The organism is Deltaproteobacteria bacterium (assembly GCA_021159305.1).
Taxonomy (GTDB): domain Bacteria; phylum Campylobacterota_A; class Desulfurellia; order JAGGSF01; family JAGGSF01; genus JAGGSF01.
The window spans coordinates 1-57671 of the sequence record JAGGSB010000087.1; the positions used below are offsets into that span (position 1 = coordinate 1).

The window sequence follows — 57671 nt, forward strand, 5'->3', positions numbered from 1 at the left end:
CTAAAGCCCTCTCTTTTGGCCTTAGATTATGGTTTATCAGGTGTTCACTTTTAAATCGTAAATCTAATAAAAACAGTTCACTTTTAATTTTTAAATGACAATTCAAAATAAAGAACTTGATAAATTAATGAAAGCACAGTAGAATGGTCACAGTAGTAATTAAGAAATGTTAAAAATGGAGGTGTTAGATGAGAAAGTCTACGGATGTGTTTTGCATTGGTGCTTCCGCAGCAGCAGGAGCTGCAGCTGTTGCAAGCCGCAACTGGTACCCCGAGAAAAAGGTTACCTGCGTAAGAGATGTAAGTTACACTGTTGTTCCCTGCGGCATTCCTTACATCTATGGTTACCTGGGTGGTAGTGTGGAAAAGAATAAGATTCCTGATGAACTTCTAACGGGTAAGGGAATAGAACTGCTCACCGACAACGCAATAGATGTAGACACCAAAGGCAAGATAGTAAAATTAGAGGGCGGGGATGAATACTCTTATGAAAAGTTAGTTTTTGGCACCGGCTCTCATCCTTTTGTCCCTCCCATCGGTGGGTTGGACCTAAAAAATGTCTTCACAATAAAAAAAGACCCAAAGTATTTGGAAGAAGTTGGTAAAGCCCTGGAAGGCGTGAATGATGTTGTAGTCATTGGCGGTGGATTTATTGGTGTTGAAATGGCTGAACAAATAAAGCAAAAAGGCATTCCCAATGTTACTATTGTAGAACTTTTACCCCATTGTCTGCTTTTGGCATGTGAAGAGGAAATGGCCATTAGGGCAGAGGAAGAATTAAAAAGCCTCGGTGTAAATATCATTCTAAATGCAAGCGCCAAAACTGTTGTAGGCAATGGCAAGGCAGAAGCAGTTGAGCTTTCAACAGGGCAAAAGGTGAAGGCAGATGTAGTTATAATAGGCATTGGTGCAGCAGCAGAGGTAGATTTAGCAGAAAAGGTTGGCCTTAAAGTAGACAGAAGAATGGGTATCTTTGCAGATAGATACATGAGAACTTCTGATAAAGATGTTTTCACTTGCGGTGATTGCGCAACAAAGTTCTCCTTTATCACAGGAAATCTGGTGCCCATCAGACTTGCTTCCGTTGCCTGCTCCGAAGGAGCAATTGCCGGCAGTAACCTGTATAAATTGAATAGGCAAACAATAGGGGCAGTGGGTGCATTTGCCACTAAGATAGGTGACCTCTGCATCGGGGCAGCAGGTTTTTCCACAAAGATGTGCAAAGACAACGGAATAGATTACTACATAGGAGAGATTCAAGCCCCGGACAGACATCCAGGAGGATTGCCCGGCTGCACAATGAACATGAAGGCAAAACTCATATTCAGAAAGAGCGATAATAAGATCATCGGTGGACATGTCGCAGGTGGTATGGGAGCAGCAGATATGGCAAATACCATTTCTATAGCCATCCAGAGTGGTTTAACCTCTGATGAGCTGGCAGTCAGACAGGTTGCCACACATCCACTTCTCACTGGTTCTCCACTTGTGACCCATGTAGTATGGGCAGCAGAAAACGGCGTCGTAAACAAAAATAAATAGTAACTTAGGAGGGGTGCTACCCCTCCTAACAAAATTATCTGAATCAAATATCATTTTTTGTAGCGCGTTAAGCAATTATACGGACAACAGTATTGACAATCAAAAAAGAGATATATATTATGACTGTGACCTAGGGCCGTTAGCTCAGTGGTAGAGCAGTAGCCTTTTAAGCTATTGGTCGCAGGTTCGAGTCCTGCACGGCTCACCAAGTTCTTTATTATAAGATTGTCCCCATCGTCTAGTTGGCCAAGGACATCGCCCTTTCACGGCGAAAACGTGGGTTCAAGTCCCGCTGGGGACGCCAAATATTAGAAGGAGGTTATCATGAAAAAAGCAGACTTGGTAAGTAAAATCGCTAAATCTACAAACTTAAGCAAGGTCAGTGTAAAGGAAGTAATTGATACTGCCATTGAACAAATTATGGATGCAGTGAGTAATGGTGAAAAGGTTAGTTTCGTAGGTTTTGGCACTTTTGATGTCAGTAACAGAGCACAGAGAACAGGGAGAAATCCTCGTACCGGAGAGAAAATAACCATTAAATCATCTAAGTTGCCAAAGTTTAAATGCGGTAGGATTTTTAAGGAAATAGTTAATAAGTAACAAAAGAAAGGGCGAGTAGCTCAGGGGAAGAGCGCCTGCCTTACAAGCAGGAAGTCGCAGGTTCAAATCCTGCCTTGCCCACTGCAAACGGGGCTGTAGTTCAGCTGGTTAGAACGCCGGCCTGTCACGCCGGAGGTCGCGGGTTCAAGTCCCGTCGGCCCCGCCATTAACGGGATTTCTTCTTTGCAAACTGGAGTAGTTTTTTATCCTCTATACCTCTTTTATGAGTAACTACCTTTTCTATTGAAGTACATGTCACTCTGGATCTGTTCAATCCTGCCATACATCCGTACTTTCCTTTCAAAAGACTCTCTGTCGCCTTTACAGCAAAACGGAAAGCTAACAATCTATCAAATACCGTAGGAGAACCACCACGCTGTATATGCCCCAACACTGTCATCCTTGTATCAAATCCTGCATCTCTTAATTTACCCAGCATTTCTCCCGTGGCTCTTGTTCCTTCCGACACTATTATAATACTATAGGTTTTACCACTTTTGTGCTCTTTTCCTAACCGTTCTATTATGGAATCTACATCAAACTTTACCTCGGGAATAAGTACCGCATCTGCCCCTGAGGCAAGAGCAGTTGTTGCCGCTAAATAACCGCACTTTCTTCCCATAGTTTCCACCACGAATGCTCTGCCGTGAGAAGAGGCGGTATATCGTATAATATCCAGAGCCTGGATAATTACATTTAAAGCCGTATCCACCCCTAATGCTATATCTGTCCCATATATATCGTTGTCAATAGAAGCTGGTATGCCAACTACAGGAACACCTGCCTTATATAACTTTTCCGCTCCTCTCATTGAACCATTGCCACCAATTACAACCAATCCTTCTATGCCGTTTTTAGCTATTACATTTAAAGCCTTTTTAAAAACATGTTCTTCTTTAAATTGAGGATAGCGAGATGTCATTAAAAATGTCCCCCCTTTTTGAACCGCATCCTCAATAACCTCAAAATCTATCTTTTTACAATTGCCATTGACCAAACCTTTATAGCCCTCAAGAATAGATACCACCTCTACATTGTTCATAAAAGCTTCTACTGCAACACCTTTTATTGCTGCATTCATCCCCGAACAATCCCCTCCACTGGTCAAAACAGCTATTCTTTTCATCTTTCTCCTCACAAATTTAAATGTGGTTCAGCATCTATGCTATTATAATCAAAAGTAGCCCGATCCTTATTTTTATATGCAACCATAGCGATCATAGCTCCATTGTCCATACATAGATTGGGAGAAGGGAAGTAAATTTCAATATTCTTTCTATCACACATGTCATAAAGTACTTCCCTTAAGCGAGAGTTACAGGCAACGCCACCGCCTATTACCATTCTTCTTGCCCCTGTTATATCTGCCGCTTTAAAAAGCCTCTTTACTATTACATCAACCACGGATTCCTGAAAAGAAGCAGCAATGTTTGCCGCATCGGTTTTTGACAATTTACCCAAGTTTTCAACACACTTTTTGACAGCCGTTTTTACGCCACTGAAACTGAAATTCAATGTTTCTTTTTTCTCCAAAGCCCTGGGAATATTAAAGAATGTAGCACTTCCTGTTTTTGACAAGCTGTCAATAACTGGTCCACCTGGAAAGGAAAAGCCCAACAAACGCGAAACTTTATCAAATGCCTCTCCTGCCGCATCATCCAATGTTTTTCCCAAAAGGTTATAATTTTTCTCACCTGAAACCAAATAAAGATGTGTATGACCTCCGGAGACAACCAATACCAAAAATGGATATTCAACATTGTGCTCCAAAAATATGGCGTTGATATGCCCCTCTATATGGTTTACCGACACTATAGGAATGTCTCTTTCATAACAAAACGCTTTAGCAAAACAAACACCAACCAACAAAGAGGGCATAAGCCCCGGACCTACAGTAACCCCTACCATATCTATTTGAGAAACACCTGCCTCCGCCATCGCTTTCTCTACACAAAGAGAAATTGCCTCGGTATGCATACGAGCAGCCATTTCTGGGACTACTCCTCCAAATCGTGCATGCACTTCATTCTGGTCAATAATCACATTAGATTTCAATATTGTATCTTCCAACACAGCACAGGAGGTATCATCACAGGAAGTATCTATACCTAAAATGTACATAAATTCCTCTTTATATCCACAATCCGAATATTACTTTCATTCAAAACGCCAATGGACTCTCTCAACGCCTCATATGTTATTTTATTACAATGAGCAATGGCTATTATCCGACCCTTCTCTCTAGCAGTATATAACGCATTGTTCAATTGTTTTTTAATACAGGAAACGTCTTTTACATTATCTAAGAATACATCCCTCCTGGCAAAAGGAATGCCTTCGTCCTCTGCCTCTAAATAACCAATACTATAAGGTGTAGTCATACTGTCCACAAAGAATAGGGATTTTTGTTTTAAAAATCGCATCATTACATCCATCTTGTCCGCAGACTGACTAAACTGAGAACCTTCATGAACATTCAATCCCTCGGCAAAAGGTACATTTTTATATGCCTTCTCCAATCTTTTGGTAATTTCTTCCTCTGATGCATCAACAAACAATGCCCCCGGGCCTAAGCCGTGAAACGGATGATGAATGGGTTCACAAGGCATATGCAACATCACTGTATAACCCATCTCATGAAGCTTGTTCGCAATTTTCCCCGTATGAGGAGCATAAGGAAGACAAGAAAAGGCAAGAGGAATGTTAAGTCGAGCAAACATCAACGCCAACCTTTCGTCGTATCCCACATCATCAATAATAATAGAAATTTTCCCCTTAAAGACTTTTTTCTCTACATTCGTTAATGCAATTTTCTTAGGTTCCAGTTTCTTGATCGTAGCTTTTTCTTTAGGTAACTTTGATAATTTAACCGTTGCCACTGGCAGTGATACCTGTTTTTTTCTGTGAACATAATTCCCCACAAAGTATACTACGGTACCTACGCAATAAAGATAAATAATAATTTGAAGGGCTCTTTTCATTTCCTACTTGTGCTTTATAATTTCAATAGCCTTTAAGAGACCAATAGCTCTGGAAAGCTGATAATCCTCTACTTTTTTGGTTTTAGTTTCTGCCTTTCTTAAAGCTTCAAGATGGTGGGGTAGATTTTCTTCCCTTAATACTTTGTTTTCCTTTATCTCTAATTTGCCCTGCGGCACATATATATCAGGAGTAATACCTAAAGCCTGAATGCATCTTCCAGATGGCGTATAATATTCTGCCGTAGTAAGGCTAAGCGCAGAACCATCTCCCATTGGGAATATCGTCTGCACACTTCCCTTACCAAAACTCTTTGTTCCCATAATAATAGCTCTCTTGTGATCCTGAAGGCAACCGGCAAAAATCTCCGATGCACTGGCTGAACCACCATTTATCAAAATCACAATCGGATAAGTAGGCTCATCTCCACTATTCTTAGCATAATACATCTTGTCTTGCGTTTTCACCCTCCCTTTAGTGGAAACAATCAAGCCATCTTTTATAAACAGGTCTGCGTTTCCAATCGCCTCCTTTAGAAGTCCCCCTGGATCGTTTCTCAAATCAATAACTAACCCATTTATCTTTCCAGAAAATTTTTTCAAAACCTTTTTCGTTTCCTTTGCTGTTCCATCCTGAAACTGTAATATATGAATATAACCAATTTTAGGAGAAATCATCTCATACTTTACACTCTTTATATGAATTATATCCCTCACAATGACAATATCTATGGGCTTCTTAATCCCTTCCCTGGACACCGTTATTTTAACCTTTGTCTGGGGTTTTCCTCTTAAAATCTTTACCACTTCCTTCAATGACATACCCAGGGTACTCTTGCCATCTATACGCATAATTATATCGCCTGCTTTCACCCCCGCTCTATAAGCAGGCGTATCTTCTATGGGAGAAATTACTGTGAGCAATTTATCCTTAATTGTTATCTCTATTCCTACACCACCAAATTTTCCCTTCGTTAAAACCTCTAATTCTTTAAATTCGTCCTCATTCATATAGGAAGAGTGAGGATCTAAAGAACTCACCATTCCTTTGATAGCTGAGCCTATAAGTTCTTTATCGTTCACATCTTTAACATACTGTTTCTCTACAGTCGCAAGCACATCAGAAAAAGTTTTCAGCTTGGCATATTTCCCTTTATTTTCTACACGAGCTGAAATAGAAACAACACTCAAAGCAAATAATACAACAATAAAAACAAAGATTAAAAAACCAGTGTTTTTTCTTTTCATCTTTTTCTCCTTATATTTTTACAATTCAACCAATTCAAAGGATTCAATGCTAATATTCGTTTTCTTAACTCAAAATGCAAACATTCTGTCACTTTCCCCAACTGTCTGCCTGCAACTACAGTATCATGTTCTCTTACATCTACGGTATCCATCCCCGCATAGATAGTATAATATTTATTCAAATGATTCAATATAATTGTTCCACCATACCCTGGTACATCGCCCACATAGTCCACACATCCCGAATAAACTGCATAAACACTCTCTTTTTTATCTACACTAATATCTATCCCGTTATTCTTAGTGTAAATCCCTATTACTTTATCATATTTCTTTCCGAATTCGCCAATTATTGTACCTCTTCTCACTGGAAATATCAATTTCCTCTTAAGTAAATAAAAGGGTTTTCTTGCTGCTTCTTTTTTATATGTATACTTCTTCTTCAATTTCTCTTTAACAATTTTTACCAACAATGCCTCTAAATATCTTCTTCTCTTTTTCAATTTGTAAACTTGAGATACATACATCCTTTTGCTATGTTTAAGTGATGCTAATAGATAACCTTTTTTCTTTTTCTCTTGAATCAACGCTTTTTCCTGCCCATTTATATGAGATATTGCTTTTTTCTTCCTAAAAACAAGTATTCTTAACCAGTTCTCATCTTTTTGCAGTCTTTCCAGTTTACCTGTATATTTCAAGATGCTTTCTTTAAAAACATCGGCAGTTTTCCCTAACATACACATTGTCCAGGAGGGAGATATATCTCTGCAAGAAGGAACATACTGCTCTTTCCTGAAAGATGTGACGAGAAAAGTCTTAAAATGAGCGTTTAAAAGCTCCCGGTTGTCTCCTATCTCTCTTTTTAAATATCCTATATTACCTTGTAACAGCGCAATGTGCTTTTCAATTTTTCTTACTTCTGTTTTCCCCTGCCTGATCTTTCCGTGAAGTTTTCCTATTCGCTTGTCAATAGATATAATTTCTTTCTTTGTCTTAAAATATTTCTCTCTAATTATACTAAGTTTCTTTGTTTTCTTCTTTATTTTCCCCTTCACTTCTTTTAATTCTGTATGAATATGCGTGGTTTTATCTGCACAAAACACATTTGTAGAAAAGAAAAATAGCAAGAGAATCAGAAAACTAAAGCTTTTCATTCCTTACAGCGAAAAGCGTACATAAAAACAAAACGAATACATTAAACAAAACTGCTATCAAAGAAAATCCACAGGCGGATAGAAAATCAGAGTTGCCCAAAAACGCTAAATTCTGTATAAAGTCCCTTATAAAAACAACAACCCCAAGGGATATAATTGTAGCCAGGATTATCCCTGCAAAGCTTACAAGAAACAATCCACTCATTAAAAGTAGTTTTACTTTCTCTAAACTACATCCTAAAAGTTTTAATGTTAATACATCTTCTCTTAAATCGAGATAAAACAGCCTGCCCGTTAATAAAAAAATGGCGATTTCTATTATAATAAAACCACATAAAAACAGAAGAGAAAAGGATAGAAAATGCTTGTAAGAATGCTCGTAGGACATAATAAGTCGCGACGGGAGGAGAACATCCTCCACACTTGAATATTGAAGCAGCTCATTCTTTATACTGTTCATCTCTTTTTCTTTTAAGAAACGAGGTTTTACAAAAATATCTGCAGAGTACGGGAGGGGATTGGAAAAATGCCTGGGTAATTTCACTCCCATATTCTTTTCCACCATATTCAAAGCCTGTTTTGAAGAAATGAGATGTAATGATTTTATCCATTCTTTACTTTTTACACGCATACAAACATCATCTACCTTCTTAGATGGGGTATTTTCATGAAACACGATATACATATGAGCACGAGATTTAACTACATTAAACCGACAATTGATAAGCAAAAAAACCAAAACAAGCAAAACAAGCACCAAGGTAAGGAGAAAGGATGTAAAAAAACATGTTCCGCTTAGTGTTTTATTTTTACCGAGGATCTTGATTATATATCCCATATAATTTACCACCATTCAACACAAAGCTCTTTCCTTCCAATGAAGAAAGCTCTTTGCTAGAAAATAGAAGAATGCCCTTATCCTTACAAAAGTCCCCTTTTATTATATCTATCACCTTTTCAACAGAAGAAGGGGAAAGACACCTAAATGGCTCATCAGCTAAAATAATGGGGGCATCAAGAGAAAAGATCATAGCCAAAGAAAGCCTTGCTTTTTCTCCGGGAGAAAGAAATATAACCTTTTTTTTAAAGACATCTCTCAAATCTAATTGAGACAAAAACCGCTCTATCAAAGGCATAAATGCCGTCTTTTTTCTACCCCTCATCTTATTGATAAATAGAAGATTATCTAAGACATTCATATACTCAAACAAGCGAAAATTCTCAAAAAAAACGCTCATATATTGTCTCAGCAATAAGATATGCTCATACTTTTTCAACTCGGATGTATCCGCCCCCATTATGTTCACCCTACCTCTTTCAGGGTAAATACTACATAAAATAATCTTAAGTAATGTGCTTTTTCCAGAACCTTCATCTCCTATAATCTTTATTACATCGCCTTTTTTTAAGTATAAATTTACACCTTGCAGGACCCAGTTGACCCTATCGTATGTTTTATATATGTCTTTCAAAAGAACTAATTCTTCTTCAACCATTCTCTCACTGTATTGCTAATACCGACTGCATTAAACCCAAATTTACACAGAAGGTCATCACAACTACCCGATTCACCAAAAACATCGGGCATTCCTATACGCTTTAGTTTAACAGGATAATGTTCGCTCAAAAATTCTGCCACCGCACTACCCAAACCCCCAAAGATTGTATGTTCCTCTATGGTTACCATTTTTTTCGTTGATTTAGCAAAATCATAAAGCATCTCTTCATCAATAGGTTTCACCGTAGCCATATCTATTACAGATGCATCTATTCCCTCTTCCTCCAGCAATTTGGCCGCTTCCAATGCATACCATACCAGAAATCCACAAGCAACCAATGTTACATCCCGTCCTGTCTTAAGCACCTTCCCTCTACCAAAAACAAAATCGCCTTTCGTAAAAACAGGAGATTTAGCCCGAGATGTTCTAATATAAACCGGTCCATCATTTTTAATGGTAGATAAAACAGCAGTGTAGGTCTCATTATAATCCGCCGGAACAACAAGCTTCATATTGGGAAGAGTTCTCATTAAAGAAATATCCAATACTGCCTGATGACTACCTCCATCCTCACCCAGATTTATCCCTCCATGAGAACCGCACAAAACCACAGGCAATCTTTGGTATGTAATAGATTGCCTCACTGATTCAAATGCCCTTCCCGTAACAAATACGGCAAAAGAGGAAGCATAGGGTCTCTTGCCACATAAAGCCAATCCCGCTGATGTATCTACCATATTTGCCTCTGCAATACCCATATCAAAAAATCTCTCCGGAAAAGCTTCTTTAAACTTAGCGCTCTTTGTTGAACCTGCTAAATCTGCATCCAACGCCACTACATCTTTATCTTTTCTCCCCAATTCAAGCAATGCATCTCCATAAGCATCCCTAGTCGCCTTCATCTATTTCCTCCAATGCCTTTTTCAATTCTTCATCTGTTGGAGCTACACCATGATACTCCACTTTATCTTCCATAAATGAAACCCCTTTACCTTTTATAGTATGGGCAATAATTACAGTGGGTGATCCCTTATTGTTTTTCGCCTCTTCAAATGCACTTATCAATTCAGAAAATTTGTGCCCATCAACAGATTTTGTATAAAGGCCAAAGGCCTTAAATTTCTCCTCCAGAGGATAGATGTTCATCACATCCCTGCATCTTCCATCTATCTGTAAAGTATTGTTATCTATAACTACACATAGATTATCCAATTTATAATGGGAAGCGGACATAAAAGCCTCCCAAACCAGCCCTTCATCCATCTCTCCGTCACCCATCAAACAATAAACACGAAATGGATTTTTGTCCAATTTCCCGGCTAAAGCCATTCCACAAGCCTGGGGTAAACCATGAGCCAACGAACCGGTAGAAGCTTCTACCCCCGGCAAATATTTAGAATCTGGATGTCCTTGTAAGGGACTACCCAATTTTCTCAATGTCCACAACATATCACGGGCGAAAACACCGGCCTTACTCAATACAGCGTACAAAGCAGGCGCAGCATGTCCTTTAGATAAAACAAACCTATCCCTGTTTTCATCAGATGGTTTTTTCGCGTCATAACTCATAACCTTGAAATAAAGACTAACCAATATCTCCACACAAGACAATGAACCTCCCACATGCCCCGATCCTGCTATATTGAGCATCAAAAGAATGTCCTTTCTGATCTCCTTAGCTATCTTTTCCAAGTCTTCCATCTTTTCTCCTATAAATAAATTCTAACATATTTTGAATGGTAAAATCTTGTGGATAAACTACTTTTCCCCAATCCTTTAAAACCTTTGCCGTCACCGGCCCTATCGCTACAAACAAGCCTACATTTTTACTCCAATCTTTCCACATATCACCAAACAACTCAATTGTATGCTGAACCGTAGAAGGACTGGTAAACATAGCATAATCGATATAACTTACATTCTTTGCCCTCTTAACAAAAGCATAGCATAAAGGGGGAATAATGTTTCTATACAGAGAAAGTACCTTTATTTCCGCCCCCCTCTTCTTCAATTCCCGTTCTAAAACACCTCTCGTTTTCTCTGCCTGGGCAAGAAGTACCCTTCTGCCCCTTATATCCGACTCGGCTAAAGCCTCAACCAATTTTTCGCCTTTAAAGGTTTTAGGAACAACGGCCGCTCGTACTCCAAAATTATTTAAGACTTCCTCTGTTTTTTTGCCCACACAAGCAATTTTTATAGCATCCAATTTTTTTATATCATCATTTAAAAATCTGAAAAAATAATTCACTCCCACTTTACTGGTAAAGATAATCCAGTCTACATCAGGAATTTTAACCTCTTTAACAAGAGGTTTAAACGATATAGAGGGAAAGGGGTAAACGCAATTTCCATCATGCTCCAGCTCAACCGTAACATTTATCAAATCATATTTTGACATAGAGAGAAAGACATGCTTCTTATCCAATGTATTTTCTTCTTTGTTTGTTTTGCTGTTCATAAGGATCAATCCTTCTTTCTTTTCCGCCTCAGAGGCATCCTTAAAAAACACAACCTCTGTCTCCTCCCTGCAAAAGAGAAGCATGTTAGGCGAAAGGCCATCCTGAATGAAAATGCGTTTTGCAATTTCTAAAGACTTCCTTAGTTTTTCTGGAACAAGATATAAAGGCAAAGAATTTAGCACAAAAACTTCTCTATCCATCTTTTATCAATTTATTCATCTTCTTTGCACACCTTTCCGGAAGCTCCTTCATACAAGAACTTTCTTCTACAAAGTTAAACATCTTCCATTCTTTGTCTTCTTTTACAGCATACATCACAGATAAAGTCGCCCCGTCTCCTTTTGATGCAACATAAGCACCTATAGGATCATTGCATCCTGCTCCCATTAGGCGTATAAACTCTCTTTCCGCACTGATACATTCAAATGTCTCCTTATCGTTTATAGAATACACAATACCCTTTACATTCGAGGTATCCATTGTTTCTATTCCTATTATCCCTTGTCCGCAAGCGGGGACAATAGGCAATGTCTCCATGTTTATATTCAAGTTAAGCCTCTTCATGGCTGCTTTTGCCAAAACAAGTGCTTCATATTCACCTTTAAATAGTTTTTTTATTCTCGTATCCACATTTCCTCTCAAGGCCTTAAAACAAAGATCTTTTCTTAAGGCTTTCAACTGAACTATCCTTCTTAGAGAAGATGTACCAATCACTGCTCCTCTTTTTAAATCTTTAAAATATCCATCTCTACACAAAATAACATCGGATGGCTCTCCTCTTTTTAAAGTAGCGGCAATAGTAAGATGAGGGAAAAGAATCGCAGGAACATCCTTCATACTATGCACAGCTATATCAATCTCCCCATTTAAAAGTTTTTCTTCCAATATTTTCACAAACAAACCTTTCCCTCCATACAAGGATAAAGACTTATCTAAAAACCTGTCTCCTTCTGTCTTTATAACCTTTATTTGTACTGAAAGATTTGGAAAGTTACCAAGAATTGCTTTTTTTACTGCATTTGCTTGCCAAAGAGCTAATTTGCTACCCCTTGTTCCCAAAGTAATTGTCATTTTTTAGCATCGGCAGTTTCAGCAAAGAAACAGTGCGGACTGGCACTGGTGATTTCTAAAGCAAAAATCTTTTTTATTGCCTCTATGTAAAGATCACCTTCAGGATGATTGAGAAAATCTTTTATGTTCTGCGTGGGCTCATGTAAAAGCTTATTGAGCACAGACTTAGTCATAGCCCCTATCAACATCTTATCCTTGTCTTCTATTCTATTTCCTAATTTTTTATACAACTTTTCCAATTCCTGATTTTTCAAAACATCGATCTTTTCCCTCAATTTTGCCACTACCAATTCAAAGTCTAATGACTCTGTATAGCTAATATAACTCTCTACTTCTTGCTCGATAAGTTTTTCTGCTTTCTGGGCATCAGCTTCTCTAAATTTAATTGCCTCATTCACTATATCCTTCAGCTCATCTATGTTATATACAAAAACCCCAGGAATATCGGCTACACCATCTTCAACATCTCTCGGCACAGCTATATCCATGATAAGCAGATTTTTTACCTTCTTTTCCACATCTTTTCTAAATATAACGGGTAGTGGAGAAGCAGTAGATGTTATTACCATATCCACATCATTTATAAATCTTCCTATTTCATTCAGTGAAATAGCTCTTGCTCCACAGCTAAAAGCTAATTCTCCTGCTTTTTTTGGTGTCCTATCAACAATGTATGCCACATTCGCCTGCCCCGCAAGAAGATATTTTAAGGATAGCTGAGCCATTTCTCCCACGCCAACTATCATCGCTTTCTTTCCCTCAATACTACCACCAAAAAATTCCCTAATCTTAATTACCGCCGCATAACTTATAGAAACAGGTTTTTCGCCTAACCGGGTTTCCCTTCTCACCCTTCTAGCCACACCAAAAGCCCTTCTCATCAGTCTGTTTAAGGAAACCCCAGATGTAGAAAACTCCACCGAACACCTATATGCTTCCTTCATCTGCCCTAAAATCTGCGGTTCTCCTACAATCAATGAATCTAAACTAGACGTCACTCTAAACACATGCCTTATCGCTTCTTCATCCAATCTTGTGTAAATAAAGGGTGTTATGTTCTCTTTCGCTATACCCTTAAAATCCTGTATAAAATCCAGAGTATTACTTATACAAAAACAGGGGTCCTTAGTTGCTCCAATTATTTCTACTCTATTACAGGTAGAGAGAATCATTACCTCATCAATACTCTTTTGAGCATACAATTTCCTCAACGGTATATCTATATTCTCGGCATCAAAAGAGAGCTGTTCTCTTAATGAGAAAGGGGATGTCTTATGATTCAGCCCTACAACAAATATTACACGTTTCATACTAATGTTCTCTATTTACCGAATAATCTATCAACGCCTCCAGAACTTCTCTGAATGGTGAAATTTCCATAAAACTTATCGCTTTCTTTGCCCGCTCAGCATAATCTTCTGCTTTTTTTAAACTATACACAATACCACTCCTCTCCTCTACTAATCGCTTTATCTTTAACAGGTTTTCTTTTTTCGCGTCAGATTTTTCCAATTTTCTCACTGCATCCATCAGATCTCCATCATCATTATGTAAGCTGTGTATTAAAGGTAAAGTTGCCTTACCTTCTCTTATATCCTTCATCGTCTCTTTTCCCATCTTTTCCTCGGTTCCCATATAATCTAATACATCATCATAGATCTGAAATGCAATACCTAAATTTTTCCCCATCTCAGAGAATAAATCTATTCTCTCCTTGTCACAACCGGAGAATATTGCTCCTACAACGCTACTTGCTTCAATTAAAATACCTGTCTTCATATATATTATCTCTAAATACTCTTTCTCCGTCAGTTCCGTTTTTCCCGTATTTTCTATCTCTTTTGTTTCTCCCTCAGAAAGAGTATAAGCTGCCTCTGATATTTTTTTGGCAATTTTCTTGTCATAGTCTAAAACCACATTATAAGCCAAAGAATACATATAGTCACCGGCGAGAATAGATGCTTCATTCCCAAACAAGCGGTTAGAAGAGATAACCCCTCTGCGCACATCAGCTTCATCTATCACATCATCGTGCAACAACGATGCAGTATGCACCAGTTCCATAATCGCTCCCAACCTGTATAATGGTGTCATATCCCCCTCATAGTTTGAACATAGAGCAGAATAAACAACCAATAATGGTCTCAACCTTTTCCCTGTTTTAATTGTCTGGTTAAAAACCTGCCGAGTAAGAGAAGATTGGGGGACAAACATCTTATACAACTGTTCATTTATCTTTTTAGTGTGCGTAGATATAATTTTTTTTAACCTATCTTTATCCATATTACTAAACCAAAGACACTCCTACTATTACATCTCCTTCTTCCAATTTCTGCAATCTAACACCTAAGGCTACGCGAGAAAGTTTCTTTACATCTTTTGTATCTATGCGTATAACCCTACCCTTATTCGTTATAATGATTAAATTTTTCCCTTTTACGTCCGGCAACACCTCCACAACATATCCGCCTTTCTCTACATTTGTGCCCTTCACCCCTCTACTACCTCTATGTGTTTTTCTTATCTTATCTATAGATATCTTTTTACCATAACCTTTTTCTGTAACTAAGATAATATTCTCATAACCTCTACAAGCAGAAATCACCTTATCCTCGCCTATTAATCTCATTCCTATGACACCCCGAGCACCTCTTCCCATCTCCCTCACATCACCTACATCAAATCTTCCTAAAAAACCTTTGTGAGTAGAGGCAAGTATATCTCCCTTGTCTATATTAAATACCTTAACTACAAAATCTCCTTTTTTTAATGAGAGTGCTATCTTTCCGCTTTTACCTCCATCTAAAAGAGATACTTTTGTCTTTTTTATAATTCCTTGTTCTGTAATAAATACAAAATATGGCGCTTTTTCTTTCTCTAAAGAAACAACTGCCCTGATTTGTTCGCCCTCTTGTAGGTTTATTATGGTGGACATAGGCTTGCCCTTGCCATAGAAGGTTGCCTCTGGAATAAGATATGCTTTTAAGGTAAATACCCTGCCATAGTTGGTAAAAAAATATAATAAATCAAGATTGTTCGCCGAGACAACAAGATAACCCACATCATCTGCTCTTAATGCCTCTTTTCTTCCCTTTCCCCCTCGAGCTTGAGGAATAAAACTACTTGCAGGAATTCTCTTTACATAGTCTCTCCGAGTACAGGTTATAACAACCTCTTCTGGTTTTACTATATCTTCAAGACTTAAAGCCTTCTCGCTCTCTTTTATCCATGTTCTTCTATCATCTCCGTATCTCTTCTTAATATCCAAAAGCTCATTGGCTATTACTTTATACAGTTCATCTTCCCGAGAGAGAATTTTTTTATAATAAGCAATGTCTTTTAATAAAGAGGCGTGTTCCTCCTGTATTTTTTTTCTCTCCAATGAAACCAAACGAGAGAGCTTCATATCCAATATCGCTTGAACCTGCAATACAGAAAGGGCAAATTTGGCCATCAACCTTTCTTTCGCCTCAGATGTAGTCTTCGATGATTTTATAATCTTCACTACTTCCTCAATGTTGTTGCAGGCAATTTCCAAACCCTCTAAAATATGCGCTCTTTCCTCGGCTTTCTTTAAAAGAAATTTAGTCCTGCGTGTTACGCAAATCTTTCTATGTTCTACAAATATTCCAATTAAGGCCTTAAGCGTAAGAAGTTTAGGTACTCCCTTATCCAATGCCAGCATATGAATGCCGAATGTCGTTTCTAATGATGTAAATTTATAAAGTCTATTCAAGAGCACGGATGTGTTTTCTCCCTTCTTTGGCTCAATCACAATTCTTATACCTTCCTTGCTGGATTCATCTCTCAAATCTAATATTCCTTCAATTCTGTTTTCCTTTATTAGATTTGCAATGGATTGTACCAAAATGGATTTATTCACAGAAAATGGTATCTCGTAAATGACGATGCGTTTTTTCTTCCTTTCTTCCTCTATCTTTACCTTCGCTCGCACCTTTATTTTTCCATTTCCCGTACTATACGCATCTCTGATACCATCCTTGCCTACAATGATGCCGCCGGTGGGAAAATCCGGTCCTTTAACAAATTCCATTAATTCACGGTCCTGTAGTTCACCCTTTCTTTCTATGTAAAAGATTGTGGCATCTATAACCTCTCTCAAATTATGAGGAGGCATATTACATGAATAACCTACAGCAATACCTGAACTACCATTAATCAAAAGATTCGGCAAGGATGATGGAAGTATCACCGGTTCCTTTAATGTATCGTCATAGTTGGGACGAAAATCCACCGTATTCTTATCTAAATCTCTTAACATCTCTTCAGTAATATTCAATAGGCGTGCTTCTGTATAACGCATAGCTGCCGGTGGATCACCGTCTATAGAACCAAAATTCCCCTGACCATCTATCAAAGGATACCTTAAAGAGAAATTTTGAGCCATACGCACCAAAGCTTCATATACCGCAGTATCTCCATGAGGATGATATTTTCCTATCACATCACCTACAATACGAGCGCACTTTCTATGTGGCTTACTATGTGTAAAACCGAGTTCATGGCAAGCATATAAAATTCGCCTATGCACAGGTTTTAAACCATCACGAGCATCCGGGATTGCTCTGCCTACGATAACACTCATTGCATAGTCCATATAGGATTCTTGTAGGTTTTCTTTTATATCTATTAATTGTTCCATCTTAAATATCCAAATACCTTACTTTATGAGCATTTTCTTTTATAAATTCCCGACGTGGTTCCACCTTTTCCCCCATAAGAAGTGTAAACATTCCCTCCGTTTCTGCTACATCACCTATTTTCATCTGCAAGAGCTCTCTTTTTTCAGGATCCATTGTGGTTTGCCATAATTGATCAGGATTCATCTCTCCTAAACCCTTATATCTCTGAATCTCTATTCCTTCCTTCCCTTTCTTTTCTACAAAATCTAAAATCCCCTCTATTGTACTAAACTCGACCTCGTTGTCTGCGATCTTACACAAAAAAGGCGGCATTCCTGTATCTTTATAAGGGGAATATCTCCTTAATATACGAAATTCCGGAGAAGTAAAGAAATCATCTTCTATATATACTTTCTTAATACCATTTTTACCTTCATAAATAAACTCTTTCCCTATATCACTTGTTTTTATCTTTACAAACCTACACTCCCACACCCTTTCAAGATAATCGGACAGATAGCCTATAATCTTTTTTTCATCATTTAAATAAGATTCATCTATCATTGCCAAACATCTTACTATTTTGTCATCTCCAAATCTCAATTTTAATCTCTTAACCATATCCCTATATACAAACAGTTTGTCCGTAAATTTCCTTAATACTTTTCCATTTATTATGCCATCTTTGGTTATGATTTGTATATCTTTTAGTCCTTTATTAATTAAAAATGACCTCATGTCCCGCTCAGTGTGGATATAAAGCTCTTTTCTGCCTGCTTTTATTTTATATAGTGGAGGTTGGGCAATATAAATATGTCCCGCTTCAATTAATGGTCTTAAATATCTGAAAAATAAAGTGAGAATAAGTGTTTGTATGTGTGAACCATCAACATCTGCATCTGTCATAATAATTATCTTTTTATATTTGAGTTTTTGTATGTTAAGTGTTTCTCCTATCCCTACTCCTAAAGCAATAATTATATTCCTTATTTCTTCCGAAGAAAGCATTTTATCTACTCGCGCTCTCTCCACATTTAATATTTTACCTTTTAAAGGAAGGATAGCTTGATATCTCCTGTCCCGGGCTTGTTTTGCTGAACCACCAGCAGAATCCCCCTCTACCAAAAAGAGTTCTCTTCGGGCTGGATCTTTCTCCTGACAATCAGCAAGTTTACCAGGTAAGGTCCTTCCCTCTAAGTCTGTTTTTTTCCTCACTAATTCCCTTGCTTTTCTTACTGCCTCCCTAGCCCTATAGGCTTGCAATGCCCTTTCTATAATAATTTTACCTATGTCGGGAAATTCCTCGAAGTATTCTTTTAACTTATCATAGACCAGGCTCTGCACAATACCTTTTACCTCTAAATTTACCAGTTTTGTCTTTGTCTGCCCTTCAAATTGTGGATTGGCTACCTTTAAAGAAAGGATTCCCATTAATCCCTCCCTTACATCATCACCAGTCAAGGTTAGCCCCTTAAGTATTTCTGTATTAACACCAAAATTATTAATTGATCTAGTTAAAGCATTTTTAAATCCGGAAAAGTGTGTACCCCCTTCCTGGGTATTTATAGAATTTACAAAAGAGTAAATAATAGAATTATAAGATGTAGTGTATATAAGTGCCAATTCTATCTTTATGTCATTTTCTTCTACTTGAAAATAGATAGGTTTTTTAAAAAGTAGTGTTTTATTTTTACAAATAAATTCCACAAATGAAACTATACCTTCCTTATAGTAAAATTCATTCTCATCCTGCGTTCTCTCATTGATTAGTTTTATCCTAATTTTTTTATTTAAAAAAGCCAATTCTCTTAATTTACCCGATAAAAATTCGTAATTAAATTGGATATCACCGAATATTTCTTTATCCGGAAGAAATGTAATACTTGTTCCCCTCTTACTTGTATGGCCTATTTTTTTCAGGTCCGTTATAGCCTTCCCTTTACTGAATTCCTGAAGGTATACAAAATTATTTCTATATACTTTAAGAACGAGACTCTCAGAAAGTGCATTTACAACAGATATACCAACACCATGAAGTCCACCTGATATTTGATAACTCTTTTTATCGAATTTCCCGCCGGAGTGTAATGTTGTTAAAACGAGTGTGGCAGCCGGTATTTTCTCTTGAGGATGAATATCTACAGGTATACCACGACCGTTATCCGTTATTGTTATGCTATTATCAGAATGTATAGTAATTATAATTTCATTACAAAAACCCTCCATTGCCTCATCAATAGAATTATCTACTACTTCATAAACAAGATGGTGCAATCCCTCTATTCCTATCCCTCCTATATACATAGATGGCCTTTTTCTTACCGCTTCCAATCCTTTTAGAATTTTTATGTTTAATGCACCGTATTTCATTTCTTCCACCTTAAGATTAATCATTTATTGGAACCACCATGTATTTATAATAATATGGTTCATCTATAGTAGAAAATAGGATGGGAGAATTTTTATTATTAAATGTTATAGTTATGTATTCACTTTGTATTAATTTAAGGAAATCTATTACATATTTTCCGTTAATTGTAAATTGGATGGTATCGCTAATTTTTACTTCATTTAAGATGTAATCTATTATTTCGCCTTCCTCGTTATTGGAGGTAATTTTGAGTTGACCCTCTTTATTAGAAGAAATATCAATAAAACCCTTTGGATTTATTATAAGTACTGAGTTAATAGCATCCCTTAATTCTTTGGTTTTTACAATAATATCCTTTTTTATCTCTGGTATAATAGCTTTATAATCTGGAAATACAGCTTGTATTAGTCTTATTTGTATTTCATTATTATTATGGTTAAAATATATATTTTTATCACTTATACTTATTGTAGTTTTTCCATTTTCTAATAAATGTTGTAGTAGGATTGCTCCATCAATATCTATTAGAAATTGTGCTTCATTTAACTTTTCTTCATTATCTAGTTCTGTTTTTTTTGTTTCTTCTAACCTATAACCATTTGTAGCAACAGTTGTAATATCGTTCTCTGTTGATTTAAAAAATATACCATTATACTCCTGATTTATGCTGTTTTTACCTGAGGAAAAAGCAGTAAAATAGATGAGTTTTTTAATTGTTTCGCTTTTAATTGTTCCTACACTCTCTTTTTCTTCTTTTGTAGGTTTTGGGTATAGAGTTTCATCTTCTCTTTTTAATTGAGCTTTAAAATGAGAACTTAGAATATTTATTGTTTTATCTGTTATATTTAGCTTGGTGTGGTCTTCTGTAATTTGTTTTACTGTGTTGTATAGTTTTTCTGTATTTATACATAATATTAGCTGTTGAGTGTCTGTTTCTGAGACTTTTATTACCGTTTTGAATTTTGTAATGAGATTGGTTGAACTCAAAAATACTTCGTCTCCATTCACTTCCATAAGGGTGGAACTAAAAATTGAGTTTTTATCTTTAGATGCAGTTAATAATAAATTGTATAATGTTTTTTTTAGTTCTTTTGTCGATAATTCAATAAACATGTTTTCTCCTATTATTCTTACTATAGTATTTATTAAAAAGATAGTAGTTGTAGTAAGGGGGGTTATTTTTGTTTAAATATATTTTTAATTTGTTAAATATGGGATTGTTATTGTTTATAAATATGTTCATAAATGTTTATTTTTTGACATAACGGGTAAATTTTTTTCTAAATTTTCTATTTCATGTCTAAAAACTTCATCTTTTTGTATTGAATCTTCTATTTTTTTAACAGCGTGGATAATTGTTGCATGACTATTTATGTTAAATTTTGATTTAATTTCCGATAGAGAGTGGTTAGTTAGTTTTCTTATTAGATATATGGCAATTTTTCGCGGCTTAATAATTTCTTTATTTCTTTTACGGGACAACATATTATCTAATGTAATATGGTAGTTGTCGGCGATAGCTTGTTGAATATTCTCCATGCTTAATTTTTCTTTTTTATAAGCAATCTCTTCGCTAAGAACATTTTTTGCGAATTCAAGGTCTATAGGGTGCTTTATAATTGAGGAGTAGGCACCGATTTTTATAAGTACACCTTCTATTTCTCTCACATTTGTATCTATATATTTTGCTAAAAGGTTTATTACATCATCACTTATTTCTATATTATTAAATTGTGCTTTTCTTTTAATAATAGCTATTCGTGTTTCAAGCTCTGGTGGCTGGATATCCACAATAAGCCCCCAGTTAAATCGTGATTTTAATCTATCTTCTATATCAGGAATAAGAGCGGGGGGATTATCTGAGGTAATCACAATTTGTCTTTGTCCTTCGTATAGTGTATTAAATGTGTGAAAAAACTCTTCTGCTGTTCTCTCTTTGCCAGAGATAAATTGTATATCATCTATAAGAAGTAAGTCTATGTTTCTATATTTATTTCTAAACTCTAACATTGTCTTGTTTTGAATAGATGTGATGAGTTCATTGGTAAATTCTTCACTGGAAATATAAATAATATTTAAATTATCGTTTATGTTATAGGTGTGGTTATAAATGGCATGCAGAAGATGTGTTTTTCCTAAACCCACTCCGCCGTATATAAACAGTGGATTATAAGCTTCACCAGGATGTTCGGCTACAGCATAACTGGCGGCATAGGCTAATTGATTATTGGGGCCAACTACAAAATTGTCAAATGTATATTTTCTACTAATATTATCCTTCTTTTTATTTTGTTTCCTTGTATACTCACTATTTTTTATCTTTATTTTTACCTTTTTACCTTTTATTTTCTCTAATATTTTTTCCATCATATCTAAGTAGTGATTTTCTATCCATTTTTGTACAAAAAGATTAGGGACAGAAAAGACAAAGTCTTCCCCGTCAATTTTTTTCTCTGTAATTTGTGATATCCACACATCACATTCCTTCCCGTATTGCTTGTATAGTTCGTCACACAATTTATCCCACATGTTTTTAGATTATATATTTTTGGTGGGTTTTTTTCAAGCAAGTGAATTGCTGTAAAAATCGGAGTTTTTACGGCAATGATTATCCTTATTAAGAAAATAAGGAGACAATCTGTGGGGCTAACTGCCGTTCATATTAAGTATAAAAAAGGGAAGCAGATCCTGGCCCCATCATCCATTAGATAGACAATGGGGCCTCTGGTAGAAGGGTTTTATTTCTTTAGAGTATTCGTATATGCATTTACATCTGCCAACTCTTTTTCCGTCAGCTTACCTTTCAACATCTTCATCTGTGCTTCTTTGCCTATCCATTCTTTTAATTCCTGCACAGTATAAGTTTCTCCCTTAAAGAGTTTTGTTAATTTGAATGGTTTAGAACCATCTTTACCGTGACAAGCCTTACACATTCCTTTTCCATTATAGATCGCTTTACCAGCACCTACATCTTGAGCAAAACTCAAAGAGGAAGCACCAGCTACAAACAACACTGCCGCTGCTAAACAAATGAACTTTTTCATAAAAACCTCCTTGGATGTTTTTACGCTCAAATCTTTAATTTGTGTCATTTTACTTCACCTCCTTTACACTTTTTTTCTCCCACGGATCTAGAAATAAAGAGAAAATGATCATCAAGATAAATGGTAGAATTAAAAGACAAATACCTACACCCACACCTTCATGTGTTCCAAATACCTCCGTAAAATGGAATGTTCCCAACAAACTGCGAGAAAGTTCCTGTCCCCCTATAACCACATTCCATCTCATCAAAAAAACAGAACCTAAAACAAATAACGATGCAATAAGCATTAATCCTTGTCGTAGGTGCTTTTTGGACCATGGTATTATCCACTCCAAGAATATAAGAATAATAAACGGAACACCTGAGCCGATGATTGCTTGTCCCCATACATAACTACCCATTAGCTCATTTTTTATAAGATCTTTTATGGGCATTGTTGCTTCTATGTGTGCATAGAATATTTGTAATATTTCCAATCCCTCAAATGCTAAATCAACAATTATAAAGCCAAATAACAGCTGAATAAAGGAATTTAAAGTTTTGTGATTCATTGGTTCTCTTTTTATAATCACACAGCAGATCCAATAAAGTACATACATCATCGCTACACCAGACACTACTGCCGAAAGCAAGAATATGAATGGCATTAACGGAGATGCCCACCAGTGATTTGCCTTTATTGAACCAAAGATAAACCCTACATATCCGTGCAAGAAACAGGCTGAAGGAATGCCAATAATGGCTAATATATGAGCGACCTTGTGAACAGTTTTCAGTGCCTTCTCAGAAACATCATGTGAACCCAATAACAATATCCGTAGGATAAATCTACGGAAAGATGGTTTTTTACTTTCTGCGCCTTCTACAATTTTTTCTCTAAAGTTGAACCATATTTCCAGAAGCAATATAAATAAATACCATAGATATACGAAACCAAACCCAGCCATGGCAGAAGTAAGATGCGGAGTCATAAATATTTCAAATCCTCTTAAGTGATGTGTTAAGTGAAATTCAAGGGGCATTGCACAAACAAGAAGAAAACCCAACGAACAGATTAAAGCAAGTCTTGATACAGGCTTAAAGTTTTCATCATGAAATACTTCATAGAATGCAGAAACAACGAATGCTCCCGCCACCAATCCTGTTATATAGGGGTATATAACCAGCATGAAGCTCCACTGAAACCAACCCTCATTGGGATAAATAAACCCTTTTATAAGACTCAAATCTACTGGCATTATCTCACCTCCGAATTAATCCCGTTATATTCAACCCTCGCTTCACAACCCATATCGGGTTTCAACTCACTGACTCTATATTTCTCAACAAATTTACTTATGTCGCTGTTTTTATCTTTCAGGTCACCAAATATTCTCGCTTCTACCGGACAGGCTTCCACGCAAGCTGGGTTCAATCCTTTTGTAATACGGTGGTAACACCAGGTGCACTTATCCGCACATCCTACTTCATCGTTCATATATCTTGCACCAAAAGGACAGGCCTCTATGCAATATCTACAACCAATGCAGTAATCGTTGTCTACCAAAACCACACCATCCTTGGTCTGATATGTCGCTCCTACTGGACATACCTGGACACAAGCAGGAACTGCACACTGATTGCATAGTTTAGGCACAAAAAAGGCTTTTGAAACCTCTTTTTCTTTGTATTTATCAGGAAAGCTGTCATATCCTCCATTCGGTGAATCAACCTTTGGTTTTTCTTCACCTTTAAGGTACACATACCTTTCCACCCAGCACCGAAAATGATATGGATCTTTTGGAACATCATTTTCCTCTTTGCACGCTCTCACACAAGACCCGCATCCTATACACTTAGTAGAATCTATACCAAAGCCCCAATAATGCTTAGACCAATCGTATCCTTTTAACCAATCTTTTTCTTCCTGTGCAGATGCAGAAGGTTTCAATACAGTGAGATAAACACCAGCGGCTAAGGTAATTGTTCCTGTTGCTTTTATAAAATCTCTTCTTTTCATTTCCACCTCCTATTTATAAAATGCAGGTTTGTGAGTATTTGTATGACAGGTTGTACATGCCATGCCGGGAAAATGAGCCTCTGGTCCTTTCAATGTTATCTGTGGCATACTCTTTGGCTTTGAAGGTAACATTTCATGACAATACATACACTGTTTGGTTACATCTGGTATCTTGCAACCATGAGAAAGAACAACTCCTTCCTTAGGATGGGCTACCCCAAGACCATGACAGGCTTCACATTGCAAATCCCTATGAGCACTTGACGGTTCCTTGGAACACAAATCATTGTATTCCTGCTCGTGACAGGTTTTACAGGCCTCCTTTCCTACAAGTTTTGTTGGAATGTTCAGCTGTTTGGATATATTAGCTGCTCTATAATGACCAAACACACCCATACTTTTCGGTTTGGTGAGACTTTTCAGAGCGACATAAGCTACAACAATAATAAGCACAATCAAAAAGACTCTTGCTGTCCAACTCATTCCCAACCTCCTTTTTACAAAATTATTCACATTATAAATGAAATATCAAAAGTTGTAAATAAAAATTAAACCCATTTTTTTAGCTTTTCTTTTGCTTTTTCCACCTCCTCTTCATTTATTGAACTTATTTTCACAAAAACATTACCATCCCTGCCATAAGAACCTATCTTTACATTATATCTTTTTAGAGTTTCTTTAATAGCAAATATAATTTGCGATTCTTTTTTTTCTGTCTTCAACCACTCTGTATATATCTTTTCCCCCTGAAAACATCCTTTTATCTTTTCAAACATAGCTTTCATCTCTTTAGGCACGCCAGGCAAAACAAATATTCTATCTTCAACGATAAAGCCAGGAGCTACACCCACATCGTTTTCTATGAGACTGCACCCCTCGGGTAAATCTGCCATTTTTAGCACATTTTCTATTCTTGCCTTTTCTTTTATGCCCTTTTCTCTTATTTTTTCTTTTATTGTTTGTTCGGCGATTTTGTCTCTTACAATCTTTTTATTCAAGGCCTGTGCTACAGCTTCTCTGGTCTTATCATCAGGAGTAGGACCCAATCCACCGGTTATAATAATCTTATCTCGGTAATTTTGAATTTCATCGGCAATAGCGAAAACATCATCGGGCAAGGTAATAATCTTTTCCGGAATACTGCCTAAATCTGTCAATCTCTTTGCCAGATAGGTAGCATTCGTGTTTTCTATATCTCCGGCCAAAAGCTCATCGCCGATACAGAGAATCACCATCTCTCCTGCCTTTCAGAAATATGTTCTTATTCTCCTCTATAGATTTTGTAAAAACCTTTCCAATCGAAGATAACCATATATTTTCCTCAAAAGGCAATAGAGGAGAAACAAAACCTGTCATATATGTATTTAAAAAACGCATATCTTTGATGCTTTTGCAATCAACAATTACAAATCCTCTTTTCTGCAAATCCCGCTCTATATTTTCTGGATAGCTGGAATCTGCTGGTTTTATTTTCATACTTGACGATATACCAATGCCCTCTTTTTTTAAATATTTTAAGTATCTTAAGGCTTCTAACATCTCAAAGGAAAGAAGAATGTCGCCTTCTCCCATGGGTACTGTTGGTGAATATACCTTATGTGAAAATCTCACGAAGGTGATTACACTGCCTCCTCTCTGTGCCATACCGTGAACTTCAGATTTTTTTACATCAAAATTAGATAACATTGCGCAAATAGAGATAAGTTCGCCTGTTTTTAGGATTCCCTGTCCTCCCACACCACAGATTACGATATTCATTCTATCGCTCCAAATGGACAGACTTGTTTGCATAAGTTACATCCATTACAGAGAGAAGAAATAATATCCATTTTATCTCCCTTTTTTTGTATGGCTGGACACCCCAACGAAAGACATACATTACACCCCGTGCATTTCTCAGCATTGATATACAGTGGTTCTTTTTTTTCTACTATCAACGCACAGGGAGCACGGGCAATGATAACCGAGATATCATCTCTTTCAATTTCTTCTGAAATAGTTTCTTTTAATTCTTCTAAATCAAAAGGGTTAACAATTCTTATATGCTCTACCCCACAGGCTTCTACTATGTCCTCTATGGGAATTTTCTGGGTTTCTCTTCCCTTTGCATCTTTTCCTGTTCCCGGATGTGGTTGATGTCCTGTCATTGCAGTGGTCATATTATCCAGGATAATGATGGTATCCGTTCCCTTGTTGTAAACACTGTTTAAAACACCAGTAATACCGGAGTGATAAAAGGTAGAATCACCAATTACAGCCACCGCTTTCTTGTCATTTAATTTAGAAAAGGCATGAAGGGCATTTACTCCCGCTCCCATGCATAGAATAAAATCCATACTACGAAGCGGCGGAAGCACTGCTAAACTATAACATCCTATATCTCCCAAAACCGTAAGTTTTAATTTATGTAAAATGTAAAATACGCCTCTATGCGGACACCCAGGACAGAGAACGGGAGGCCGAGCAGGCACATCTATACTTTTGGGAATCTCTTCATTTAATATTTCTTTTTTTAATTTTTCTACACTCATCTCAAATGAGCCAGATATAGTTTGGACATTTAACCCCATTGCTTTTATCTGCTCTCCTATAAATGGATCTACCTCTTCTACAACATACACCTTATCTACGGAATGACAGAACTGTTCTATTTTTTTTCGGGGTAGAGGAAAAGACATTGTAATCTTTAAGATAGATGCATCTTCAAATGCCTCCCTGACATAATTATAAGATACACCACAGGTAATAATTCCCAATTTTTTTGACCTCATCTCTATTTTGTTGTAAGAAAAATTATCTGAAAAATCTCTTAATTTATCTAATCTTTCCATCATTCTTATCTTCATTTTCCTGGCGTAGGCAGGTATGGCTGCATACTTTTGTGAGTCTTTTTTATATAATTTTTTGAATTCTGTGCGCCTGCCTTCAATGTTCACAACACATTTAGAATGAGATAATCTAGTTGTAATCCTTAAAAGAATAGGAGTATCAAATTTTTCCGATAGATCAAATAATAATTTTGTGAGTTCGTATGCTTCCTGGCTGTCAGATGGTTCAAATAGTGGTATTTTTGCAGATAGAGCATACCAACGGTTGTCCTGCTCGTTTTGCGAGGAATGCATATTGGGATCATCTGCTGAAACTATAAGTAGACCTCCATTTACACCAGTATAAGAAAGTGTCATTAGAGGATCCGCCGCAATATTCAGACCTACATGCTTACTGGCATAAAGAGATCTGACGCCAGAAAGGGAGGCACCTATTACACACTCCAGAGCCACTTTCTCATTGACTGCCCATTCTGTTTCTATCTCAGGAAATTTTGAAAGTGTTTCTAATATCTCTGTGGATGGTGTGCCAGGATAAGATGAGGCATATCTTACCCCTGCTTCATGGCTACCGTATGCAATAGATTCGTTACCAGATAAGAAACTGCGCATCTTTGCTCATGGTAGCTTTTCTCATAGAAAAGTCAATTGTCTTTTTCTTCTAAAAATTTAATGACGCCCCTTGAGATGCCTTCAGCAATACATCTCCTGTATTTTTTTCCTGAAAGGAGTTGTGCATCTGAGGGATTTGTCACAAACAACGTTTCCACCAATATGCTGGGCATACGGGTATCCACTAAAACATAGAAAGGAGCTTGTTTTACACCGATGTTTTGAGATACACCGTGCAATTCTCTGACAATATCTTTCTGCACATAATAAGCAAGTTTTTTTGATATATTGAGCTTTGCACTTTGTATTAAAGAAAGTATTATCTTGTTTATATCACCCATCTTTTCGATGGGCACATTATTTTCGCGGGCTGCAATCTGTATTGCCCTCTTATCGGATGTCGCATTCAATATCCAGGTGGATGTACCTCTCACCTTTTTATTATTGCAAGCATTACAATGAATAGAGACAAACACATCTGCGCCTTTCTCATTGGCAATGTGCGCCCTTTTGGAAAGTGGGATAAAAACATCTGTTTTTCGGGTAAGGTATACATTTACGCCCCTCCTGGAAAGTTTCTTCTTTACTTCCTTTGCAATCTTTAAAACAATATCCTTTTCCCTTATCCCTTTAATCCCTACCGCTCCGGGATCTTTCCCCCCATGTCCAGGATCAACAACTACTGTGTATTTTTTTGTTTTTTTCGAAGAAATAACAATTATTTGCCGAAACTTCTGCTTGGCAAACTTTGTCACCCAACTTTCTGGATAATCTTTGATTAAAAGGTTCAGGGCTTTTATCCTTTCACTCTTATAATATGACAGTTTGTATCTCTTATACAAATCATTAAAGATGCATGCTCTTCTGTAGACAGATATAGGTGCATATTTGGTTTTTGAATAATTTTCATATAGATATTTGTATTCATTGGCTACCTTTAAGAGTTTTTCCTTGTTAAAATTGTATGTATAATATGTTTCTCTATAGGATGCATTTTCATAGAGCGATTCTGCCCCTCTGTAGGTGAACGAAATACACAAGATGACAAGAAAGAAAAATAATATTTTCTTCATAATATATTGAATTATATTTTATTTTTATTATCTTTCAAATGTAATGAGAATGCTGGGCATAGATTACGGAGATAAAAGAGTAGGCATTGCGGTAAGTGATTCTATGAATATAATAGCTACGGGTTTTGAGATCTGGAAAAACGAGAAGGGTTTATATAAAAAGATTGAAACGATGGTAAAGGAATATGATGTGGGGACGGTTGTTGTAGGCATGCCCATTAATATGGATGGTACCTGTGGCTTAAGAGTAGAAATCACAAGAGCATTTGTAGAGAAATTAAAAAAAATCCTGAGAGGAATAAAGATAACAACCTGGGATGAAAGACTTTCCACGAGTTTTTCTCTAAAAATTCTATCTGAAGCATCAGTTAAGGGAAGGAAGAAAAAAAAGACTGTCGATAAAATAGCAGCGGCGTTTATACTCCAGGGCTATTTAGATTCTACCAAATGAAGATAAATGTAAAGAAACTATTAATCGCAAACTTTATTTTATATGTCCTGATCTTAGCAATAATAATCTGTATCTTTATTTCCTTTAATCATTATCTGCATTCACCTGCATCTTTAAAAGAGGAGGTAAAGTATGTATCTATAGATAAAGGAGAAGAAATAAAAGATATCATAAGAAAATTGCATAAAGAAAAAATTATAAAAAAGGCAGACTGGTTTTACTATTATGTCATTTTGAGTGGTATATCTAAAAAGATAAAAGCAGGGATGCATAAGTTTTCCACACATTTAACTCCTAAAGAAGTAGGGATAGAGCTTATGTCTTCTAAAGTTCCTGCCATAAAGGTAACTATACCCGAAGGCTATACTATAGAACAGATTGCTCAAGTTTTAGACAGCTCTCATATAATAAAAAAAGAAAAGTTTTTGGAAACTTGTAATAATAAGGAATTTGTCCACAGCCTTTACATAAACGGAACATCTTTAGAAGGATTTTTATTTCCAGACACTTACCTCTTTTATTGTGGGGAGAAAGCAAAGGATATAATTAGAACAATGGTAAACAGGTTCAATGAGGTATACAGCAGGTTATCTCCATCTGAGACTGCAGACAGATATAAAATCTTGAAGATAGCCTCTATTGTAGAAAAGGAAACAGCCAGGAACGAGGAAAAGGCGATGGTTGCTGCCGTTATATATAATAGGTTAAAAAAAGGCATAAAATTGTGTATGGATTCAACAGTAATTTACGGATTATCAAACTTTGATGGAAACTTAAAAAAGGAGGACTTGACAAAATCCACACCTTATAACACTTACCTATTTTATGGACTTCCCCCCACTCCTATCTGTAATCCCGGCAAAAAGTCTCTCATTGCCGCCCTCCATCCTGCGAGTGTGGATTATCTCTACTTTGTTTCTAAAAACGATGGAACACATATATTTTCCAAAAACTTGAAAGAACATGGAATATGGGTAAACAAATATCAAAAGAAAATCTGAAATACTATATAAAAACATTTGGCTGTCAGATGAATGAGCGAGATTCAGAAAAAATGGCAGCAACCCTTGAGAATAAAGGCTATTTGTCTTCCTCTCCTCAAGATGCAGACATTCTAATGGTAAATAGCTGTGCAGTGAGAGAAAAGGCTGAACAGAAGCTATATAGTTTTATCGGTCGTCTCATTCATAAAAAGAAAAAGGGTGCGAAACTCATTGTTTGCGGCTGTGTTGTTCAATACAAGGGAAAAGAAATATTGAACAGATTTAAAGATGTAGATGCTGTTTTGAATACGCGGAGGATAGAAGATTTTGAACAGGTTTTAAAAGATGTATTGAATGGGGAAAGAATAATGTATATTCCCTCAACAATGCACAACCCTAACAAAATATTACCTCACTTAAAAGATAGGACAGGTGCCTTTGTGGACATTACCTATGGTTGTAATAATTTTTGTTCCTACTGCATTGTTCCTTATACCAGGGGGAAGGAAATCAGCAGGGAGAAAGAATACATCATAAAAGAGATAAGAATGTTAGCTCAAGGTGGGGTTAAAGAGATAACGCTGCTGGGGCAAAATGTAAATTCTTATGGAAAAGGGCTCTATAAGAATTATAACTTTGTTGATCTTTTATACGATGTTAGCAAAATTGATGATATACAGAGAATAAGATTTGTTACATCTCATCCTAAGGACTTCTCATACTCTCTCATCTCAGCAATTAAAGAAATAGATAAGCTTTGCAAACATATTCATTTGCCTGTTCAGAGTGGTTCAAATAGAATATTGGAGCTTATGAGAAGAAAATATACAAGGGAAGAATATATAGAAAAAGCATTGCTCTTTAAAGAAACAACAAAAGGAAGCATTACCACAGATATCATTATTGGATTTCCTACGGAAACGGATTATGATTTTGAACAAACGATGGATATGCTGAGAAAAATACGATTTGATTTCTCCTTTTCCTTTAAATATTCACCAAGACCTTTTACGGCCGCTGCTTCTACAAAGGAAAGAGTGCCGAAGGAAACAAAGGAAAAAAGATTAGAAAAATTTCAAAATTTACAGGAAAAAATTACATGGGAAAGCAACTTAAGGGATGTGGGGAAGATATTTAATGTTTTGGTGGAAGGAAATGCTAAAAGAGGCGATCTTCTCACAGGCAGAACAACAACAAACAAGATAGTAAATTTTTCAGGAGAGGCAAAAAAAGGAAAAATAGTTAAAGTCGTTATTCAGGAGGCAAAAAAACATAGTTTGCAGGGAAACATGGAGGACAGTTATGGTAAGTTTGAAAATCAAAGATGTGGATTTTTACGGAGATAAAGGAAGCATCGTCTTGGAAGATAATTCAAATGGGCTTTATGAATTTTCTATAGCAAAAGATAAAGCTTGCATTCTCTCCCTTGTTCTCCTGGGCGTTTATGTTCCGGAAAACAACTTCTATAAGTTGTTAGATAATCTATTTAGCAGGGTAAACTTATCGGTAAATGCCGTAATAATAGCCGATACGTGGACAGAGGATAGTCTTGCTCAAGTAGAAATTGTTGGCAAAAATTTTTGTGAACGATATTGGTTGAATTTTCCCGATGCGTTGATCATAAGTGTCCTGTATAATGCCCCTATATATAGCAAAAAGGAGTTGAAAGGAGTATATATAGAAAGAAACTGGATGCGTTTTGCCGAGGAGATGCTGCACATTTTATGAATATCAGAGAAAAATTAGAGAAGGAAGAAGAAAACTCACTTCACAAGAATGCTGCATTTTCTTGTTCTGCTAAGGGAAGAAAAAGAAAAGAAACATTGGATGATGTGAGAACAGAGTTTATGAGAGATAGAGATCGTATCATCCATTGCAAGGCTTTTCGCAGATTACAGCATAAAACACAGGTTTTTCTCTCTCCTACCAGTGATCACTACCGCACACGCCTAACACACACGCTGGAGGTTGCTCAAATTGCTAAAACTATTAGTAAAGCATTGTTTTTAAATGAAACGCTTACCGAAGCCATAGCATTAGGACATGATTTGGGACACACTCCGTTTGGTCACGCCGGCGAAGCAGCCTTAAATAAAATAAGTAAAAATGGCTTTAAACACGAAATACAAAGCCTGAGAATAGTAGACATTATAGCAAAGGAGGGCAATGGATTAAACCTCACCGAAGAGGTAAGAGATGGAATATTAAAGCATTCGAAGGGAAGAGGTAGTATAGTGACTAAAGATATGCCATACACATTAGAAGGCCAAATCGTGAGGATTTCAGACTGTATTGCCTATGTGAATCACGATATTGACGATGCCATTCGTGCAGGCATTATTGAAAAGGGTGACCTACCCAAACCGATAACAAATATTTTGGGAAACAGTCATTCAAAAAGAATTGCTACTCTGGTTAAAAGTGTAATCAAAGCAACAGCGGACAATAATTATCACCATATAGATATGGAAAATGAAGTTTTGGAGGCATTGGAAGATTTGAGGAATTTCTTATTTGAAAATGTTTACTTTAATGAAAAAGTATTAAGTGTAGCAAAAAAGGCAGAAAAGATAATACAGGAACTCTTTTATTATTTCTTAGAACACGCAGAACAGATAAAAAAACAGTTTACAAAGGATAGAGAAACAGTAGTTATAGATTATATATCAGGTATGACGGATAGGTTTGCTTTAGAGACTTATAAAGACATATTTTTGCCCAAACCGTGGGGGGAATAAATGAAAGAGATAGAAGAGGCAAAAGAGATTTTATCTAACTTTAAGGAATTTGAAATATACGGGGAAGAAGAACAGGAGACAAATTACGACTTAAAGGAAAACGAACTCAGCTTATTGAAGAAAAGAGAAAAGGGATTAGCCTTTAGAGTTATTGAAGGAGGACATAAAATAGATTTTTGCATAGCCTGTTTTCCTGACTGGCAAAATAAATTGAAGGACATAACTTATAATCTAAAAAACTGGAGCGAGTTGGTAAAAAAAGAAGATATATCTTTGCCTGAAGCAAGATTTGGCTATAGGTCTGAAGAAAAAAGGGAACTAATAGACGAAAAAGACTTACTTGATAAAGTAAGACATATAAAAGATACAGCTCAAACTATAGATAAAAGAGTAAGGGTAAAACAGGTAAGTTCTTCTATGGTGAAAAAATGTATCTCTATCTGGAGCAATAAAGGCATAGATTGTACGGATGAACATGTTCTCTATACCGCCGAGGGAATGGCTTTAGCCGTAGATAAAGATGCTCAGATAGGCTTCTGTGCAAAAGATGGAACCATATTTAATACAATAGATGCAGAAGAAATTGGTAGAAAGATGGCATCTCGGGCTATAGAAAAATTGGGTGCAAAAACATTAGAAAAAGGTACATACAACATCGTTCTTTCGTCACGAGTGATGAGACAATTTTTATCCTTCTTTTCTTCTGCCTTTGAAGGAGATTCAGTTTTAAAACACGCAACGATATTGGAGGATAGAATCGGAACCAAGATTGTTTCAGCCCTCATAAACATAATAGATGACGGGACAATGGAAAGTGGAGTGGGTACATCCCTATGTGATTGCGAAGGTATTCCTACCCAAAAAACAAAATTAGTAGAAAACGGTATTTTAAAAAATTTCCTCCATAATTCATTTACCAGCAAGGAGTTAAATTATGAAAATACGGCTAACGCCTTTCGTGAAAATTATAGACAAACCCTAAAAATCACTCCCACGAACATCTATATAGAAAATGGAGCAGAAAAAAACATACTTCTTTTAATGAACAACGGACTGTATATCACGGAGCTTTTGGGATTACATACTGCAAATCAAATAACAGGTGATTTTTCCGTAGGTATATCAGGTCAAAAAATAAAAAATGGGAGGAAATACGAACCATTTAGGGGAGCCACTATGACAGGTAATATTCTTACACTTTTAAGCAAGGTTTTTGCCATTTCTGAAAAGATAGAATTTCTTTCCGCTGTAGGAGCACCAGATATAGGCATAGAAGATGTATCTGTTGGAGGATAAATGAATCCAGAGATTATCATTCTTGATTTTGGTTCTCAATATACTCAACTTATTGCGAGAAAGATGAGAGAAAAAGGTGTTTACGCAGAAATCTATCCATTTGATGTACAGACAGAAAAACTTAAATGTGCAAAGGGGATTATTCTTTCTGGAGGGCCCATGAGCGTGTGGGAGAAGGATGCACCCATTCCCTCATTGGGTATTTTCAAATTGCCTGTTCCTATTTTGGGTATTTGTTATGGAATGCAGTTATTCGTCCATTTATTTGGAGGAAAGGTGTCAAGCAGCTCAAAAAGAGAATATGGACCCAGCAACCTATATATAGAGAAAAATGAGGAGCTATTTGAGGGAATTGAGGACAAATCCTTAGTTTGGATGAGTCATGGTGATAAAATAGACAAGCTTCCGCCTCAATTTGTTCGTATCGCTCACACCGACAATTCACCCTTTGCTGCCATCAGGGATAAAGAAAAGAAGGTATGGTTGCTGCAATTTCACCCTGAGGTCTACCACACTCAATATGGAGAAAAGATGCTCGAAAATTTTGCTTATAGAATATGTCATGTTTCCGGGGGGTGGACGATAGAGCATTTCATATCTTCAAAAATAGAAGAGACGAGAAGAAAAGTAGGCAAAAGTAATATTCTATGTGCACTCTCGGGTGGAGTAGATTCTTCTGTTTTAGTTTGTCTTTTACACAAAGCAGTTGGGGAAAATGTGATTCCTGTTTTTATAAATAACGGTTTATTGAGAAAAAATGAAGAAACAGAAGTAAGGAATGCGCTCAAAAAAATGGGAATAGATATTCATTATGTGGATGCCTCTCGTTCTTTCTTACGGAGATTGAAGAGCATTGAAGATCCAGAAAAGAAGAGAATGATTATTGGAGAAGAATTCATCAATGTCTTCTATGAAGTAGCTAAAATGTATAAGAATGTGGATTTTTTGGCACAGGGCACATTATATCCTGATGTAATTGAAAGCAGGCAGGTAAAAGGACCATCGGCAAGGATAAAAACGCATCATAATGTGGGTGGACTGCCGCAAAACTTGAAATTCAAACTTGTAGAACCACTAAAAGAATTATTTAAAGATGAAGTGAGAAAAATAGGAAAGATTTTGGGACTGCCGGAAGACTATGTTAAAAGGCAGCCCTTCCCAGGACCGGGTCTGGCAATAAGGATTATTGGAGAGGTAACAAAGGAAAAACTGGATATACTGAGAAATAGCGATGATATTATCACCAGTGAGATAAGAAAAGCTGGATTTTATGATAGATTATGGCAATCCTTTGCTATATTCTTACCTATATGTACGGTAGGAGTGATGGGTGATAAGAGAACATACGATTATACAATAGCCATAAGGGCGGTGGAGAGTAAAGACGGTATGACAGCCGATTGGGCAAAACTTCCCTATGAACTTTTGAGCAAGATATCCACTAGAATAATAAATGAGGTAGCTGGCGTGAACAGAGTGGTCTATGATATATCCAGCAAACCGCCAGCAACAATAGAATGGGAGTAAGGAGAATGAGTGGATAGGCGCATTACATTGAAAAATACATCCTATATAACTTTTTTATTAGATAAAAACGAAGAAAAACTAAAGGACATCAATAGAATATTTGGTGTTGATGCAATTTTTAGAGGGGGAGATGTAGTTATCTCTGGAAAGGCAGATAGCGTAAAGAAAGCGTCTGTCTTTTTTCAGGATATAGATAAAATGATCAATGAAGGACATTATCTCTCAAAAAAGGATTTTGAAAATGTTTTAAAGACTGTGGATGTTTCAAAAAATATCAGAGTAGAAGCTATTTTCGCCACTGAAACGCTGCACAATAAAGCAAAGAAGCTTATACCAAAAACTGTTGCTCAACGCAATTGTATAGAGGCTATCAAGAACAATACAATAACAGTATGCGTTGGGCCAGCAGGAACGGGAAAAACCTACTTAAGCGTGGCGATGGCCTTGTTTTACCTTTTAAAGAAAAAGGTAAAAAGGATTATCCTTACCAGACCGGCCGTAGAAGCAGGAGAAAAATTGGGTTTTCTGCCTGGCGATATGTATGAAAAGGTACATCCGTATATGAGACCTTTATATGATGCATTATACGATATTTTGGACATAGATAGAGTAACTAGATTATTAAATCAAGGAAGAATTGAAATTATTCCGTTAGCATATATGAGAGGAAGAACATTAAATGATGCGTTTATTATTCTCGATGAGGCACAGAATACATCGCCCACTCAGATGAAGATGTTTTTAACGAGACTGGGATTTAATTCAAAAGCAGTAATTACGGGTGATGTTACACAGATAGATTTGCCCACTACAGAAGAATCGGGACTTATAGATGTAAGGGAAACATTGGCTTTTGTTGAGGACCTGAAGATTGTTTATTTCACTAAAGATGATGTAGTAAGAAATCCCATAGTAACAAAAATTATTGAGGCCTATGAAAGAAAAGAAGCAAAATAAAGCAAAGAAAAAGATAAACAACTTTTTCAATATTATCTCAAAATATGTAACAAGCATATATGCTATGTTGGCTGTTACATTTGTGGTGACCAGCTTTCTATTCTTCCCTTCCAGAGGTCTTATCTACAATTTGCATGTAGGCGATGTTTCCCCACAAACGATTAGGGCAGAAGAAAATTTGCTTATTGAAGATAAGGTATCTACACAATTGCATATAAATGAAGCAAAAAAAAATGTTACACCCATATTTGATTTTAATCACTCCGTTTATTTGGAAGTAGTGCACAATGTAGAAAACTCATTTTCTATGGGTAGAAATGCTTTGCCAAAGCTTACTACTAAACAAAATAGAAAAAAATTTGAAACCACATTCTTTAAAACCATAGGTATAGAAACTGATCATTCCATTTTTGAAAGATTGATTAGATTAAAATTCTCTCCTGAGATAGAGAGAGCAATAATCAATGCATGTATGCAATTGAAAGATAAACCCATAGTATCTATGAAAAAAGGGGTTGGACTTACACCTAAGGTGATTACGGTAAAAGATTTGCAAACAGGTGGACAGAAACAGATGAAAAGTTCCTCTATTACAGATGTAGAAAAGGTAAAATTTGAAATCTATGAAAATATAATATCTTCAAAACAAAGCTACGCTCACCAGTTTTTGATATGGGACATCACAAAAAAGCTTATTCGTCCAAATTTGTTCTACAACAGTGCAGAGACCAAAAAAATGAAAGATGAAGCGGTAGCTAAAGTAGACAAAGCATTTATTCAGGTAAAAAAAGGACAGGTAATTGTTAGAGAAGGAAATATTATAACAGCTGCAGATTACGCAAAGCTCACTGCAATGAACATGCTAAAGTATAAGCAAAATGTCATCTTTGATTATGCCAGAATCATTCTTCTTTTAGTTGCTTTCGGTTTCTTTTCTTATTTCATTATGCAATATATGGGCAAAAAGTACTTAGAAAATGAGAACTATATAAAGTTGTTCTTAGCCACTTTTCTCTTAAATATTGTTGTAGTCAAGGTTTACGAGTATTTAGCCAGTAATATCTCATACAGCAATGCGCTATTGTCCAAGATTTCTATTTTATATGCCACCCCTTTTGCGTTTGGAGCAGTGCTTATAGCATTAACGATAAGTTTTGAGTTTTCTTTAATATTTGCCTTTCTGCTCTCTGCCTGTGTTTTTCTCCTTCCTGACAAAACAGTTAATATGCAAATTGCCCTCTATGTTTTCCTGGGAAGTGCAGGTGGTTCTCTTTGCATTTCAAAACGCAAAGAACGAGTAGGAATTATAAAAACAGGGATAAATATTTCGCTAATAAGCACTGCATTAATATTAGTTTTTTCCATGCATGAAGGTTTCTTTTCCGTTCATACATTAATTTCCTGTGTCTTCGGTATTATTTCCGGCATTACGGTTATTCTGATAGTTTCTGGTATACTGCCTATATACGAATGGCTTTTCGGTATCTCTACAAACATAAGACTGATGGAATTGGGGAATTTGAACCATCCCTTATTGAGAGAATTAGCTTTAAAAGCCCCAGGCACATATCAGCACAGTATTGCTATGAGTAGTTTGGCAGAAGCGGCAGCTCAAGCGATAGACGCTGACTCCGTTTTAGCTAAGGTTGGTGCCTACTATCATGATATAGGCAAAATGTCCAAACCCCTGTACTTCGTAGAAAATCAGATGGGTGGTGTAAATAAGCATGATAAACTTTCTCCTCCAATGAGTGCATTGATACTTATAGATCATGTAAAAGAGGGGATACTTTTGGCGAATAAATACAGATTGGGCAGAAGAATAAAAGATATTATTCAACAGCATCACGGAACAACACTTATCAAGTATTTTTATAGTAAAGCAAAAGAAAAGAAAATGGATGTAAAGGAAGAAGAATTTAGATACAAGGGACCGAAACCACAAACGAGAGAAGCAGGTATTATTATGATTGCCGATCAGGTAGAGGCAATCTCTCGCACATTAAGTGAACCCAGTATCTCACATATTAGACAATTGGTAAAAAAGACAACCACCGATATCTTTTTGGATGGACAATTAGATGAATGTGAGTTAACACTTGCAGACCTCGATAAGATTTCCAATGCATTTGTAAAGGTATTAAGCGGCATGTTTCATTATCGCATAGATTATCCGGAGACAGCGGGTGAAAACGGAAGTACAGCAAAGCAAGGGAAGAATTAGTAAAAAGTGGATAAAAAATATTATGGGTTTTTTGGGCGAGCAGTTTGCATTGAAAGATGTAGAGGTAAGTATTCTTATAACAGATGATGAAAAAATGAAAATATTGAACAAAAAGTATAGAGGTATAAATGAATCTACGGATGTTCTCTCTTTTTCACTGAGAGAAGGAGAAGATAATGTATTCTACAAATTACTGGGGGATATCGTGATCTCCTGGGACAGAGCAAAAAAGGATGCAAGAGAAATAAAAATACCATTAAAGGAAGAACTGGCCACTTTACTTATCCACGGTTTTTTGCATCTTATGGAGTATAAGGATGACAACGAAGAAAATTTTTGTAAAATGAAAAAAAAACAGGAAGAACTCCTTCTTGTGTTAAAAGAGAAGAACTATGTTTAGAGGGATAAGAGAAGACATTCGCACTGTATTTGAAAGAGACCCTGCGGCAAGAAATAGTTTTGAGATTTTTTTCTGCTATCCAGGACTACATGCATTATGGGGACATCGGATTGCCCATTTTTTCTGGAAACATAAGCTGAGATTTATTGGAAGGTTTGTTTCTCACATAAGCCGATTTTTCACGGGCATTGAAATTCATCCGGGAGCAAAAATAGGAAGAAGGTTTTTTATTGATCACGGAATGGGGATAGTCATTGGCGAGACTACAGAAATTGGTGATGATGTAACACTCTATCAGGGAGTAACATTGGGCGGAACAAGCCTAAAAAAGGTAAAGAGACATCCCACTCTAAAAAATAATGTGGTTGTGGGCGGAGGAGCAAAGGTCTTAGGTGCAATTACCATAGGGGAAAATAGTAGGGTAGGCGCAAGCAGTGTTGTAGTAGGGAATGTACCACCAAATTCCACTGTTGTAGGTATACCAGGAAGAGTAATCAAGAAAAAGGAAATGATCGAAGGCGTAGATTTAGAACACGCGAAAATTCCAGACATTGAAGGAAAGTTAATGCGCTACCTCCTGCATAGAGTGGAAAGAATAGAAAGAGAATTAAAGGCACTATCAAAAGGAGATAAAGAATCAATGGAAAAAGAAAGGCTGAAAGAAGCAGAAGAATTAAAAAAGATTGAGGAGTATATTAAAAGCTTTGATATAAAAAGTTTAAAGTAAAATGCAGATACAAATTTATATTTTAGCCATCGTTATATTGATTTTTTCTATTGTTGTGCATGAGGTTATGCACGGATATATAGCCTATAGGTTAGGAGATAACACTGCAAAATTCATGGGCAGGTTAACACTTAATCCTATTTCGCACATAGATTTACTTGGTACAATTATTATCCCCTTGCTTCTCATTGTTTCCAGATCTCCCATTCTGTTTGGATGGGCAAAACCTGTTCCTGTAAATTTCAACAATCTACATAATCCCAAGAGAGACTCCGTATATGTAGCGCTGGCAGGTCCTGCTTCAAATTTTGTGTTAGCTATTATATTTGCCATTTTTTATCATCTATTCTCTTTTTCCCCGCTACTTAGTACGGTTTTTTGGTACGGCGTTTACATAAATTTGATTTTAGGTATATTTAATCTCGTTCCTATCCCACCGTTGGATGGAGGAAGAATAGCGGTAGGTCTTCTGCCATGGAAGTATTCCTGCATGTTAGAGAGACTTGAACCGTTTGGTTTGTATATAGTTATTATCTTATTATTTTTGAGATTCTTTGATTTTACCGTTTTCCCGCTGGTGCAATATCTATCAAGGCTTCTTATAGGAGGTAGTTTTTATGGATAGAGTCTTAAGTGGAATGAGACCTACGGGGAATCTGCACTTAGGCAACCTGTATGGTGCACTGAATAATTGGATAAAACTACAAAATGAGAATTATCAAACATTCTATTTTGTGGCTGACCTTCATGCCCTAACTACAGATTTTGCTCATTCTACTCATTTAAAAGAAGAAACAATGAATATGGTCATCGATTGGTTTTCATTTGGTCTAAACCCTGAAAAAAGTACGATATTTGTACAATCAAAAATAGAGGAACATGCAGAATTATTCACCATCTTTTCAATGATAACACCTGTCTCCTGGTTGGAAAGAAACCCCTCCTACAAAGATGTCGTATCTCAAATAGGAGAGAAAGCTGCAGGCAACTTTGGCTTTTTAGGCTACCCCGTTTTGATGACTGCAGATATTACCATGTATAAGGCAAGATATGTACCGGTGGGTTTCGATCAGCTACCACATCTGGAATTGGCAAGAGAAATTGTAAGAAGATTTAATTACTTGACAAAAAAAGATGTGTTTTTAGAGCCGCAAGCACTTCTCTCCACCGCTCCCAAGATATTGGGTATAGACGGCAGAAAAATGAGTAAATCTTATGGCAATGCCATCTATCTGAGTGATAATGAGGAAGAAACAAGGAAAAAAATAAAGGTCATGTTCACAGATCCTCAGCGTTTGAGAAAAAACGATGCAGGAAGACCTGATATGTGTGGAGTATTCTACCTACATCAGATTTTTAGCGATAAACAAAAGATAAAAGAAATAGAAGGAGGATGCAAAAACGCTTCAATAGGATGTGTAGATTGTAAGAATATACTCATAAAAAACATCAATGAAAAATTGAGACCTTACAGAGAAAAAAGAGTAATATGGGAAAAGAGAAAAGGAGATATTCTTTCTATATTCGAGGAAGGAGCAAGAAAGGCACGCCAAGAATCGGAAAAAACAATGGAGGAGGTAAGAGAAGCGGTTTTCGGATGATTTCTACTTTAAAAAATTACGGTCAATATAGTTTGTATCGTAATCTTTGTTCTTAAATTGGTTATTGCTTATTAGTTTTTTGAAGAATTGAATGTTTGTCTTTATTCCCTCTACAATAAATTCATCCAGTGCCCTTTTCATACGCTCAATTGTTTCATTTCTCGTGTTACCTCTGACAATAAGTTTGGCAATAAGCGAATCATAATACGGGGTTACGGTACACCCACTGTAGATGGCTGTATCCACGCGTACACCAGGTCCACCAGGGATAAATAACTTTTCTATTTTCCCGGGAGAAGGAACAAATCTCTCGTCCTCAGCGTTTATTCTGCATTCCATACTATGAAATTTAAGACTCACATCTTCTTGACTTATATTTAATTTTTCACCAGCAGCAAGTTTAATTTGCTCTTTCATAATATCTATCCCCGTACATGTTTCTGTAACAGGATGCTCCACCTGAATACGGGTGTTCACTTCTATGAAGTAAAAGTTCCCCTGCTCGTCCAGCAAAAACTCTATTGTACCCACATTCTCATAGTTAAGAATTTTAGCTATCTTAACAGCTGTATTTAAGATTTCTTTTCTCTTTTCTTCTGAAAGAAATGGCGATGGGGATTCTTCTAAGAGTTTCTGATGTCTTCTTTGTAATGTGCAATCTCTCTCAAATAAATGTATTGCATTGCCGAATTTGTCAGCAAGGATTTGCACCTCTACATGTTTTGGATGTTCGATAAACTTTTCCATGTATATATCAGCCTTGCCAAAAGACACTCTCGCTTCTTCATGCGCTGCGAGAAAGGCATTTTCTATATTCTCTTCTTCTCTTATAACTCGCAGTCCTCTTCCGCCGCCGCCCCACACTGCCTTGAGCAAGACGGGATAACCTATCTTCTCGGCAATTTCTTTTGCCTCGCCTGCAGATTGCACAATACCATCACTACCTAAGATGGTAGGGATATTAGTCTTCTTCAGCTGTTTTTTCACTTCCAGCTTGTTAGACAAATGTTTCATTACGGGTATTGGAGGTCCAATAAATGTAACATCCAAATCTCTACAAACCCCAGCAAAAGAGGGATTTTCTGATAAAAATCCATATCCTGGATGAACAGCGTCTGCATTTGTCTGCAAAATAGCCTCTGCTATAGCCACAATATTTAAGTAGCTTTTATCCGAGCTTGAGGGACCAATACATATTTTCTCATCACTTATTTTTACAGGGATACTTTCTCTATCTTCATATGAGTAAACGACAACTGTTCTTATACCCAATTCCTTACAGGCTCTTATGACTCTCAGCGCTATCTCACCCCTATTAGCAACAAGGATTGTCTTAAACATTAGGCTTTCTTGACTAAAAACAGTGTTGTTCCATATTCCACGCGCTGAGCATCTTTTACCATTACCTTCTTGATTATACAGGGAAATTCTGCCTCAATTTCATTCATTACCTTCATTGCCTCAATAATACACAGAACATCGCCTTTTTTTACATCCTGCCCCTGTTCTACATAGGGAGGCGCTCCGGGGGACGGTGAGCAATAAAATGTACCCACCATGGGTGATTTTATCTCTATTAGTTCCTCATCTTTGCTTGGTTTTTTAATCTCCTCTTCTTTTTCAATAGCAGATTTTGATTGAACTGAGGATATTACCTGAGGCTGCTCTTTTTTCAATGAGATGTAAAAATCGTCATCTCTATACTTGAACTCTGTCATTTTACTCTTTTGCACTAAAACTATAAGCTTTTTGATTAATTTAATATCCATAACACCTCCAATTTGTTAATAAATATCACAAGATGTAATTTCTTTCAACGATTAAAATTCATAAATTTATAAGGGTTATCTATACATTTGCTCTTTTTTGGGTACCCACCACTCTATAAAATTGTACATAATGCCTGCCTTTTCTTGCTCTATTCCCTTAAACCTTTTGTGTACTACGGATATGCCACGAGGGAAATACAAAACGATATAGGGAACTTTGTCCATAATAATCTCGTTTATTCTTTCATAAATCTCTTTTCTCTTATTTATATTGAATGTTTCCCTCCCTTTTTTTAACAATTTATCCACTTCTTTATTCTTAAAATATACAAAGTTGAACTCCTTTACCTGCGAGGAATGCCACAACGCATATTCATCAGGATCTACCCCCAATTGCCATCCCAATAGCACAGCATCAAAAGAACCAGATTCCAATAATCTTAAAAAAGCTTGCCATTCTAAAATCCTGATATTTATCTTTATTCCTACACTTTTAAGAAACTGCTGAATCATTATCGCCGCATAGTTTCTGTCTGTATTCCCCTGGTTGGTCAAAATGGTAAATTCAAATCTTTTACCATCCTTATCCAGATATCCATCTCTATTGCTGTCAGAAAAGCCCGCTTCTCTCAACAGTTTCCTCGCTTTTTCGGGATCATAGTTGTAGATTTTCTTTTTTTGAAAGGCAAATGAGCGTGGAGAATATATACAATCGTAAACATCACTATATCCTAAAAGAATAGTATTCGCTATCTTCTCTCTATCTATAGCATAGCAGATAGCCTTTCTTACACGTTCGTCAGAAAAAAGCTTGACCCGCAGGTTAAGTCCAACATAGGTGAAACCAGCACTGGGCGTGACAAATACCTGAAATTTTTCTCTCATCTTCCGTTTAAATTCATAGATATACTGCATGGGATTTAGCCCCATCATATCTATGTGACCAGTATAGAGTTCCAAAAGCATTGTAGAGGCATCGGGAATGATTCTATAAATAACTTTATCTATGCGTGGTCTATCTCTAAAATACAAAGGATTGGCAACGAGTGTAATTTCCTGCCCCGCCTTCCATCTCAAGAGTTTATACGGACCTGTGCCTATGGGATGTCTATTGAATATATCTGTATTTAAATCTTTCCCTTTTAAGATATGTTCAGGAATAATGCCCATCATCCAGGAAGAAAGTGCAGGAGCAAAAGGAACTTTATATTCCACAGAGATGATATATTTGCTTATTATCTTCACATCCTTTATCAAAAGGAAATCGCCACTATAGGGCGTAGCCACTGTTCCATCGGTGAGTTTTTTATAGGTAAAGAAGACATCACGAGCTGTAAATTCCACACCATCCTGCCATAGAACATTCTTTCTCAAATAAAATGTGATTTTTTTTCCTCCATCTTCTATTTTAAAACTTTTTGCTAAATCACCTACAATATTTAAATCTTTGTCATACTTTAAAAGTCCATTGAATATCAAAGAGGATATATCACTGGATGCAGAATCTGTAGATAACATAGGAATAAGTCTCTTTGGTTCACCAATAGAACCTATAATAATGGTTGAAGAAAACGAAACAGAAGGAAAAAGCAAAAATAACAGAATTAATGCTACTCTCACGGTGCTTTTATAGGCAGCTCTGGTAACGGTTTTTGTGCTTTCTGAGGCACAGCCTTTTCTGTTTTCGTTTTTTTCATTATTGTTTTTGTTTTACTTTTGTAAAAAATAAGAGAGATGCTAACGGAATTTGCCATAAACATAAATACTAAAATCCATGTAACCTTTGTTAAGAATGGCAAAGCTCCTCTTGCGCCAAACATCGTCTCTGCCGCGCCTGCACCAAAAGAAACACCCATCTCTGCTCCCCTTCCCTTCTGTAACAAGATAAGGAAGATAATTATAAATGCCAATATGACTTGAACAACAATAGAAATATAAAGCATTACAATCCCTTTACACGAATAAATTCATTTACTATTTTAACAAAACTTTCTTTATGTAAGCTTGCTCCTCCAATAAGGAAGCCATCAATATCCTTTTCCTTTGCCAATGTTTCAGCATTTTCCACCTTTACACTACCTCCATATATAACAGGAATATCCTTTCCTGTTATGTGTTTTGTTAATTTCTTTATGAACCTGTGCGATTCCTGAGCCTGCTGGGGAGTAGCTATTTTTCCAGTGCCTATCGCCCATACTGGCTCATAAGCAATAATTAATCTTTCCATCTCTGTTTTATCAAGAGTTTTTGTAATTTGAGAAGCTAAGACATCTTCTGTTTTGCCATTTTCTCTGTCTTCCAATTTCTCTCCAATACAAAGTATTGGTAAAATATCCCATCTCTTGCAGGCTAATAATTTATTCCTCAACATGGCATCATCTTCGTTAAAATAATTCCTCCTCTCTGAATGTCCAACCAATGTTAAAGAACAACCTATGCTCTTTAACATAAGAGGTGAAACCTCCCCTGTATATGCACCCTCATCCTGAAAGTATATATTTTGAGCGCCGGCCTGAATTACCGAACCAAACAAAGCATCTTGAACATCTTTTAGAAAGATAGTCGGCGGAAAGACAAAGATATCAGCCTTCCTTGATTGTTGACCTAAATTTTCTTTCAGCTCAAGCGCTAAATTCAATACCTCAGAATGGGTAAAATGCATCTTCCAATTACCAGCAACAATATATTTCATTCTAATGCCTCTATACCAGGTAATGTTCCTTTCTCTAAAAACTGCAAACTCGCCCCTCCTCCTGTAGAAATGAAGGTAATTCCATCGCTTTCTTTCGCTTTTTTTATAGCACCATCCGTATCCCCTCCGCCCACGATGCTCATTGCAGGGCTTGATGCTACCTCGTGAGCAATAGAATTTGTGCCCCTTGCAAATTTATCTATCTCATAGACACCGAGAGGACCATTCCACACAATAGTAGCCGTATCTTCCAATACCTCACTGAATAACTTGCAAGAAGCAGGGCCGATGTCCGCGGCAAACCACTTGCAAGGAATTTCTTGATAAGGTACTATTTTAGTCACTGCGTCTTCTTCTATTCTTTCTGCTACTACAAAATCTACAGGTGGATACAGTTTTATCTTTTTATCTTTGGCCTGGGAAATAACAAATTTTGCCTGTTCAATAGAATCTTCATCAAACAGAGACGAACCCGCAGAAAAACCCATAGCATGGAGAAAAGTAAACGCCATTCCTCCACCTATAATTACCTTGTCCAAATGATCTAACAGATTTATCAATGCTCCCAACTTTGTAGATATTTTTACACCACCCAGGATGAGGGCAAAGGGTCTCGCAGGATTTTCCAATATTTTTCTCCAATATCCCATCTCTTTCAATAGCAGAAGACCCGCTGCTTTTTTCTTGCACATCTTAGGCAGAGCATGCACCGATGCATTTCTTCTATGAGAAGTGCCAAATGCATCACTTACATATATATCAAATAACCTCTTCAGTTGCCGGGCAAACACCTCGTCGTCTCTTCTCTCTCCATCGTAGAAACGCAGGTTTTCTAACAGGATAACATCTCCCTTTTTCATGGACGAAATTGTTTTTTCTACCTTTTCTCCTACGCAATCATCAACAAACAAAACCTTTTTCTTTAAAGCCTTAGACAGGTTCTCTGCAACCGGATATAGTGAGTACTGGGAATCTCTTTTTTTTGGTCTGCCAAGATGAGATGCCAGTATAACTTTTGCCCTCCTACTCAAAGCATACTCAATTGTGGGTAGCGTTTCTCTTATCCTCCTTTCGTCGCTGATATTTCCATCTTTATCCAAGGGCACATTAAAATCACAGCGAATAAATACTTTTTTACCATCTATATCCAGATCTTTTATACTTTTCACTTTCTCCCTACCCATAACACCAAGTCTCTTAACCTGCAGGAATAAGCCCACTCGTTGTCATACCAGGAAAGAACCTTAACCATAGTCCCACCCATTACCTTCGTGGAAAGACCATCTACGACCGCAGAACAGCTATTCCCAACGATATCTCGAGAAACTATTGGTTCTTCGGTGTATCCCAATATTCCCTTCATCTCATTTTCAGAAGCTTTCCTGAAAGCATTGTTTACCTCTTCCACGGTAACATTCTTTTTAAGAATTGTTATTATATCGGATATAGCCCCATCGACAGTGGGCACGCGCATCGCCATCCCATCAAATTTTCCCTTCAAGGAAGGAATAACCTGGGTTACCGCTACAGCAGCATTGGTAGTAGTAGGAATAATAGACATCGCAGCTGACCGAGCTCTTCTTAAATCCTTATGAGGAGCATCCAATAATCTTTGGTCATTGGTGTAAGAATGAACAGTGGTCATCAGTGCCTTTTCTACACCAAAACTCTCTTCCAATACCTTCATTACCGGTGTGAGGCTATTGGTAGTGCAGGAAGCATTGGAAATAATATTGTGTTTCTCAGGATTGTAATCTTTTTCATTGATTCCCATATTGATCATTACCGCATCTTTATCTTCATTTTTATATCTGGCACTAAGCACTACCTTCTTTGCTCCAGCTTGTAGATGCTTGCGGCAGTCTTCCAATTTGGTAAACAATCCCGTTGACTCTAACACAACATCTATGCCCATATCTTTCCAGGGCAGTTTTGCAGGGTCTCTTTCTGCTAAAATCTTGATCTCCTTACCATTTACTGTAATAAAACCCTTGCCTGCTTCAATATCGTAGGGAAGTATGCCAAAAGTAGAATCATATTTTAAAAGGTGAGCTAAAGTATGAGCATCTGTAATATCATTTGTAGCTACTATATCTATTTCATCATATCCCGCACACGCTCGGAAGAACATCCGACCTATCCTACCAAATCCATTGATCGCTACTTTCATTTTTCACATCTCCTTTATTTTTTTATCAAATTACAACAAAATTATTTCTTTTGCAAGACAGTTTCGCTATTATGAATAGATGAAAAAAATACTATTTGTGTTAGGCGGACTGGATTTTGGTGGTATAGAGGTTTCACTGCTGGGTGTATGCAAGTATCTTAAAAGAAAAGGAAACTTTTATCCTGTTGTTTTGAATATCTCCGGACATGGAGATATGAACAAAAATTTTAGAGAAGAGGGAATAGAGCTTATAAATTTGAAAAACAACAATGAAAGAACACTTTCCTGTCATAGATTAGATACCAGTTTCACTTTAAGAAGAATAATAAAAAACATTCATCCCCGTATTATTCACACTATGACCTTTCCTGCCGATTATCATACAAGGTTAGCCACATTGGGTATAAATATTCCCATAATCACACATATACAAAGTGCAAAGATAGAAAAAAAATGGCACAGGAGATTTTTTAATCGTCTGTTTTCTTCAAAAACTACATTGTATATTGCCGTATCTAAAAAGGTAAAAGAAATAGTAGAAAAGTGGCATACGAATAAAAAGCCTGTTTATGTTTTATACAATGCCATAGATACAGAAAGATATAGAATACCTTCAAAGGAAGAGATAAAAGAAATGAAAGAAAAATTGAATATTAACAATGAATTTATCATAGGCAGTGTGGGAAGAATGTTTATTGCTGCAAAGGGATTTGATATCTTAATAAGGGCATTCAAAAAAATACTGGATAAAGATATAAAGATGAAACTTGTCTTGGTGGGTTCTGGAAAAGATGAAAAACTCTTAAAAGATCTGGCAACTTCTTTAAACATACAAAAACAGGTAATCTTTACAGGTTACAAGAAAGATGCATATAAATATATGAGAATGATGGATTTGTTCATTATGCCATCTCTGTATGAAGGATTTGGCAATGTGCATTTAGAGGCAATGTATATGGGAGTGCCCTGTATTATATCAAGATATGTTCCATCCCTTGAGATTGCAGAGGATAGTGCATTTAAAATTAAACCCAACGAGAAAGAGATTGTGGACGCTGTTTTATATTTAATGGAAAACAAAAAACTAAGAGAAAATATGGTGAAAGAAGGAAAGAGAATCATTCAATCCTTCACCACGGAAAGATATGTAGAAAAGCTGGAGAAGATATATGAAGATATTGGTAAGCGTTATTACACCCACCTACAATAGAAAAGAGCTGCTTTCCCGTGCTATAAAAAGTCTGCTCAAACAAACCTATACAAATTTTGAATCTATTGTTGTAGATGATGCTTCAAGTGATAATACAAAACAGGTCGTAAAAAGTTTCGCCGATGAGAGGATAAGTTATATTCGTCTATCTAAAAATAAAGGAGCTTTGGGTGCAAAGAATGAAGGCATAAGAAAAGCAAGGGGAAAAATCATTACATTTCTGGATAGTGATGATGAATTTTTGCCCGATGCCTTGGAAAAGATTGTAGATGCATTCAATTTTCTAAAAGAGGCAAAGGCTATATTCTTTGATTGTATAAATGAAAATGGAAAAATTACAGGAAAATGGACAGTAAAAAACACATTTGTTACATTTCCAGAGCATTTGTGCAGAAAGATATATGGTGAATTTTTGCCTGCCTTAAGGAGAGAGGTATTTGAAAAAGAGATGTTCAATGAAGAGATGAGAAGCAACGAAAAAGAATTTTTCGCAAGGGTGTTAAAGAGATACGGAAAAATCCATTATGTTCCTGAGGTATGCAGGATATATCATCAAGAAGCACCCCATCGCATCACGGGGAAAGAACACATCTTTAAAAATTCACTACAGACCGCTTGTGACCTAAAGATATTCATAGATGAGTTCAAGCAGGATTTCTTGAGACTCTGTCCCGAGAGATTTTATTATTATACTTATACCATAGGGAAAAACTATTTGTTAGGAGGGGAAAATAAAAAAGCACGATATTTCTTCAAACAATGTCTGCATCACCATTTAAATCTAAGGGTTTTAACAAAATGGATACTCACCTTTGGTGGCAGCAGTATCTATAGATATTATTTTATGAGAAGGACTTGATCTTCTTATTTATCTTTGTAAAAAAGGAAGAGCTATAGGTGATAAGCTGTCTTGCAAAGATGAGTTTCTTTTTATGGGGATGTATGCGAGGAACAAATAATGGATTTGAATGCGAAGAAAAATACCCCTTTTCTGTTGTATAGCAAAATTTATAACCTGTCTTCTTTGCCAGCCTTACCGCTATGTCATCGTATTCACCAAATGGCCAGCTTAAATGATTTACTTTTGAATTAAAAGATGATTCTATTATCTTCTTTGATTTAGAAAGTTCTTCCTCTGTTCTTTTGATTCTTTCTTGCTCTGTTTCATAATGACCGAGGGATGAAAAATTATTTATCACCCTTCTTAATTCTCTTTGCCAGTTGTTTTTTAAAGATGCATCTTCTGCAAAACCTGCAGCTGCTCTTTTTACCTCATCCTTTACAAAAAATCTTCTGGAGGAAACAACACTTTTCATGGGGAAAATGGGCAAACCATAAAATAGCTTTTCTTCTTCCAATGCATAGGGAAGTGACCAGCTATGTTTAATCTTAAGAGAAGGGTTGTAGAAACCTATGAGCTTATGAGAACAAAAGTGTCTTACATGAAGGTGGGTATGGGATTGAATGCTGAATACATCTCTCATGTTGTAAATCTCCTCATAGGAGAGAAACTCTGATGATGTTCCGTTTTTTAAAAATTCTTTATTCGCCTTATCCATACCAGAGGGAATAAATAGTTCATTAAAATTTATTTTCCCATCCCAGTAATCAAACAATGTCTTCCTTAAAATTGTATGTTTGTTGATGCGAGAAGTGGCTAAAAATAATATTGCCTTCAACCCTAATTTCTTTAAAATAGGATAGGCATAGATGAAATTATCCACATATCCATCATCAAAGGTAATAACAACGCCTTTTGATTTTTTCTCATTTAGATCATCTGCTGTAAGATGATTAAAAAAGCGTTTTATAAACTTCATCTGCCAGTAGAATACATCTAAAGGCATTGCTTCACCATCGTCCTTCGGACTTATCCTGTGGTAACAGAGAACAGCTACAGCCATGGCTCCATTATAAGCGAAACAATTTTGAAATAACAACTATTATAGTTAAAGGATTGATTTTTTAATACTTTTATAGTAAATATAATGCACATGATGGAAGTTAGAATTCACGGAAGAGGGGGACAGGGAGCGGTTGTCGCATCTCAAATTCTTGCTTTAGCAGCAATGAAAGAAGGCAAATATGTGCAATCCTTTCCGGAGTTTGGTGTGGAGAGAAGGGGTGCCACGGTAGAGGCATTTGTAAGGATAGCAGATAAAAAGATAAATGAAAGATGCAAGATATATCATCCTCACTATGTAGTTGTCATGGACCCTGCACTTGTAAACATAGTTGATGTAACTGAAGGTATAAGGGAAAACGGATGGGTACTCATAAATACAAGTAAAACACCTACGGATTTCTCTTTTCATGCCAATGTAACTACGATAGATGCTTTTTCTATCGCCACTGAAAAAGAATTGGGCTCACATGGGCATCCCATTGTAAATACCACTATTTTAGGAGCATTTGTAAAGATAGCCCCGGTTGTTAACATCAAAACCCTGGTAGAAGCAATAAAGGAAAGTATTTCTTCAAATACAGAAAAAAATGTAGAAGCGGCGTTAGCTGCCTATGATAAGGTAAAAATATGAAATTTCGCGCATCGGAACTGCCGCTTACTCCAATTTCTCTAAAAAATACAATTTCTATTAGAACAGGAGACTGGAAATATGTGGAGCCATTCTATGAAGGAAAATTAGCTCCCTGCATCTCTGCCTGTCCGGTGGGAACGGATATCACCAGTTGTATTGCCCTTTTAGCTAAAGAAGAATTTCAAGAAGCAGCTAAACTGTGGAAAGAAAGTAATCCCTTTCCTGGTGTGTGCGGCAGAGTATGTCCCAGATTTTGTGAGAGGGAATGTCTTCGTAAAAACTTAGGTGGAAGCGTAAAAATTCACCTTTTAGAAAGGTTCATTGGGGATTTAAATATTTATGTTCAAAACAAAATTCAGAAAAACGGGAAGAAAATAGCTATCGTAGGCTCTGGCCCGGCAGGACTTGCCTGTGCTTATCATCTTTCAAGAAAGGGATATGAAGTAACCATTTTTGAAAAAGAAAATCTTTTAGGAGGGCTCCTGCGCGCTATTCCCTCTTACCGATTACCTCCGGAAATTGTAGATAAAGAGATTGAAGGAATTTTAAAACAGGGAATGGATATAGAAATAAATAAAGAGTTGGGAAAAGATTTTTCCTTGGAAGAGTTAAAACAAAAATTTGATGCAATCTGTATAGCCACAGGACTGAAGGAAAGAAAGTTGAATATAAAAGGAGCGAAACTTTCTAATGTATGGAGTGGCAGAGAATTCTTAAAACTGAATAAGGATATACAAAACAAAAAGATTGCCGTAATCGGCGGCGGAGATACGGCTATAGATGCGGCGAGAACAGCTTTAAGAAGAGATTCAAAGGTTGATATCTTTTACAGACGGAGAATGGAAGATATGCCTGCTAATCCTTATGAAGTAGAAGAAGCCATAGAAGAAGGTGTTGATATAAAATACTTATCCGAACCTTTAAAAATAGAAAAATACAACTCTTTTCTCAGGCTTTTTTTAAAAAAGAAAGCAGATGAAAAAGACGAATTTTTCATCAGTACAGATGGAGTGGTGATAGCAATTGGCGAAGAGAGAGAAATGGTTAACAACGAAATAAAGGATACTTTTCTCTGCGGCGATATACTAACGCAAAAAGGAACAGTGTCTCATGCCATTGGTTCTGGTAAAGAGGTTGCTTCTTTAATTCATGAATACTTTTTTGGAGAAGAAACTTCTACTGCTTTACCTATTGCGAAGTTTGAAGACTTAAATTTAGATTATTTCAAGGAAGAGTATCCACCAGAAGAGAAAAAAAGAGATATATCTCAAAGGATAAAGGATTTTGATGAGGTATATCAGGGATTAACAAAAGAAGAGGTAATAAAAGAAGCAAAGAGATGTTTTGGTTGTGGAAAGTGCAATGGATGCGATAACTGTTATGTATTTTGTCCTGACGCAGCTATTTCTAAACAAGATGGGAAATACATTATAGATTATGACCATTGTAAGGGCTGTGGTATATGTATGGAAGAATGTCCCAGAAGTGTAATTTCCATGAGGAGAACAGAAAAATGAAAAAACTTCTTACCGGAAATTATGCTGCCTCTTACGGTGCCATACTATCCCGGGCAGAGGTTATCTCTGCTTACCCCATTACACCCCAGACCCAAATTGTAGAAAAACTATCTACTATGGTGGCAGAGGGAAAATTGGATGCCGAATTTATCAATGTAGAATCGGAACGCTCAGCCCTGGCAGTATGTATGGGTGCATCTGCAACAGGTGCCCGTGCATTTACGGCAACTTCAGCCCAGGGATTAGCTCTTATGCATGAACTTTTGCACTGGGCAGCAGGTGCACGTTTACCTTTGGTCTTGGTTAATGTCAACCGGGCAATGGCTCCTGGCTGGACAGTATGGTGTGATGAAAACGACAGCCTGTCGCAGAGAGATACGGGTTGGATACAGCTTTATTGTGAAAGTAATCAGGAAGTATTAGATACGGTTATTCAAGCCTACAAAATTGCAGAAAAGATTATGTTACCGGTGATGATTTGTATGGACGGTATATTTCTATCTCATACCCAGGAGGTAGTGGATGTTCCAGAGCAAGAAAAAGTAGACAGGTTTCTTCTCCCTTACAAGCCACCGTTTTCCCTGGACACATCTTCTCCTCATGCCTTTGGCAGTCTTGTGCCCCCTCATGTTTATTTTGAGTTTCGCTACAAATTGCAGCAGGCGATGGATGAGGCGCAAACAGAAATTGAGAAAACAGGCAAAGAATTTGGAAATACATTTGGAAGAGATTATGGACTTTTGGATGAATATCTCCTGAATGATGCAGAGGTAGCTATTGTTGCTTTAGGAACAGTGTGCGGAACATGCAGAGTAGCAATAGATAGATTAAATGAAAAAGGAAACAAGATCGGAATGCTCAGAATAAGAACATTTAGACCATTGCCTAAGAAAAAAATAATAGAGAGTTTAAAAGATGTAAAAAAGATTATTATAATAGACAGAAACATTTCCTACGGTCACCATGGTATTTTACACGAGGAGATAAAATCCGCATTTTATAGAAAACTAAATATGCCCCTGTTTGGTTTTATTGCCGGGTTAGGGGGTAGAGACATTACGCCCGAAGATATCGAACAGATGGTAAACTACACATTGAAACATGAAGAGCCAGATACAGACATTCTATGGTGGGGAGTAAATAAATGAAAATATTTACCATACCCGAAGAAGAAAATATGAACTCGGGGCATGTCGCCTGTCCAGGGTGTGCCTCTGCGTTGTCAATGAGGTTTGCTTTAAAAGCATTGGGAAGAGAAACTATCCTCACCGTTCCTGCCTGCTGCTGGTCTGTTATAGATGGTCCTTTTCCTTATTCTGCGGTAAAAGTGCCTTTATTTCATATTGCTTTCGGCACAACTGCAGCCTTTGCTTCCGGCATCAAAGCCGCTTTAAAAATGAAGAATAAAAAAGCCAATGTCGTGGTATGGTGTGGAGATGGAGAGGCATTTGATATAGGTTTCCAAACCTTATCTGGGGCTGCAGAGAGAAAGGAGAATATTATCTTTGTATGTTATGATAATGAAGGCTATATGAATACGGGAATCCAACGCTCTTCTGCTACACCAATAAAAGCCTGGACAACTACTACTCCCCAAAAATATCCTAAACAGGAATTTAAAAAAGATTTAATGGAGATCTTTGCTGCCCATAGGATTCCCTATGCCGCAACAGCGACGGTGGCTTTTCCTGAAGATATGATAAGAAAATTTTCTAAAGCCAAAGAAATAGAAGGATTAAAACTTATTCATATTCTTTCTCCATGCCCCCCAGGGTGGAAATTTCCAGAGAACCTTACTATAAAAATTTCTCGTTTGGCTGTAGAAACAGGGATTTTTCCACTTTATGAAATAGAGCACGGTGAAAAGTATACGATAAACCATATACCAAAGTGGTTACCAGTAGAGGACTATTTGAAGAAGCAAGGAAGGTTTTCTCATCTAACAGGAAAGGATTACCAAGAAAAAAAAGCATCTGTTGAAAAAAAATGGCTTGAGCTTAGAGAAAAATCTAAATCTCTTGAAAAAATTCCAAAATTAAGTAATAATTAACTTACACTTACAAGTTTAAAAGGAGGTAAAGATGATAAGGTTACATGAATACCAGGCAAAGCGGATATTTTTATCCTATGACATTTCTGTTCCTACGGGATATGTTGCCTTTTCACCGGACGATGCCTGGAAAATAGCGTTGGAAATCGGTCCGCCTGTGGTTTTAAAGGCACAAATTCACGCTGGGGGAAGAGGATTGGCCGGTGGTGTAAAAATTGCCAAAACAGCAGATGAAGCAAAAGAAATCGCCTCTCAGATATTAGGAAAAAAATTGGTTACTGCACAAACAGGATCTCAGGGAATAATAGTAAAAAGATTGTTGGTGGAAGAAGCAGTAAATATAGATAGAGAAATATACTTCAGTATTGTCGTTGATAGAAAAACATGTAAGCCGGCAATTATTGCCTCATCTGCCGGTGGAATGGCGATTGAAGAAATTGCAAAAAATCATCCCGAACAGATTATTACTGAACCCATTGAACCAATAGTGGGCATTATGCCCTATCAAATAAGAAGATTAAGTGATTTCTTAGGATTTGATAATAATAAAAAAGAGGCAGCACATATCTTCACCACACTGTACAAAATATTTGTGGAAAAAGACTGTAGGTTAGTAGAGACCAATCCTTTAGTTCTGTGTAAAAATGGCAGTTTGATGGCCATAGATGCAAAGATGAGCATTGATGAAGATGCATTATTCAGACAAAAAGATATGGCAAGACTATGGGATATTACACAATCAGATCCGTCTGAGTTGGAAGCACAAAAACATAAACTGAGTTTTGTAAGATTAGATGGTAATATTGGCTGTATGGTGAATGGAGCAGGATTGTCTATGGCTACAATGGACCTCATAAAGATGCATGGAGGAGAACCAGCAAATTTCCTTGATGTTGGCGGCAAAGCAACACCAGAAACAATTGCCAAAGGTTTTGAAATAATATTAAATGATCCTTCAGTGCGAGCAATATTGGTAAACATATTCGGCGGCATTGTTAGATGCGATAGGGTAGCAGACGGAATCATAAAAGCTGTACAACAGGTTAATGTGAATGTACCAGTTGCAATACGGCTTGCAGGCACAAACAGAGAAGAAGCAATAAGTATATTAAAAAAAGCTCCATTTAAATTTTCAGTTATGGATGATTTAAATGAAGCAGCGAAAGAAGTCGTTAAGTTAGCAAAGAGTGCTTAGGGAGGAAAAAAATGTCTGTATGTGTTAATGAATCAACAAAAGTAGTAGTGCAAGGTATAACAGGAAAAGAGGGAAATTTTCACGCTTTTCAGTGTAAACAATATGGCACTCAAGTTGTGGCAGGTGTTACCCCGGGAAAGGAAGGAGAAGAAGTGGCTGGCATTCCTGTATTCAACACGGTGAAAAAGGCAGTTGAAGAAACGAAAGCAAATACTTCACTTATTTTTGTACCACCGCCATTTGCGATGGACTCAGTACTGGAAGCAATAGACGCAGGAATAAAGACTGTTGTGTGTATTACAGAAGGAATACCTATAATGGATATGGTAAAGGTAAGAACGGTGGTGAAAGCAGAAGGAGTTACATTTATCGGTCCTAATACGCCAGGCATCATTACTGCAGGCGAGGCAAAATTAGGCATTATGCCAGGATTCATATTTAAAAAAGGCTCTGTAGGTATAATGTCAAGAAGTGGAACACTGCTTTACGAAGTTGCGGATCAGGT

At 36.7% G+C, this 57671-nt stretch carries 56 protein-coding genes and 4 tRNA genes (1 of these 60 running past the window's edge); 27 read left to right on the plus strand and 33 right to left on the minus strand.

The window, feature by feature from the left end:
* The first annotated feature begins 188 nt into the window (after positions 1–188).
* The 6 genes from J7J10_05455 (at position 189) to J7J10_05480 (ending at position 2307) form a co-directional block, all read left to right on the plus strand.
* Positions 189–1541, plus strand: coding sequence for an FAD-dependent oxidoreductase (locus J7J10_05455; protein MCD6130377.1), 1353 nt, complete (start codon positions 189–191; stop codon positions 1539–1541).
* Positions 1542–1674: 133 nt separating this feature from the next.
* Positions 1675–1749, plus strand: a tRNA-Lys gene (locus J7J10_05460).
* Between the two features lie 19 nt (positions 1750–1768).
* Positions 1769–1845, plus strand: a tRNA-Glu gene (locus tag J7J10_05465).
* A gap of 20 nt (positions 1846–1865) precedes the next feature.
* Positions 1866–2141 carry an HU family DNA-binding protein gene (locus tag J7J10_05470; protein ID MCD6130378.1) on the plus strand — a complete coding sequence of 92 codons (276 nt, stop codon included), beginning with the start codon at positions 1866–1868 and terminating at the stop codon, positions 2139–2141.
* A gap of 9 nt (positions 2142–2150) precedes the next feature.
* A tRNA-Val gene (locus tag J7J10_05475) sits at positions 2151–2222 on the plus strand.
* Between the two features lie 8 nt (positions 2223–2230).
* Positions 2231–2307, plus strand: a tRNA-Asp gene (locus J7J10_05480).
* On the opposite strand, the gene J7J10_05485 is transcribed toward J7J10_05480, so the two are convergent.
* The 25 genes from J7J10_05485 to J7J10_05605 all read right to left on the minus strand — a co-directional run bounded on the left by J7J10_05485 (position 2308) and on the right by J7J10_05605 (position 29122).
* Positions 2308–3267: a 6-phosphofructokinase gene (locus J7J10_05485; protein ID MCD6130379.1), complete on the minus strand. Its 960-nt coding sequence runs from the start codon at positions 3265–3267 to the stop codon at positions 2308–2310.
* Positions 3268–3275: 8 nt separating this feature from the next.
* Positions 3276–4262: a tRNA (adenosine(37)-N6)-threonylcarbamoyltransferase complex transferase subunit TsaD gene (gene tsaD, locus J7J10_05490; GenBank protein ID MCD6130380.1), complete on the minus strand. Its 987-nt coding sequence runs from the start codon at positions 4260–4262 to the stop codon at positions 3276–3278.
* Complete coding sequence (locus tag J7J10_05495) at positions 4250–5122, minus strand: divergent polysaccharide deacetylase family protein (protein ID MCD6130381.1); 873 nt, start codon at positions 5120–5122, stop codon at positions 4250–4252. The genes tsaD and J7J10_05495 overlap by 13 nt, the downstream gene beginning before the upstream one ends.
* Positions 5123–5125: 3 nt before the next feature.
* Entirely contained in the window at positions 5126–6367 is a 1242-nt protein-coding gene (locus tag J7J10_05500; GenBank protein MCD6130382.1) for a S41 family peptidase, read from the minus strand.
* Positions 6364–7521: a M23 family metallopeptidase gene (locus tag J7J10_05505; GenBank protein MCD6130383.1), complete on the minus strand. Its 1158-nt coding sequence runs from the start codon at positions 7519–7521 to the stop codon at positions 6364–6366. Before J7J10_05505 ends, J7J10_05500 begins: the two co-directional genes overlap by 4 nt.
* Positions 7508–8359 carry a permease-like cell division protein FtsX gene (locus tag J7J10_05510; GenBank protein MCD6130384.1) on the minus strand — a complete coding sequence of 284 codons (852 nt, stop codon included), beginning with the start codon at positions 8357–8359 and terminating at the stop codon, positions 7508–7510. Before J7J10_05510 ends, J7J10_05505 begins: the two co-directional genes overlap by 14 nt.
* On the minus strand, positions 8331–9017 hold the full coding sequence (locus J7J10_05515; protein ID MCD6130385.1) for an ABC transporter ATP-binding protein: 687 nt from the start codon (positions 9015–9017) through the stop codon (positions 8331–8333). The genes J7J10_05510 and J7J10_05515 overlap by 29 nt, the downstream gene beginning before the upstream one ends.
* Entirely contained in the window at positions 8999–9922 is a 924-nt protein-coding gene (locus J7J10_05520; GenBank protein MCD6130386.1) for a transketolase family protein, read from the minus strand. The genes J7J10_05515 and J7J10_05520 overlap by 19 nt, the downstream gene beginning before the upstream one ends.
* The gene (locus J7J10_05525) at positions 9909–10721 is read right to left on the minus strand and encodes a transketolase (protein ID MCD6130387.1); all 813 of its coding nucleotides are present in this window, start codon (positions 10719–10721) and stop codon (positions 9909–9911) included. The genes J7J10_05520 and J7J10_05525 overlap by 14 nt, the downstream gene beginning before the upstream one ends.
* On the minus strand, positions 10696–11679 hold the full coding sequence (locus tag J7J10_05530) for a uroporphyrinogen-III synthase (GenBank protein ID MCD6130388.1): 984 nt from the start codon (positions 11677–11679) through the stop codon (positions 10696–10698). The genes J7J10_05525 and J7J10_05530 overlap by 26 nt, the downstream gene beginning before the upstream one ends.
* On the minus strand, positions 11672–12550 hold the full coding sequence (hemC, locus tag J7J10_05535) for a hydroxymethylbilane synthase (GenBank protein MCD6130389.1): 879 nt from the start codon (positions 12548–12550) through the stop codon (positions 11672–11674). The genes J7J10_05530 and hemC overlap by 8 nt, the downstream gene beginning before the upstream one ends.
* Positions 12547–13860 carry a glutamyl-tRNA reductase gene (locus tag J7J10_05540; GenBank protein MCD6130390.1) on the minus strand — a complete coding sequence of 438 codons (1314 nt, stop codon included), beginning with the start codon at positions 13858–13860 and terminating at the stop codon, positions 12547–12549. Before J7J10_05540 ends, hemC begins: the two co-directional genes overlap by 4 nt.
* Position 13861: 1 nt before the next feature.
* The gene (locus tag J7J10_05545) at positions 13862–14833 is read right to left on the minus strand and encodes a polyprenyl synthetase family protein (protein ID MCD6130391.1); all 972 of its coding nucleotides are present in this window, start codon (positions 14831–14833) and stop codon (positions 13862–13864) included.
* Between the two features lie 4 nt (positions 14834–14837).
* Positions 14838–17213, minus strand: a complete 2376-nt coding sequence (gyrA, locus tag J7J10_05550) for a DNA gyrase subunit A (GenBank protein ID MCD6130392.1) — start codon at positions 17211–17213, stop codon at positions 14838–14840.
* 1 nt (position 17214) lies between these two features.
* Positions 17215–19587, minus strand: coding sequence for a DNA topoisomerase (ATP-hydrolyzing) subunit B (gene gyrB / locus J7J10_05555; GenBank protein ID MCD6130393.1), 2373 nt, complete (start codon positions 19585–19587; stop codon positions 17215–17217).
* Positions 19580–20677 (minus strand): DNA polymerase III subunit beta, encoded by a 1098-nt coding sequence (gene dnaN, locus J7J10_05560; protein ID MCD6130394.1) that lies wholly within the window; start codon positions 20675–20677, stop codon positions 19580–19582. The genes gyrB and dnaN overlap by 8 nt, the downstream gene beginning before the upstream one ends.
* Before the next feature lie 126 nt (positions 20678–20803).
* On the minus strand, positions 20804–22093 hold the full coding sequence (dnaA, locus tag J7J10_05565) for a chromosomal replication initiator protein DnaA (GenBank protein ID MCD6130395.1): 1290 nt from the start codon (positions 22091–22093) through the stop codon (positions 20804–20806).
* A gap of 209 nt (positions 22094–22302) precedes the next feature.
* The gene (locus tag J7J10_05570) at positions 22303–22608 is read right to left on the minus strand and encodes a c-type cytochrome (protein ID MCD6130396.1); all 306 of its coding nucleotides are present in this window, start codon (positions 22606–22608) and stop codon (positions 22303–22305) included.
* A 49-nt stretch (positions 22609–22657) separates the two neighbouring features.
* Positions 22658–23848 (minus strand): polysulfide reductase NrfD, encoded by a 1191-nt coding sequence (gene nrfD / locus J7J10_05575; GenBank protein MCD6130397.1) that lies wholly within the window; start codon positions 23846–23848, stop codon positions 22658–22660.
* On the minus strand, positions 23848–24609 hold the full coding sequence (locus J7J10_05580) for a 4Fe-4S dicluster domain-containing protein (protein ID MCD6130398.1): 762 nt from the start codon (positions 24607–24609) through the stop codon (positions 23848–23850). Before J7J10_05580 ends, nrfD begins: the two co-directional genes overlap by 1 nt.
* 9 nt (positions 24610–24618) lie before the next feature.
* On the minus strand, positions 24619–25092 hold the full coding sequence (locus J7J10_05585) for a hypothetical protein (GenBank protein MCD6130399.1): 474 nt from the start codon (positions 25090–25092) through the stop codon (positions 24619–24621).
* A gap of 65 nt (positions 25093–25157) precedes the next feature.
* Entirely contained in the window at positions 25158–25844 is a 687-nt protein-coding gene (locus J7J10_05590) for a competence/damage-inducible protein A (GenBank protein MCD6130400.1), read from the minus strand.
* Positions 25819–26367, minus strand: coding sequence for an indolepyruvate oxidoreductase subunit beta (locus J7J10_05595; protein ID MCD6130401.1), 549 nt, complete (start codon positions 26365–26367; stop codon positions 25819–25821). Before J7J10_05595 ends, J7J10_05590 begins: the two co-directional genes overlap by 26 nt.
* Positions 26364–28049, minus strand: a complete 1686-nt coding sequence (gene iorA / locus J7J10_05600) for an indolepyruvate ferredoxin oxidoreductase subunit alpha (GenBank protein ID MCD6130402.1) — start codon at positions 28047–28049, stop codon at positions 26364–26366. The genes J7J10_05595 and iorA overlap by 4 nt, the downstream gene beginning before the upstream one ends.
* Positions 28050–28081: 32 nt before the next feature.
* Positions 28082–29122 (minus strand): N-acetylmuramoyl-L-alanine amidase, encoded by a 1041-nt coding sequence (locus J7J10_05605; protein ID MCD6130403.1) that lies wholly within the window; start codon positions 29120–29122, stop codon positions 28082–28084.
* A 43-nt stretch (positions 29123–29165) separates the two neighbouring features.
* Here J7J10_05605 and ruvX point away from each other — a divergent pair, with 43 nt between their 5' ends.
* From ruvX to trpS, 13 genes are all read left to right on the plus strand, one after another.
* Complete coding sequence (gene ruvX / locus J7J10_05610; GenBank protein MCD6130404.1) at positions 29166–29573, plus strand: Holliday junction resolvase RuvX; 408 nt, start codon at positions 29166–29168, stop codon at positions 29571–29573.
* The gene (gene mltG / locus J7J10_05615) at positions 29570–30574 is read left to right on the plus strand and encodes an endolytic transglycosylase MltG (GenBank protein MCD6130405.1); all 1005 of its coding nucleotides are present in this window, start codon (positions 29570–29572) and stop codon (positions 30572–30574) included. Before ruvX ends, mltG begins: the two co-directional genes overlap by 4 nt.
* Positions 30544–31902, plus strand: a complete 1359-nt coding sequence (gene miaB / locus J7J10_05620) for a tRNA (N6-isopentenyl adenosine(37)-C2)-methylthiotransferase MiaB (GenBank protein ID MCD6130406.1) — start codon at positions 30544–30546, stop codon at positions 31900–31902. Before mltG ends, miaB begins: the two co-directional genes overlap by 31 nt.
* Positions 31859–32284: a hypothetical protein gene (locus J7J10_05625; GenBank protein MCD6130407.1), complete on the plus strand. Its 426-nt coding sequence runs from the start codon at positions 31859–31861 to the stop codon at positions 32282–32284. Before miaB ends, J7J10_05625 begins: the two co-directional genes overlap by 44 nt.
* The gene (locus tag J7J10_05630) at positions 32281–33294 is read left to right on the plus strand and encodes a deoxyguanosinetriphosphate triphosphohydrolase (protein MCD6130408.1); all 1014 of its coding nucleotides are present in this window, start codon (positions 32281–32283) and stop codon (positions 33292–33294) included. The genes J7J10_05625 and J7J10_05630 overlap by 4 nt, the downstream gene beginning before the upstream one ends.
* Positions 33295–34590, plus strand: a complete 1296-nt coding sequence (locus tag J7J10_05635; protein ID MCD6130409.1) for a TldD/PmbA family protein — start codon at positions 33295–33297, stop codon at positions 34588–34590.
* Entirely contained in the window at positions 34591–36117 is a 1527-nt protein-coding gene (gene guaA / locus J7J10_05640; protein MCD6130410.1) for a glutamine-hydrolyzing GMP synthase, read from the plus strand.
* 198 nt (positions 36118–36315) lie between these two features.
* Positions 36316–37074, plus strand: a complete 759-nt coding sequence (locus tag J7J10_05645) for a PhoH family protein (GenBank protein ID MCD6130411.1) — start codon at positions 36316–36318, stop codon at positions 37072–37074.
* Complete coding sequence (locus J7J10_05650) at positions 37052–39298, plus strand: HDIG domain-containing protein (protein MCD6130412.1); 2247 nt, start codon at positions 37052–37054, stop codon at positions 39296–39298. Before J7J10_05645 ends, J7J10_05650 begins: the two co-directional genes overlap by 23 nt.
* A complete protein-coding gene (gene ybeY / locus J7J10_05655; GenBank protein MCD6130413.1) occupies positions 39261–39698 on the plus strand; it encodes an rRNA maturation RNase YbeY in 438 nt (145 codons plus the stop codon). The genes J7J10_05650 and ybeY overlap by 38 nt, the downstream gene beginning before the upstream one ends.
* Positions 39691–40425: a serine O-acetyltransferase gene (gene cysE, locus J7J10_05660; protein ID MCD6130414.1), complete on the plus strand. Its 735-nt coding sequence runs from the start codon at positions 39691–39693 to the stop codon at positions 40423–40425. Before ybeY ends, cysE begins: the two co-directional genes overlap by 8 nt.
* Position 40426: 1 nt before the next feature.
* Entirely contained in the window at positions 40427–41050 is a 624-nt protein-coding gene (locus J7J10_05665; protein MCD6130415.1) for a site-2 protease family protein, read from the plus strand.
* Positions 41043–42026, plus strand: a complete 984-nt coding sequence (trpS, locus tag J7J10_05670) for a tryptophan--tRNA ligase (protein ID MCD6130416.1) — start codon at positions 41043–41045, stop codon at positions 42024–42026. Before J7J10_05665 ends, trpS begins: the two co-directional genes overlap by 8 nt.
* A gap of 3 nt (positions 42027–42029) precedes the next feature.
* Here trpS and accC read toward each other — a convergent pair whose 3' ends face one another.
* The 7 genes from accC to gap all read right to left on the minus strand — a co-directional run bounded on the left by accC (position 42030) and on the right by gap (position 48657).
* On the minus strand, positions 42030–43367 hold the full coding sequence (gene accC / locus J7J10_05675; protein MCD6130417.1) for an acetyl-CoA carboxylase biotin carboxylase subunit: 1338 nt from the start codon (positions 43365–43367) through the stop codon (positions 42030–42032).
* Entirely contained in the window at positions 43367–43795 is a 429-nt protein-coding gene (gene accB, locus J7J10_05680; GenBank protein MCD6130418.1) for an acetyl-CoA carboxylase biotin carboxyl carrier protein, read from the minus strand. Before accB ends, accC begins: the two co-directional genes overlap by 1 nt.
* Positions 43796–43870: 75 nt before the next feature.
* Complete coding sequence (locus tag J7J10_05685) at positions 43871–45415, minus strand: peptide-binding protein (GenBank protein ID MCD6130419.1); 1545 nt, start codon at positions 45413–45415, stop codon at positions 43871–43873.
* Positions 45412–45738, minus strand: a complete 327-nt coding sequence (gene secG, locus J7J10_05690) for a preprotein translocase subunit SecG (GenBank protein MCD6130420.1) — start codon at positions 45736–45738, stop codon at positions 45412–45414. The genes J7J10_05685 and secG overlap by 4 nt, the downstream gene beginning before the upstream one ends.
* A complete protein-coding gene (locus J7J10_05695) occupies positions 45738–46493 on the minus strand; it encodes a triose-phosphate isomerase (GenBank protein ID MCD6130421.1) in 756 nt (251 codons plus the stop codon). The genes secG and J7J10_05695 overlap by 1 nt, the downstream gene beginning before the upstream one ends.
* The gene (locus tag J7J10_05700; GenBank protein ID MCD6130422.1) at positions 46484–47671 is read right to left on the minus strand and encodes a phosphoglycerate kinase; all 1188 of its coding nucleotides are present in this window, start codon (positions 47669–47671) and stop codon (positions 46484–46486) included. The genes J7J10_05695 and J7J10_05700 overlap by 10 nt, the downstream gene beginning before the upstream one ends.
* Entirely contained in the window at positions 47653–48657 is a 1005-nt protein-coding gene (gene gap / locus J7J10_05705) for a type I glyceraldehyde-3-phosphate dehydrogenase (GenBank protein MCD6130423.1), read from the minus strand. The genes J7J10_05700 and gap overlap by 19 nt, the downstream gene beginning before the upstream one ends.
* 79 nt (positions 48658–48736) lie before the next feature.
* Between gap and J7J10_05710 the strand changes: the two genes are divergently transcribed.
* Together J7J10_05710 and J7J10_05715 are read left to right on the plus strand one after the other, a co-directional pair.
* A complete protein-coding gene (locus J7J10_05710; protein MCD6130424.1) occupies positions 48737–49867 on the plus strand; it encodes a glycosyltransferase in 1131 nt (376 codons plus the stop codon).
* Complete coding sequence (locus tag J7J10_05715) at positions 49827–50726, plus strand: glycosyltransferase family 2 protein (protein ID MCD6130425.1); 900 nt, start codon at positions 49827–49829, stop codon at positions 50724–50726. The genes J7J10_05710 and J7J10_05715 overlap by 41 nt, the downstream gene beginning before the upstream one ends.
* Here the strand turns inward: J7J10_05715 and J7J10_05720 are convergent.
* On the minus strand, positions 50710–51771 hold the full coding sequence (locus tag J7J10_05720; GenBank protein ID MCD6130426.1) for a polysaccharide deacetylase family protein: 1062 nt from the start codon (positions 51769–51771) through the stop codon (positions 50710–50712). The genes J7J10_05715 and J7J10_05720 overlap by 17 nt on opposite strands.
* A gap of 90 nt (positions 51772–51861) precedes the next feature.
* On the opposite strand from J7J10_05720, the gene J7J10_05725 reads away from it, so the two are divergent.
* The 6 genes in view from J7J10_05725 to sucD are tightly spaced (at most 34 nt apart) and all read left to right on the plus strand, a layout consistent with a single transcriptional unit that may run on beyond the window.
* Positions 51862–52404, plus strand: coding sequence for a 2-oxoacid:acceptor oxidoreductase family protein (locus J7J10_05725; GenBank protein ID MCD6130427.1), 543 nt, complete (start codon positions 51862–51864; stop codon positions 52402–52404).
* Positions 52401–53921 (plus strand): FAD-dependent oxidoreductase, encoded by a 1521-nt coding sequence (locus J7J10_05730; GenBank protein ID MCD6130428.1) that lies wholly within the window; start codon positions 52401–52403, stop codon positions 53919–53921. The genes J7J10_05725 and J7J10_05730 overlap by 4 nt, the downstream gene beginning before the upstream one ends.
* On the plus strand, positions 53918–55069 hold the full coding sequence (porA, locus tag J7J10_05735; protein MCD6130429.1) for a pyruvate ferredoxin oxidoreductase: 1152 nt from the start codon (positions 53918–53920) through the stop codon (positions 55067–55069). Before J7J10_05730 ends, porA begins: the two co-directional genes overlap by 4 nt.
* Positions 55066–55971, plus strand: coding sequence for a pyruvate synthase subunit beta (locus J7J10_05740; GenBank protein ID MCD6130430.1), 906 nt, complete (start codon positions 55066–55068; stop codon positions 55969–55971). The genes porA and J7J10_05740 overlap by 4 nt, the downstream gene beginning before the upstream one ends.
* A 34-nt stretch (positions 55972–56005) precedes the next feature.
* Complete coding sequence (sucC, locus tag J7J10_05745) at positions 56006–57166, plus strand: ADP-forming succinate--CoA ligase subunit beta (protein ID MCD6130431.1); 1161 nt, start codon at positions 56006–56008, stop codon at positions 57164–57166.
* A gap of 11 nt (positions 57167–57177) precedes the next feature.
* A protein-coding gene (sucD, locus tag J7J10_05750) for a succinate--CoA ligase subunit alpha (protein MCD6130432.1) crosses the window boundary here: on the plus strand, positions 57178–57671 show its 5' portion. The gene runs 382 nt beyond the window's last position; the window shows 494 of its 876 coding nt (coding positions 1–494); the start codon lies at positions 57178–57180; its stop codon lies beyond the right edge, outside the window.

Coding starts and splice junctions, on each gene's coding strand:
- J7J10_05495 (MCD6130381.1), bottom strand. CDS start 5,122: ATGAAAAGAGCCCTTCAAATTATTATTTATCTTTATTGCGTAGGTACC.
- iorA (MCD6130402.1), bottom strand. CDS start 28,049: ATGCGCAGTTTCTTATCTGGTAACGAATCTATTGCATACGGTAGCCAT.
- J7J10_05595 (MCD6130401.1), bottom strand. CDS start 26,367: ATGAATATCGTAATCTGTGGTGTGGGAGGACAGGGAATCCTAAAAACA.
- J7J10_05540 (MCD6130390.1), bottom strand. CDS start 13,860: ATGAAACGTGTAATATTTGTTGTAGGGCTGAATCATAAGACATCCCCT.
- J7J10_05520 (MCD6130386.1), bottom strand. CDS start 9,922: ATGAAGGCGACTAGGGATGCTTATGGAGATGCATTGCTTGAATTGGGG.
- guaA (MCD6130410.1), top strand. CDS start 34,591: ATGAATCCAGAGATTATCATTCTTGATTTTGGTTCTCAATATACTCAA.
- J7J10_05505 (MCD6130383.1), bottom strand. CDS start 7,521: ATGAAAAGCTTTAGTTTTCTGATTCTCTTGCTATTTTTCTTTTCTACA.
- accC (MCD6130417.1), bottom strand. CDS start 43,367: ATGTTTAAGACAATCCTTGTTGCTAATAGGGGTGAGATAGCGCTGAGA.
- J7J10_05570 (MCD6130396.1), bottom strand. CDS start 22,608: ATGAAAAAGTTCATTTGTTTAGCAGCGGCAGTGTTGTTTGTAGCTGGT.
- mltG (MCD6130405.1), top strand. CDS start 29,570: ATGAAGATAAATGTAAAGAAACTATTAATCGCAAACTTTATTTTATAT.
- J7J10_05510 (MCD6130384.1), bottom strand. CDS start 8,359: ATGGGATATATAATCAAGATCCTCGGTAAAAATAAAACACTAAGCGGA.
- J7J10_05515 (MCD6130385.1), bottom strand. CDS start 9,017: ATGGTTGAAGAAGAATTAGTTCTTTTGAAAGACATATATAAAACATAC.
- J7J10_05585 (MCD6130399.1), bottom strand. CDS start 25,092: ATGAGTTGGACAGCAAGAGTCTTTTTGATTGTGCTTATTATTGTTGTA.
- J7J10_05740 (MCD6130430.1), top strand. CDS start 55,066: ATGAAAATATTTACCATACCCGAAGAAGAAAATATGAACTCGGGGCAT.
- ruvX (MCD6130404.1), top strand. CDS start 29,166: ATGAGAATGCTGGGCATAGATTACGGAGATAAAAGAGTAGGCATTGCG.
- J7J10_05730 (MCD6130428.1), top strand. CDS start 52,401: ATGAAATTTCGCGCATCGGAACTGCCGCTTACTCCAATTTCTCTAAAA.
- J7J10_05625 (MCD6130407.1), top strand. CDS start 31,859: ATGGTAAGTTTGAAAATCAAAGATGTGGATTTTTACGGAGATAAAGGA.
- J7J10_05545 (MCD6130391.1), bottom strand. CDS start 14,833: ATGGATAAAGATAGGTTAAAAAAAATTATATCTACGCACACTAAAAAG.
- J7J10_05665 (MCD6130415.1), top strand. CDS start 40,427: ATGCAGATACAAATTTATATTTTAGCCATCGTTATATTGATTTTTTCT.
- J7J10_05715 (MCD6130425.1), top strand. CDS start 49,827: ATGAAGATATTGGTAAGCGTTATTACACCCACCTACAATAGAAAAGAG.
- trpS (MCD6130416.1), top strand. CDS start 41,043: ATGGATAGAGTCTTAAGTGGAATGAGACCTACGGGGAATCTGCACTTA.
- J7J10_05470 (MCD6130378.1), top strand. CDS start 1,866: ATGAAAAAAGCAGACTTGGTAAGTAAAATCGCTAAATCTACAAACTTA.
- J7J10_05530 (MCD6130388.1), bottom strand. CDS start 11,679: ATGGATAGAGAAGTTTTTGTGCTAAATTCTTTGCCTTTATATCTTGTT.
- J7J10_05580 (MCD6130398.1), bottom strand. CDS start 24,609: ATGAAAAGAAGAGATTTTATAAAAGCAACAGGAACAATTACCTTAGCC.
- J7J10_05700 (MCD6130422.1), bottom strand. CDS start 47,671: ATGGGTAGGGAGAAAGTGAAAAGTATAAAAGATCTGGATATAGATGGT.
- accB (MCD6130418.1), bottom strand. CDS start 43,795: ATGGATATTAAATTAATCAAAAAGCTTATAGTTTTAGTGCAAAAGAGT.
- J7J10_05455 (MCD6130377.1), top strand. CDS start 189: ATGAGAAAGTCTACGGATGTGTTTTGCATTGGTGCTTCCGCAGCAGCA.
- J7J10_05650 (MCD6130412.1), top strand. CDS start 37,052: ATGAAAGAAAAGAAGCAAAATAAAGCAAAGAAAAAGATAAACAACTTT.
- J7J10_05645 (MCD6130411.1), top strand. CDS start 36,316: ATGATCAATGAAGGACATTATCTCTCAAAAAAGGATTTTGAAAATGTT.
- porA (MCD6130429.1), top strand. CDS start 53,918: ATGAAAAAACTTCTTACCGGAAATTATGCTGCCTCTTACGGTGCCATA.
- J7J10_05485 (MCD6130379.1), bottom strand. CDS start 3,267: ATGAAAAGAATAGCTGTTTTGACCAGTGGAGGGGATTGTTCGGGGATG.
- gyrA (MCD6130392.1), bottom strand. CDS start 17,213: ATGGAACAATTAATAGATATAAAAGAAAACCTACAAGAATCCTATATG.
- J7J10_05720 (MCD6130426.1), bottom strand. CDS start 51,771: ATGGCTGTAGCTGTTCTCTGTTACCACAGGATAAGTCCGAAGGACGAT.
- J7J10_05725 (MCD6130427.1), top strand. CDS start 51,862: ATGATGGAAGTTAGAATTCACGGAAGAGGGGGACAGGGAGCGGTTGTC.
- cysE (MCD6130414.1), top strand. CDS start 39,691: ATGTTTAGAGGGATAAGAGAAGACATTCGCACTGTATTTGAAAGAGAC.
- J7J10_05500 (MCD6130382.1), bottom strand. CDS start 6,367: ATGAAAAGAAAAAACACTGGTTTTTTAATCTTTGTTTTTATTGTTGTA.
- miaB (MCD6130406.1), top strand. CDS start 30,544: ATGGGTAAACAAATATCAAAAGAAAATCTGAAATACTATATAAAAACA.
- dnaN (MCD6130394.1), bottom strand. CDS start 20,677: ATGTTTATTGAATTATCGACAAAAGAACTAAAAAAAACATTATACAAT.
- dnaA (MCD6130395.1), bottom strand. CDS start 22,093: ATGTGGGATAAATTGTGTGACGAACTATACAAGCAATACGGGAAGGAA.
- J7J10_05635 (MCD6130409.1), top strand. CDS start 33,295: ATGAAAGAGATAGAAGAGGCAAAAGAGATTTTATCTAACTTTAAGGAA.
- J7J10_05630 (MCD6130408.1), top strand. CDS start 32,281: ATGAATATCAGAGAAAAATTAGAGAAGGAAGAAGAAAACTCACTTCAC.
- gap (MCD6130423.1), bottom strand. CDS start 48,657: ATGAAAGTAGCGATCAATGGATTTGGTAGGATAGGTCGGATGTTCTTC.
- J7J10_05710 (MCD6130424.1), top strand. CDS start 48,737: ATGAAAAAAATACTATTTGTGTTAGGCGGACTGGATTTTGGTGGTATA.
- secG (MCD6130420.1), bottom strand. CDS start 45,738: ATGCTTTATATTTCTATTGTTGTTCAAGTCATATTGGCATTTATAATT.
- J7J10_05590 (MCD6130400.1), bottom strand. CDS start 25,844: ATGGTGATTCTCTGTATCGGCGATGAGCTTTTGGCCGGAGATATAGAA.
- J7J10_05605 (MCD6130403.1), bottom strand. CDS start 29,122: ATGAAGAAAATATTATTTTTCTTTCTTGTCATCTTGTGTATTTCGTTC.
- nrfD (MCD6130397.1), bottom strand. CDS start 23,848: ATGCCAGTAGATTTGAGTCTTATAAAAGGGTTTATTTATCCCAATGAG.
- J7J10_05525 (MCD6130387.1), bottom strand. CDS start 10,721: ATGGAAGACTTGGAAAAGATAGCTAAGGAGATCAGAAAGGACATTCTT.
- tsaD (MCD6130380.1), bottom strand. CDS start 4,262: ATGTACATTTTAGGTATAGATACTTCCTGTGATGATACCTCCTGTGCT.
- hemC (MCD6130389.1), bottom strand. CDS start 12,550: ATGACAATTACTTTGGGAACAAGGGGTAGCAAATTAGCTCTTTGGCAA.
- gyrB (MCD6130393.1), bottom strand. CDS start 19,587: ATGATTAATCTTAAGGTGGAAGAAATGAAATACGGTGCATTAAACATA.